Source organism: Duganella caerulea (assembly GCF_040362985.1).
GTDB classification, from domain to species: domain Bacteria; phylum Pseudomonadota; class Gammaproteobacteria; order Burkholderiales; family Burkholderiaceae_D; genus Rugamonas; species Rugamonas vulcania.
The window spans coordinates 1-55,936 of the sequence record NZ_BPWJ01000013.1; the positions used below are offsets into that span (position 1 = coordinate 1).

A 55,936-nucleotide genomic window follows, 5' to 3' on the forward strand; every position below is an offset into this window, starting at 1 on the left:
GCCGCTGGCCGCGTTCAGCCCCGGCCCCACGCCGGCGCCGCGCGCGCGCAAGCGGCGCAAGGTCTTGCTGGCCGAGGACAATCCGGTCAACGTCGAAGTGGCCGGCGCCATGCTCGAAGGACTGGGGCTGGAAGTGAGCCGCGCCTGCAACGGCGAGCAGGCGCTGCAGGCCGAGCAGGCCGGCGAGTTCGACCTGATCCTGATGGATTGCCAGATGCCGGTCATGGACGGCTTCGCGGCCACCACCGAAATTCGCCGCCGCGAGCAGCAGCGCGGCCGCGGGCGCAGCGTGCCCATCATCGCCATCACCGCCAACGCGCTGCAGGGCGACCGCGAATCCTGCCTGGCGGCCGGCATGGACGACTACCTGAGCAAGCCGTTCACGCAGCAGGCGCTCGGCCAGACCATCGCCCGCTGGATCAGCCTGCCGCGCCTGGCGCCCACGCCACCGGCCCCGGAAGTGCCGGAAACACAGGCAGCGCAGGCAGCGCCAGCCGTGGCCATGCCCCACAGCGAGATCAACCGCCAGGCGCTGCAGAACATCCGCGCGCTCAGCGCCACCAACGGCGACGCCCTGCTCGACCGCGTGCTGCACGCCTATCTCGACGACACCCCCAGCCACCTGCACACGCTGCGCCAGGCGATCGCCGCCGGCGACACCGGCCAGTTGCGCAAGGCCGCCCACAGCCTCAAGTCCAGCAGCGCCAACGTCGGCGCCGACGCGCTGGCCCAGCGCTGCCGGGAGCTCGAACAGCTGGGCCGCAATGACACCACCGCCGGGGCCGCTGTCCTGCTGGCGGATATGGAACGTACTTTCCAGGCCGTGCGGCAGGCGTTGGGAGCTATCCTGGAAAAGGAAACATGACATGGCAACGCCCACCTCCCCCAAGCGCGGCCTGGTCCTGGTCGCCGACGACGATCCCGTGATGCGTATGCTGATGCTGGAGATGCTGGCCCAGGTCGGCCTGGACGCGGTCGAGGCCGAGGACGGCCTGCAAGCGGTGGAATGCTTCCAGCGCCTGACGCCGGACCTGCTGCTGCTGGATGTCGACATGCCCGGCATGGACGGCTTCGCCGTGTGCCGCGAGATCCGCCGGCTGGAAACCCAGACCACCGTGCCCATCATCATGGTCACCGGCGGCGACGAGCTGGAATCGGTGACCAAGGCCTACGAGGCCGGCGCCACCGATTTCGTCTCCAAACCGATCAACTGGCCCATCCTCGGCCACCGGGTGCTGTACGTGCTGCGCGCCAGCGACGCCATCACCCGCCTGCGCATCGCCGACGCCCACCACCGCGCGGTGCTGGCGGCGATTCCGGACACCTTCTTCCGCATGAACAAGGACGGCTACTACCTCGACTACGAACAGGGCCACGAGGCCAGCGGCGTGTTCGCCAGCGACCAGTGCGTGGGCCGCCACCTGAACCAGGTGCTGCCGGACGACATCGCCCAGCACATGCTGGAACAGGTGCAGACCGTGCTCGACACCCAGCACATCCGCTCGCTCGACTACGAGTTGCCCGTCCCCGGCGCGGCCCCGCGCGTGCGCCAGGGCGAGCACACGGGGCCGGCGCCGGTGCGGCATTTCGAGGCGCGCCTGGTGGCCACCGGCCCGGATGAGGTGCTGGGCCTGGTGCGCGACATCAGCGAGCGCAAGCGCACCGAGGAGCAGATCCGCCGCCTGGCCTATTGCGACAGCCTGACCGGCATCCCCAACCGGCAAGCCTTCCTGGAAACGCTGGAGGCCGAGCTGGTGCGCTCGCGCAAGGGCAACAAGAAATTCGCCGTGCTGTTCATGGACCTGGACGCCTTCAAGCGCATCAACGACACGCTGGGCCACGACGTCGGCGATCATCTGCTCAAGGCCGTCTCCGAGCGCCTGCGCGAAACCACGCGGCCCAGCGACCTGGTCTCGCGCACCGAGGTCGGCAGCAACAACCTGGCGCGCCTGGGCGGCGACGAATTCACCATCCTGATCCCCGACCTGGAACGGGTGGAAAACGCGCTCAACGTCGCCCACCGCGTCAAGGAGGCGATGCGCCGGCCCTTCCTGCTGGACACGCACGAGATCTTCGTCACCGCCAGCATCGGTATCTCGCTGTACCCGGAGGATGGCGAGGACTGCAACTCGCTGCTCAAGTTCGCCGACACCGCGATGTACCACGCCAAGAACTGCGGCAAGAACAACGCCAAGCTGTACAGCTCGTCACTGACGATGCAGATCATGAGCCACGTCAAGCTGGAGGTGGGCCTGCGCAAGGCGCTGCAGAACAACGAGCTGTACCTGCTGTACCAGCCGCAGATCGACGTCGCCAGCGCCCAGATCGTTGGCGTGGAGGCGCTGGTGCGCTGGCGCCACCCGGAGCGCGGCATCATCTCGCCGACCGAGTTCATCCCGCTGGCCGAGGAGACCGGCCTGATCGTGCCGATCGGCGAATGGGTGCTGCGCACCGCCTGCCGCCAGGCGATGGCGTGGAAGACGGCCGACCAGCGGCCGCTGCGGGTGGCGGTCAACCTGTCGGCCAAGCAGTTCAAGGACGAGAACCTGAGCCAGATCGTGCTGTCCACGCTGCACGAGACCGGGTTGCCTGCCGACCTGCTGGAACTGGAGCTGACCGAAGGCACGCTGATGGACGACGCCCGCGCCACCATGGTCACGCTGGAGCAGCTGCGCGGCATCGGCGTCTACCTGTCGATCGACGATTTCGGCACCGGCTATTCGTCGATGAACTATCTCAAGCGCTTCGACGTGCGGGCGCTCAAGATCGACCGCAGCTTCATCAGCGGCCTGCCGCAGGATTCGGAAAACGCCGCCATCACGCGCGCCATCATCGCCATGGCGCATGGTTTGAAAATGGCGGTGGTGGCGGAAGGCGTGGAGACCGGCGCGCAGCTAAGGCTGCTGGAGCAATACGGCTGCGACCTGGCGCAGGGCTACTACCTGGGCCATCCGTCGCCGCCGGAATCGATCGACCTCATGCTCTCCAACCAGTTCGCGCTGAACGCGGCGGCGGCGGCCAGCGATGCCGGCCACGCGATGATCTTCCCCGCCCGGCACTGACAGCCGCTTACAGCACGCCGTCCTGTTTCATCGCGGCGATGTCCTCGGCGCTGTAGCCCAGCGAGCGCAGCACCTCGTCGTTGTGCTGGCCCAGCGCCGGGCCTATCCACTTGGTGTGGCCCGGCGTGGCCGACAGCTTGGGCGAAATTGCCGGCAGCTTGACCGGCGTGCCGTCGGCGAAGTGGTGCTGCTCGAACATCTCGCGCGCGACGAACTGCGGATCGGTCATCATGTCGCGCACCGAGTAGATCTTCCCGGCCGGCACGTCGGCCGCCTTCAGCACCGTCAGCGCGCTGTCGATGTCCTGGGTGTCGCACCAGGCCTGGATGGCGTCGTCGATTTCCTGCGTGCGCTGCACGCGGCCGTCGTTGCGCTCCAGCTGCGGATCGCCGGCCAGGTCGATGCGGCCCATGGCCAGCATCAGGCGCTTGAAGATGGCGTCGCCATTGCCGGCGATGACGATGTTCTCGCCATCCTTGGTGGTGTAGGTGTTGGACGGCACGATGCCCGGCAGCGCGCCGCCAGTGCGCTCGCGCACCACGCCGGCGTGGTCGAACTCCGGCACCAGCGATTCCATCAGGTTGAACACGGATTCGTACAGCGCCACGTCGACCATCTGGCCTTCGCCCTTGAGGCGGCCGCCGGTGGCGTCGCGGTGGCGCAGCGCCATCATCGCGCCGATCACGCCGTGCAGTGCCGCCACCGAGTCGCCGATCGACACGCCCACGCGCACCGGCGGCCGGTCCGCGTGGCCGGACACGTAGCGCAGCCCGCCCATCGATTCGCCGATGGCGCCGAAGCCGGGCAAGTCCTTCATCGGCCCGGTCTGGCCGAAGCCCGACAGGCGCACCATGATGGTGGCCGGATTGGCCGCCTTCAGTTGCTCGTAGCCGATGTCCCACTTCTCCAGCACGCCGGGGCGGTAGTTCTCGATGATGATGTCCGCGTCCAGCGCGAGCTGGCGCGCAATGGCGCGGCCGCGTGCGTGCTTGAGGTTGAGCGTCAGCGATTTCTTGTTGCGCGACTGGACCGACCACCACAGCGAGGTGCCGTCCTTCAGCACCCGCCATTTGCGGATCGGATCGCCGCCGTCGGGCGACTCGATCTTGATGACCTCGGCGCCGAACTCGCCCAGCATGCGCGCACAAAAAGGGCCCGCGATCAGCGTGCCCAGTTCCAGTACCTTGATGCCGGCCAGAGGGCCGGCGGTGTTCTTGTCAGTCATGTCGCCCTTCGGTCCAGCATGGCGCGGGCGATGGTGCCCGCGTCCACGTACTCCAGCTCGCCACCGACCGGCACGCCGCGCGCCAGCCGGCTCACGCGCAGGCCGCGCGCCTTCAGCAGCTCGCTGATGTAGTGCGCGGTGGCCTCGCCCTCGTTGGTGAAATTGGTGGCCAGCACCACTTCCGTGACCAGGCCGTCGGCGGCGCGCGCCACCAGTTTTTCCAAATGTATGTCCTTGGGGCCGATGCCGTCCAGCGGCGACAGGCGGCCCATCAGCACGAAGTACAGGCCCTTGTAGGTCAGGGTCTGCTCGATCATCAGCTGGTCGGCCGGCGTCTCCACCACACACAGCAGGCGGCGGTCGCGCTGCTCGTCGTTGCAGGTGTCGCAGACCTCTTCTTCCGTGAACGTATTGCACAGCGCGCAGTGATGCACGGCGTTCACCGCCTGGTGCAACGCGCGCGACAACATGTCCGCACCTTCGCGGTCATGCTGGAGCAAGTGGAAGGCCATCCGCTGCGCCGACTTGGGGCCGACGCCGGGCAGACGGCGCAGCGCTTCCGTCAGAAATTCCAGCGATTTGGACATGGTGCTTTACGTTGCGGCAGCCCTTAGAAAGGCATCTTGAAGCCGGCCGGCAGGTTCATGCCGGCGGTCAGGCCGCCCAGCTTTTCAGCCGAGGTGGCTTCGGCCTTGCGCACGGCGTCGTTGAAGGCGGCGGCCACCAGGTCTTCCAGCATGTCCTTGTCGTCGGCCAGCAGCGATGGGTCGATCGACACGCGCTTGACGTCGTTCTTGCAGGTCATCACAACCTTGACCAGGCCGGCGCCGGATTGGCCTTCGACTTCGATCAGTGCCAGCGCGTCCTGCGCCTTCTTCATGTTGTCCTGCATTGCTTGCGCTTGTTTCATCAAGCCGGCCAGTTGGTTCTTCATCATGATGGGATTCTCCGTGGATTGAAAATTAAAGAGGTGTTCAGTTGGCCGCGGCCGACGCCAGCATGGCGGGCGGCGGCGTGATCGATCCGGGCACGACCCAGGCGTCGAACTCGCGGATCAGGCTGTTCACAAAGGGATCGCTGGCGACCGTGTCCTCGGCAGCGCGCTGGCAGGCTTCGCGGTGCGCCTGCGCCTCGGCGCTGGCGGTGTACCAGACGGCGCCCAGTTCGGTGTCCACGCGCACCGGGCGGCCGAAGCGTTCGCTCAGCGCGACGGTGAGCTTCTCGACGTTGCCCGGCGTGCGCCAGGTTTCGATCGGCACGCGGACCTTGAAGACCACGGCGTTGCCGTCGATGCTGCACTCGATGAGCTCGGCCTGCATGGCCAGCTGCTGGGCCACGCCGCGCAGCGGCAAGGCGGCCGCCACGGCGGGCCAGTTGCCGTCCCAGTTCAGTTCGGGCACCGGCGTGATCACGTAAGCGTGCGGCGCCTTGGCTGGCGCCGGCGCGGCGCGGGCCGGCATGACGACGGCCTGCGCCTCGTCGGCATAAGCCAACGGCGGCGGCGCCTGGTGCTGCGACGGCGCGCGCGACTGCGTGTGCGGTTGTGCGTGCGATGGCACATGCGATGGCGCGTACGCGTGTCCATGCGACTGCGCGTGCGATGGCCCGCGCGCTTGCGCTGGCGAGGATGCATGCGACGGCGGCTGGTCCGGCGCGTAAGCAGGCGCGGAGTGTGCTACCGCGCTATCGTCGGAAAATTCAGTGACCCAGGGCGGTAGGTCATCCTCGTCGTCAGCCTGCTGCGGAGCAGGCTTGGCAGCTGGCGCGGCAGGCGACGCGACTTGCTGCGGCGCGACTTGGCGCACAGGCGCTTCCAGTACGGCCGCTTGCGCATCGCCGCCCATGGTCGCCGCAGGCGACATGTCTTCCCACGGCGCCGGACGCGACGGCGCGGCAGCAGCCGGCGGCACATGCGCAGCGTTCGGCGCAGCAGGCGGCGTGTACGCGGCGCTTGGCGCGTGCGGCTGCGAAGGCGATGCGAACGCGGCGGGCGGTGCGGAAGCGGCAGGCCCGGCATCCGGCGCGGCACCAAACGACGATGCCGGTGCGCCGCTCGACGGCGCCACTGCTGGCGCCGGGGAGGACGGCGCGGACGCAGCCGGTGCTGGTGCGGCGCTTGCCGACGCGGATCGCGCGCCTGGCTTGGAAGCCGCGCGGGCCGCCTCTAGGGCAGCGTTGATGGCGGCACGCGCGGCACTGATAGGCGCTGCCGGTGCAGCCGGAGCCGCTGGTGCAGCCGGCGCCGCAGATGCAGCGTGCTCAGCTGGCGCAATGGCGGCCGGGGCATTCATCGCCGCTGGCGCAGCAGCAGCCGGCGCATGCATCGGCGCGTGAGCAGCAGCAGGCGCTGGCGCTGGTGGCGCAACATGCGCAGATGGCATCGCACTGGCAGACGGGTTGGAAGCAACCGCAGCCGGAGCAGGCGCCTCCGCCCGCGCCATCGCCGCAGCCGCACCGGCCCCCCCCCCCGCCGGCGTCACACTGGCGTGACTAGCCTGCAGATGCGAAGCCGCACGCGCAGGCGGCGCCGCCGCGGCACGCGCCGCAGCCACCGCCGCCGGACGCGACATGGCCGGCGCCGCAGCCGGTTGCCCCTCCGCTCCGCCTACGCCGGGCCGAAAGGCCAGCATGCGCAGCAAGGTCATCGAGAAGCCCGCATATTCATCCGGCGCCAAGCCCAATTCATTCCGGCCATGCACCGCGATCTGATAATACAGCTGCACCTCTTCCGCATCGAAGGCCGCCGCCAGACGCACGATATCGGCGTACTCCGGCAAATCCTCCGGCAAGGCGGTCGGCACCGTCTGCGCCAGCGCGATCCGGTGCAGCAAGGTACCCAGGTCCTGCAAGGCGCCGTTATACGACAGGCTGCGCGTGGCCATCTCATCGGCCACGGCCAGCAAGTCCGCGCCATCCTGCGCCGCCAGCGCATCCAGCAAACGAATCAGATAAGACTGATCCAGCGCACCCAGCATGCCCTGCACCGCGTCCAGCGTCACCGCGCCGGCCGCATAGGCGATCGCCTGATCAGTCAGCGACAACGCATCACGCATCGAACCATGCGCGCCGGCGGCCAGCAGGCGCAAGGCGGGCGCCTCGAAGCTGATGCCCTCCTGCCCCAAAATATTATCCAGATGGCCGATGATGTGCCCCGGCGGCATCTGCTTCAAATTGAATTGCAGACAGCGCGACAACACCGTCACCGGAATCTTCTGCGGATCGGTGGTCGCCAGGATGAACTTCACGTGCTCGGGCGGTTCCTCCAGCGTCTTCAGCATCGAGTTGAAGGCGTGGTTGGTCAGCATGTGCACCTCGTCGATCATATAGACCTTGAAGCGCGCATTGCTCGGCGCGTACACCGCCTGCTCCAGCAGCTGCGCCATCTCGTCGACGCCGCGGTTGGACGCCGCATCCATCTCGATGTAATCGACAAAGCGGCCGGCATCGATCGCCGTGCACGCCTCGCACACGCCGCACGGCGTGGCCGTGATGCCGCCGTTGCCGTCGGGCCCGACGCAATTGAGCGACTTGGCCAGGATGCGCGACAAGGTGGTCTTGCCGACCCCGCGCGTTCCGGTGAACAGATAGGCGTGGTGCAGGCGACCGCTGTGCAGGGCGTGCGTGAGCGCGCGCACGACGTGCTCCTGGCCGACGAGCGTTTCGAAATTCTTGGGGCGGTATTTACGGGCGAGGACTTGATAGGACATGCTGGGATTTTACCGTAGATAGCGGATGCAAAGGGCCTATCCTGCTCAGCTAATAAGACGCGGCGCAGGGTCGCCAAAACGGCAATTGTAACAAGGCGGGGCCGGATTGGGTAATCGGGCCGGACTGTCTTACAATGTGTTTTTCTTTTAACATGAAATTATATGAAGAAACTTGTCCTGCTGCCGCTGCTGTTGCTGTCCCTCGCCGCCCACGCCGACGAACGCGAATGGGTGCCATATAAGAAGCTGATCGAGGAACTACGCCTCGACAAGTTCTACGCCATCCCGGCCGCCGAGCGCGACAAGCTCAATATGTACATCACGGTCAAGCCGCGCAACGCCGCCTACAAGCCGGCCGACGTGGTGCTGACCGTGGTGCATGGCAGCGAGCGCCAGGTGCTGACGCCGCTGTCGGCCGACTACCGCCTGACGGTGGTGCCGAATCCCAAATGGCTGTCGGACGACACCAAGATCATGACCAGCCTGCCCAAGGGCGAGAAATCGGCGGTGGATTACGAAGTCACCACGCCGCTGCCCGAAGGCACGCAATGGAACTACACGCCGGTGATGAGCAGCGTGGCGCAGATGAACCAGGCGATCAAGAAGATGGCCGGCGCGCTGAGCATGTTCGCGCCCAGCGTCAAGGTGGTGGTGTTCAAGTTCAGCAAGCCGGCGCAGCTGAAAGTCGGCGAGACGGCCTACAGCACCGACGCCAAGAACCAGATCAGGCTGAAGCCCGAGTCCGCATGGCTGAAGGAGAATCCGCTGATGGTGGCGTCCGAGCGGCCAATCGAGGCCAGGCTGGACAGTGAATAAATCAGTGAGCAAATAAAAAAAGCTGCCCTTGGCAGCTTTTTTAATATTCCCGAAGGAGGCGAGCCTGATCTGCGGCACTTATGGTTAATAGCCGTGGCTGCTTCGTTCCCGACCTGACCAGGTTAGCCATGCCACAATGCGCAGGGGCCCGCCAAGCGCAATTATAACCTACAGGCCCAACTCCTGCCAAATCTGATCGACGCGCGCCTTCACCTCGGGCGCCATGGTGATCGTGGTGCCCCACTCGCGCGTGGTTTCGCCCGGCCACTTGTTGGTGGCGTCGATGCCCATCTTGCTGCCCAGCCCGCTCACCGGCGAGGCGAAGTCCAGGTAGTCGATCGGCGTGTTGTCGACCAGCGTGGTGTCGCGGGTCGGATCGACGCGGGTCGTGATGGCCCAGATCACTTCGTTCCAGTCGCGGATGTTCACGTCCTCATCCACCACCACGATGAACTTGGTGTACATGAACTGGCGCAGGAAGCTCCACACGCCAAACATCACGCGCTTGGCGTGGCCGGCGTACTGCTTCTTGATCTGCACCACCGCCATGCGGTAGCTGCAGCCCTCGGCCGGCAGGTGGAAATCGGTGATCTCCGAAAACTGCTTCTGCAGCAGAGGCACGAACACCTCGTTCAGCGCCAGGCCCAGGATGGCAGGCTCGTCGGGCGGCTTGCCGGTGTAGGTCGAGTGATAGATGGGATCGCGGCGCATCGTGATGCGGTCGATGGTGAACACGGGGAACGAGTCCTGCTCGTTGTAATAGCCGGTGTGGTCGCCGTACGGGCCTTCCAGCGCGTGCTCGTAACCGCTCGGGTGGTTTTCGTCAGGATAGATATGACCTTCCAGCACAATCTCCGCCGAGGCCGGCACGCGCAGCTCGCTGCCGATGGCCTTGACCAGCTCGGTGCGGCTGCCGCGCAGCAGGCCGGCGAACTGGTATTCCGACAGGCTGTCCGGCACCGGCGTCACCGCGCCTAATATAGTGGCGGGATCGGCGCCCAGCGCCACGCAGATCGGATACGGCTGCCCCTTGCTCTGGATGGCGTGCTCGCGGAAGTCCAGCGCGCCGCCACGGTGGGCCAGCCAGCGCATGATGACCTTGTTCGGCCCCAGCACCTGCTGGCGGTAGATGCCCAGGTTCTGGCGCTTCTTATTAGGCCCCTTGGTGATCACCAGGCCCCAGGTGATCAGCGGCGCCACATCGCCCGGCCAGCAGTGCTGGATCGGCAGCTTGGCCAGGTCGACATCGGCGCCCTCCCACACGATCTCCTGGCACGGCGCGCCGCGCAGCTCCTTGGGCGCCATGTCCCACACGGCCTTGACCAGCGAGCCCATGCCCATCAAGTCCTTGAAGCCCTTGGGCGGTTCCGGCTCCTTCAGGCGCGCCAGCACGTGGCCGATCTTGCGCAGCTCGCTGACGCTGTCGGCGCCCATGCCCAGCGCCACGCGGCGCTCGGTGCCGAACAGATTGCCCAGCACAGGCATGCTGTGTCCGGTCGGATTCTGGAACAGCAAAGCCGGTCCGCCGGCCCGCAAAGTGCGGTCGCAAACCTCGGTCATCTCCAAATGCGCCGAAACAGGGACCAAAATGGGCTTAAGTTCGCCCATCCGTTGCAGTTGGGAAATAAAATCTCGCAGATCAGAATATTTCATCGTTTTTTAATTTTTTCTTACAGCGCAGCATACTGTTTAAAAAGACAGGTCAAGTAGTTGATTTTATTGGTTTTAGGCGCAATACAAGCAAAAAAGTAAGATTTATAAGTTATAGCTTTTGATCGCGTTAGTATTGACTTGATATAAAACGGCTTCTACAATTTGCCCTACTTGAAGAGAACACGGTTCAGCACGGGTTGAGCCCGGTAAGCGGACCACGCAAATGTGTTGCTCATTCATTCACGGAGTCGGGGCTCCACATGACATTTTAAGGAGTGTTTTCAAAAGGCGTCTGCCTTACCCCCGAAAGAAGTTGTATTGCGACTGATCGAATACCACAGGGAAACATCAGCTCAAGCAAGCAATGACGGCGTCCAACGCGCGCTCCCAGCGGCGACGGACGATGATATTTCTGATGCACGGCATTAGCACCCGGTTAGCTGCGTTCAACGCTGGCGGGGACCCGCTTTTACGGACATTTCAGGGGAACTCTATGATTAATCGTTTCACCGGTGCAACTCAGTTTGCCCGCACCATGGCTCGCCAGCCAGCAGCGTGGTTCTCCACGACTCGCGTTTCGGCAAAGGGCGTGTTGACCACCGCCCAGCACACTCTGACCATTCTGGGTGTGACCGCTTTAGTAGTGATGGCAGTACTGTTTGTCCGTCCCGACCTGGCCAAGGCTCTGAGCAACAGCCTGAACCACGAACCGGAAGTCGAAGCTGTCGCCGTCGTGGCGCCGCCCCTGTCGGCCCTGATGGAAACGCCAGCCGCGGCACCGGCCGCCAGCACCGCGCCGCTGACCGCCGAAGAAAAAGCCCTGCTGGGCACGCAGAAGCAGCAGCAATGGGTCACCTCCTGGCTGTCCAAGCGTTACCGCGTAGCGGGCGACGCCGCCAACATGCTGGTCTCCACCGCCTACCTGACGGCGCGCGAGATCAAGCTCGATCCGCTGCTGATCCTGGCCGTGATGGCGATTGAATCGGGCCTGAATCCGTTCGCGGAAAGCCCGGTCGGCGCGCAAGGCCTGATGCAGGTGATGTCCAAGGTGCACCACGATAAATTCCAGGAAATGGGTGGCTTGCAGGCTGCGCTCAATCCGGTGGCCAACATCCGTGTCGGCTCGCTGATCCTGAAGGACTACGTCACCCGTGGCGGTTCGGTCGAAGCCGGCCTGAAGATCTACGTCGGCGCCGCTGCGTTCGAACACGACGACGGCTACGGCTCGAAAGTGCTGGCCGAGTACCAGCGCCTGAAGCAGGTTTCGGCAGGCAAGAAAGTGCCGACCATCACGCCAATGATGGCCGCCGCGCCAGCCAAGCCTACGCCGCCGGTCGCGGCGGTTGAGAAGTCGGTCACCGGCACCCAGATCGCCGGCCTCTGATTTCGGTAGATCAAGCAGACGAAGCCACCTTGCGAGGTGGCTTTTTTACGTCTGGACGATCAGTGCGGACAGGTACCGACCCTGGTTTTGACACCGTCCCGGAACGGATCGCGGCCGCCGGTCAAGCTATTGGACTCCATCACCGCACAATAACTGCCGTCGCCCGAACGCACGCGCGTCATGAGGCGGCCATCGGGCGTGGTGAAGTTTTCGAACGTCGTGCCCTCATCCCCCACAAAGGCGCCACCCAGCTTGGCCGCCAGCGCCGTGGTGGTGTTGGCGATCTTCTTGTCGTGCGGATTCCAGGCTTCCTTGCGCAGCTGGCGGTCGACGGCGGCGGCGCTCTTGAGCGAGCGCTGCACTAGATCCTCGGCCGGCTTGGCAGGTGGCTGCGCAAACGGGTCCGGTGGCGGCATGGTCTGCGTGATGGCTTGCGGGGCTTGCGGGGCCTGCTCCGGCTGCCGGATCGGCTGCGGCGGCGCGGGCGGCAGCAGCGTCAGGCGCGGCGCGGCCGGTTCGCGGACGGGTTTGGGTTGTTGGGTCGAGGGCTTCGGCGGCGGCGGCTTCGCCGGCGCCAGGATATATGTGATGGCCTCGTGACGCCCCACGGGGGCCGCCAGAGGCCGCTCAGGCGCGCGCCAGCCGATAAACGCCAGCAAATGCGCGCCGGCGATTAGCGCCAGCCAGCCGCGGCGACGCCAGTCCGGCGTCCGCTCCAGGGTATGCAGTTCGATGATGCGCCCTCGACATTAATTGAAAATCAACGGATTCTGCGACGCAGTCCCCTCCCCCGTCAAACCCCAAATAAAAAAAGCCACCGCAAGATACCTTGGGTGGCTTCTGACAGTACCGGACGCTGCTTAGCGTTTCTTGTCGGCGGCGACTTCGTCGGGGCGGACCTTGGCGGCCAGCTTGTCCAGCACGCCGTTGACGTATTTGTGGCCGTCGATACCGCCGAACGACTTGGTCAGCTCGACCGCCTCGTTGATGACGACGCGGTAAGGGATTTCCAGGTTGTTCTTCAGCTCGAACGCGCCGATCAGCAGCACCGCGTGCTCGATCGGCGACAGTTCCGCCACGCCGCGGTCGACCAGCGGCGCGAAGCTCTCGCGCAGCGCCACGGAATCCTTGATCGCGCCGTACAGCAGCACCGTGAAGTGGTCGCCGTCGGCCTTGTCGAAGCCGTGCGCGGCGCGGATGTTGTTCACCACGGTGGCGGCGTCTTCATTGTTCAGCAGCCACTGATATAAACCCTGCAACGCAAACTCGCGCGCACGATGGCGCGGCGTGCGGTTCTTGCTGGGGTTGGCGTGCAAAATTTTATCTGTCATGGTTATACCTGTTCTTAAATACTTACAAAATCCGGCTCAGTGCGCCGGCGCATACCGGCACACTCCGCCGTTCCTACCTGTTCTTACTCGTCGTCGCCCTGATCCTGGTGCAGCTCTTCCAGCGCGATGGTCAGATTGGCCATCTCCACCGCCACGCGCGCCGCATCGGTGCCTTTTTCGGCCATGCGAACCTCGGCCTGCTCGTCGTTCTCGGTGGTCAGGATCGCGTTAGCGATAGGAATACCATAATCCAGGCCGATGCGGGTGATGCCGGCGCCCGATTCGTTCGAGACCAGCTCGAAGTGGTAGGTTTCGCCACGGATCACGGCGCCCAGCGCGACCAGCGCGTCGAACTGCTGCGACTCGGCCATCTTCTGCAGCACCAGCGGCACTTCCAGCGCGCCCGGCACGGTCACGTGCAGCACGTCCTCATCAGCCACGCCCAGGTGCTTCAGCTCGGCCAGGCAGGCCGACAGCAGGCCGTGGCAGACGTCTTCGTTGAAACGCGCTTGGACGATGCCGATACGCAGGCCGTCGCCGGACAAATTGGTTTCGTAGCTTCCTACAGTCATGGAGTGCCTCTTGTATGTTGGGTTGAATTAGTTCGGTTTGGCCATGTAGCCGGTCACTTCCAGGTCGAAGCCCGTCATCGACGGCATCTTGCGCGGGCTGGCCAGCAGCTGCATCTTGCAGACGCCGACTTCGCGCAGGATCTGCGCGCCGATGCCGTAGCTGCGCAGGTCCATGCTGGCGGCGCGGCCCTTCGGCTTGGTTTCCGGCTTGCCCAGCGCGTCGAACTGCGCGAAGAACTGCTCCGCCGTCTCTTCGCAATTGAGCAGCACGATCACGCCGCGCTCGGACGCCTTGACCGCCGCCAGCGACGACGACAGGTTCCACGAGTGGGTGGTCGCTTCCGACTCCAGGAAGTCGAGGATGGACACCGGCTGGTGCACGCGCACCAGGGTTTCCTTGGTCTTGTCGATGTCGCCGTGCACCAGCGCCAGGTGGGCCGAGCCGCTTGGCTTGTCCCGGAAGGCGATCATGCGGAAGTCGCCCTGCGCGGTCTTGAGCGGACGCTCGCCGATCTTCTCGACCAGCGACTCGTTGCGGCTGCGGTAGTGGATCAGGTCGGCGATGGTGCCGATCTTCAGGCCGTGTTCCTTGGCGAATTCCAGCAGGTCCGGCAGGCGTGCCATGGTGCCGTCGTCCTTCATGATCTCGCAGATCACGGAGGCCGGGGTCAGGCCGGCCATGGCGGTCAGGTCGCAGCCGGCTTCGGTATGGCCGGCGCGCATCAGCACGCCGCCAGGCTGGGCCTTCAGCGGGAAGATGTGGCCGGGCTGGACGATGTCCGACGGCTGGGTATCCTTGGCCACGGCCACCTGGATGGTCTTGGCGCGGTCGGCCGCCGAGATGCCGGTGGTCACGCCCTCGGCCGCCTCGATCGACACGGTGAAATTGGTGCCGAAGGCGGTGCCGTTACGGGCCGACATCATCGACAGGTTCAGCTGGTCGCAGCGCTCTTCGGTCAGGGTCAGGCAGACCAGGCCGCGCGCGTGCTTGACCATGAAATTAATGGCTTCAGGCGTCACAAAGTCCGCCGCGAGCACCAGGTCACCTTCGTTTTCCCGGTCTTCTTCGTCGACCAGAATCACCATGCGGCCAGCGCGCAATTCGGCGACGATTTCTTCGGTGCTGGAAATTGACATTTTTAATCCTTTGTAGCGGAGCTGGAACAGGGCGCTATTTTAAAGGATTTACGCCCGCCCCACCGCAAAAGGCCGCTTTTATCCGCCAAATGGCCGACTTTGGCGGGCGCCTTCTGGATTATTTGCCAATATTTCAGCGATTGGCCGCTTATTTGCCGGCGGCGCCCACCGACACCATGCGCTCGACGTAGCGGGCGATCAGGTCGATCTCCAGGTTGACCTGCTTGCCCACCTCGAGGTGCTTGAGGGTGGTCATGGCAATGGTGTGCGGGATCAGGTTGATCGAGAACTGGCACACCAGGTCCTTGCCGCTGCCGATATCGGTCACGCGGTTGACCGTCAGCGAGACGCCGTTGACAACGATCGAGCCCTTGAAGGCCAGGAACTTGGCCAGTGCCTGCGGCGCTTCGATCACCAGCTCCCACGATTCGCCCACCGCCTCGAACTTGCGCACCACGCCCAGGCCGTCGACGTGGCCGGTCACCAGATGGCCGCCGAGGCGCTCGCTCAGCGTGACGGCCTTTTCCAGATTCACCTCGGTCAGCGTGTCGAGGCCAACGGTGCAGTTCAGGCTTTCGCGCGAGACGTCGACGCGGAAGTTGCTGTCATCCTTTTCCACCACGGTCATGCAGGCGCCGTTGATGGCGATCGAATCGCCCAGCGCGACGTCGGCCAGCGGCAGGCCGCCGGCGTTGATGTCCAGGCGCACGCCCGCGAACGAGCCGCCTTCCAGCGGCTTGACCGATTCAATTTTGCCGATAGCGGCGACAATTCCAGTAAACATGTGAGTGCAATCTTAATGATGAGTGAATCGTGCAAGGATACGCAAATCTTCGCCGATCTGCTTGACCTCGTGATATTTCAGCTGCTGCCGCTGCGACAGCTCGGCCAGCGCCGGCAAGGCGAACATGCTCTGCGCGTCGCCCAGCAGCATCGGCGCCAGGTAGACCAGCAGCTCGTCCACGCAACCCTCGCGGATCAGGGAGCCGTTGAGCTTGCCGCCTGCTTCGACGTGCAGCTCGTTGATCTGGCGCCGGCCCAGCTCGCGCATCAGCTCAGGCAGGTCGACCTTTCCGCTGGCGTTGGGCAGCAGGATGATTTCCGCGCCCGTCGCCCGCAGCGCGGCCTCTTTCTCGGGATCGGCCACGGCCGCCGCGATCCAGGTGCCGCCGCCCTGCAGGACCTTTGCGGACGGATCGATGTCGAGCTTGCTGTCGACGACGATGCGGCGCGGCTGGCGCGGCGTTTCCACCGCGCGTACGTTGAGCTGTGGATCGTCGGCCTTGACGGTGCCGATGCCGGTCAGGATGGCGCAGGCGCGCGCGCGCCAGGCGTGGCCGTCGGCGCGCGCTTCCGGCCCGGTGATCCATTGGCTGACGCCGTTGTGCAGCGCCGTCATGCCGTCCAGGCTGGCGGCGGTTTTCATGCGCACCCACGGCAGGCCGCGCGTCATGCGCGAGAAGAAGCCGATGTTCAGTTCATACGCCTGCTCTGCCAGCAGGCCGACGCTGGTCTCGATGCCGGCGGCGGCCAGCTTGGCCATGCCCTGCCCGGCCACCAGCGGATTCGGATCCTCCATCGCCGCCACCACGCGACCCAGGCCGGCACGCACCAGCGCGTCCGAGCATGGTGGCGTGCGGCCGTGGTGATTGCAGGGTTCCAGCGTGACGTAGGCGGTGGCGCCGCGCACATCGTGGCCGCGCGCCTGAGCATCCTTGAGCGCCTGGATTTCAGCGTGGTCGCTGCCGGCCTGCTGCGTGACGCCGGCGCCGATCACTTGGCCGTCGCGCACGATCACGCAGCCGATGTGCGGATTCGGCGAGGTGGTGTACAGGCCTTTCGCGGCCCACTCCAGCGCCAGCGTCATGCCTTCGAGATCGTTGTTGATGTTCACGTTGTCCTTAGTCCTTGGCGCTGGCGCAGCTGGCGTCGCCCGCCGCCGGGTCGCACACGCGCGCCCGGCCCAGCATATTGATCTTGATGTTGCGCACGTCTTCGCCCCGCGTCAGCGACAGAGTGCCCCAGCGCGCGGCCAGGCTGTTGCTCGCGCTGCAGGCGCGTCCAGCGCCATTATAAGCAAGATATTGCGGCGTTGCGGCCGACGAGAACGCCGCCGTGATGGTGATGCCTTCGGCGACCGGCCCGTGCCTGGTCAGCAGCAGCTCGCCGGCGTCGTGGCGGCGGTTGCCATTCTCGTCGACAAACACCACCCAGCCTTCGCGCCAGGATGCGCCTGCCGGTTCCAGCGGCACCATCAAGACTTGGGCGCCACGCGCGATGGCCTGCGAGCGCGTCAGGTTGATCGCGGCCAGCAGGTCGTTGACGGCTACCCGCAGTTGCTGTTGCTTCAGCCCGGCGTGGAAGCTCGGCACGGCGACGCCGAGCAAGGTCGTGACCAGCGCAAGGACGATCAATAGTTCGATCAGCGTGTGTCCGGGTGTGGAATGTGAACGCATCGCGCCGCCCTCTCATGGCCAGCAACGGGTGGATGGGCCGGTCGCCAGGCGCAGGCCGCTGCTGGTGAGCTTGAGCTGCAGGCAATCTTCATCGCGAAAGTTACGGTCGACCATCGCGGTGCCGGGCGTGGCGATCAACTGCACGCATTGCGAAATCGGCTCGCCATCGCAAGCCTTGCCTTCGATTTCATACGCGCTGGTAGGCGCGCCGTTGCTGCTCCACCACTTGAACTGGCGGGCTTCCGGCTCCGTGGTGCTTGATGAAAAGGCGATGTAGGTATTGGCCTGCGTGTAAAAGCGTTCTTCCTGCTGCATCAATTGCAGCATCGCCGCCTGCGCTTCGGAACGGCGGGCGCGGATCACATGTTGCTTAAAGCTCGGCATCGCCTGCGCGGCCAGCACGGCCAGAATCACCAGCACCACCAGCAGCTCGATCATGCTGAACGCCTGCTCATGAAGAGGCTTCATTTGATGGCCTCATGCAGCTCGCGCCAGTTGGCGACTTCACGCCAGCTAAGCCGGCCGGACCGCAAGCGCACCTTGAGCGCGCCCGCCACTGCAACCTCCCCTGCCGACACGTTGGCCACCGCATAGTTCTTCGTCACCACGACCTGCCCGGTGGGATCAGGCGCGCTGGGGGTGGACGATTGCGGCACCAGCGCCACCAACGTTGGGTAGGTCGGTTGCAGCAGGCCGACTATCGGCTTGGTCGGATCGATGCTGGCTGTGCTGCGGCCCTCTGGCAGGCCGGTAAGCGCATTCAGCACGTAGGTGCGGCTGCGTGAAGCATCGCATTTGTCCGTGCCTGGCAACAGCGTGTTGAACACCACGGCGCCGCCCGCCAACACGCCGCTGCCGATGCTGCGCTCGCCCGTGCGCGACGATTGCAGGAAGTCGACATACCAGCCTTTGCTGCCCGGGGCAATCTCCGCGCCGCTGAGGCTGAACAGGTTTGCGGACGAGGCATTCAACATACGCTCGGTCAGCTGCCGCCGGCCGGCCACGACATCCATCGGAACGGACAAGCTGTCATGGATGCCATAAAACGACTGGGTAACGAAACCGCCTGCCGACAAGTCGGTCCGGTCGAACAACACGCCGGTGCCGAACAGCACCATGTAACCGCCGCCGGTGGCATAGGCCAGCATCGGCCGCTGTGCGACCGGCTGACGGCGGCCATCGGCATCGCGGGCAGCGAACAGCGCTTGCACCGCGACGCTGGGCCAGCCAGCGAAATCGAAGCGCCACAGATTGCCTTGCAGGTCGCCGGCGTAGGCGTAGCTCAGCGCGCCGTCGCGGTCGAAGGTCAAGGCTGGGGCGCTCAGGCCGTTCGCCATCGTTGAATCGGAGATCGGCGTGGTCCATCGGTAGTAGTTCGCGTTGAGCTTCCATGGCGCATCGCTGGGCTTGTCGAGTGCCAGCAGGAATAAGGCGCCCTTGCCGTTGCGGCTGGAGTGGCCGTCGCTGGCGTAGTTGTTCAGGCCGCTCGTGGCGACGGCGAAATAGCGGTCGCTGGCCGCCTCACCGCCGTGACCGGTGCGCACCTTGGCGATCTGCGGCAGCGTGGTGAGATTGCCCATCATGGGATCGTCACGGTCGGTAAATTCCCACAGCGCGGACGCTGCGTTCAGTGCCTCAGGGTCGGTGACGTCCAGCGCGAACAGGCCTTGCGCGCCGCCGCCCATCGCGGAGATCAGTACGGTGCGCCAGTTGTCTGCAATAACAGCGTCGCCGCTGATCGCGGGGCCATCGACGTAGGCGCGGTGCACATAGCTGGGGCTCGGCAAGCGGTTTAGCGCCGATATCAATGCGTCGGGCAGGTAAGCGTAGCGCTCGATGCCGCTGTCGGCGTCGAAGCCATGCAGCATGCCATCGTTGGCGCCGAGGTAGATCATGGGGCGGCGGGCTTTGTTCCGTTCGCGAAAAGCCATGAAGCCCGCATCCAGCGCAGCGCCCGACGGCGGGCCTACCAACACAGGCGTGCTGTTGATCGAGTCGCCCAGCACGCTGCTGCGCCGGCGGAACAACGCGCCCTCGTCGCTGCGGTCGCCGCGCAGGTAGGCGACGCGCCGTTCGCCCAGTCCGTCGCTGGTCGCGCGCGGCGGCGGTGTCTGGTCCAACATCGCCTGCTGCGCGGCCGACAAGGCGGGCCAGCTAAATGGAATCCCGCTCAGCCTGCCATCGCTCTGGACAATGGCCGTGTAAAGATTGCGCGCGTCGGGTGCCGGCAAGGGAGGCCGTCCCGGCGCACCGGTCAAGATTGCACCGGCATCCCACAGCACGGCTCCCGGCACGGCCACGCCGGCCAGCGGCAAGCTGCTGCGTTCAAAGTGACCGCCACTGTCGCCCGCGTCCAGCGTCGCGCTGAGCAAGTCGCCGAGCAGCGCGAAGGATGCGGCTGTGCCGGGCGGCGCGGCTGCGACGAGGGCCGCTGGGCCAAGAGACGCGGCGCCGGACGGCGCAGCAACTGCCGCCGGCGCGGCCAGCAGCAACGAGGTACCCGCCATTCGCATTCCCGCAGCGGGCGTGGCGGCGCGGCAGGCAGCAGTCAGGGGTTCGCTGCCGATATTGATCAGCGGCGGTGCGGCATGTACGCCAGAGGCCAGCATCGGCAGCAGCATCAACAGCAAGGCGATCAAGACCCACGACCACATGCGGCCACGCCCAGGCATCGCTATTTGCATATCCCCTCCTCACTCCGGCTTGCTGTACACAGTTTGCAAGACCACTTCCGTCCCCGGCCGCGCGCCGAATCCGATCACCGTCACGCGGTAGCAATAGCTAACGGCCGACGCGTCCTCTCCCGGCTGATGGCACGCCATGCGCTCGACCAGATAGCGCGGCTTCCTGAATGGCAGCACGCCTTCTGCCGTGAGCATCTCCGCCCCGGTGTGCTCGCCGTAGCCCACCGTGCAGGCGCCGCCGTCCTCCGCTCCAGAGAGATCCACCCGCTGCCACGCGGGCGCCACATCGCAGGCGCTGACCGCCGCCGTGCCGGATTGAATATCGCGCTCCGCATCTGCCAAGGCATCCTCCGCCGCTTGTAACGCCACTTCCCGATCACGCTCGCCGCGCGCCGCCTTCTCGCCCTGCAAGCTCATTTGCGCCGCCGACACGCCCAGCAACATCACCAGGATCAGCATCATCAGGCACATCAATACCGCCACGCCCCGTTGCCTTCGCCGCGCCATGACTATCCGCTCCGGTTGCGTAACGCCACCGTCATGCTCACCACCCTGCGCGCCCGCGTACGCTGCGATGTCGGCAGGCTCGCCTCCACGATGCGCACGCCCTCGTCGTCGCCATGCGCATCGGAATACGCGGGGCCGAACAGGTCGTATTGCGCGGCTCCGTTATCGGCGCGCGCGTTGCTCTCGCCATGCAGCAGCAACGCCACCCGGACGCTGCAAACGCGCTTCCAGAAAGTCTTGCGGCGGAAATCACGCAAGCGTTCATCCGCCGTCGCGCCAACCAGCGCCAACGCGGCGTCCAACGCATCGATGCCGCTGGCATTGAGATAGGTATTGGGCACGCCGTCCGCCGGCACATCCGTGTCGAGCCCATACAGCACCTGGAAGGAATCGACGCCGCGTACGATGGCGTCCGCGCCCCAGCCGGAAGCGCCCCGGTATTTGCAGCGCAACTCGGTCTCGCCGGCACCATCGTCCGCAACGTAGAAGATGCTCCAGCCGCGCGCGTCGGTCGCGTCCGGCGCGGCCACGCCGAAGCCGGCGCAATTGAGATTGGAACCGTCGCCATTGCTGCCCACGCCACTGCCAGAGAAGCGCAACGCCAGCACATCGCTGCCATGCGCCACCGCCGGCAACAGCCCCGAGATATCCGCGCTGCCCCGGCTGATGCTGCGCGCATCCAGTCCCGCTACGGACGCCGGCGCCGCATCATCCAGTTCTATCGGGGCCGCCTTGCCGTCCCAGTTGACGTAGGCGCCCTGCCGTATCGAACGCGCCAGGATGTCGAGCGCATGGCGCCCTCCGTCGTTCAGCCCGACGTACTCGTCGTGATTGCGGTAACTGCTGCCAGCCGACAGCAGCAAGCCGCTAGCCAGCAAGGTCACGACCAAGCCCAACGTCACCGCGATGGCGAACTCGACGACAGTCCAGCCGCGAACAAGGCGCGCATTCATCGCGTCGCTCCAACAACCAAGGCCAATGCCGACGCAAACTCGCCGCTCGCATCCTTGTGCGGCGTGCCATCAGGATTTTTTTCGCGCCACCCGATCTTGACCACCACCGGCGCACCCGCCCCGCCGCCGCAGGCCCAGACCGTCTTGCCGCCACCGTCCCGGCACACGCGCACCCGGCCCGCCGGCAGATACTGGCTCACCTGCATTTTCGCCTCGTACAGATCGAACATCGCCAGCTGCGCGCTGTCGCACGCGCCGCCATAGCACAGCGCCGACGGCGCCGGCGGATGAGGTTCCGCCAGCGCATCGTAATCAAGCAACAGGTAGGGATTGGCGCCATCGGCCAGATGCATTTGCGCGCCATTGGCACGCATGCGTTCGGCCAGGCCAGCCGCGACGTAGCCCGCCTGCGACAGCAACGCCGCCTGATGCCGCGCACGCAACGCGGACAATTGCATCGCCACGCCGCCGACAATGCCAAACGCCAGCAACAACACGGCAACGAGGATTTCCAGCAGCGTAAAGCCCGGCATATAAGCGCGTGTGCGCATTGCACACCTCCGCAAGTCGACGAGGACAGTGCTAGAAGTTAGCAGTGACTGCAGCTGAGAGTATGAGATGTATCAATGGTGCGCCAGCCATGGGCCGGCGGCTGACGCGCGGGAAACTCGCACGGGAAACTAAGCCTTGCGCGGCTTGCGTTCCTGCCCGACTTCGGCAATGGCGTCCTGGAACTCGGCCAGGTCTTCGAAGTTTTTGTAGACGGATGCAAAACGGATATACGCGATCTTGTCGAGACGCTTCAACTCCTGCATCACCAGCTCGCCGATATAGCCGGTATCGACCTCGCGCTGTCCGCTGGTCAGCAGCTTTTCCTCGATCGACAATATCGCCGCATCGACGGCGGGCGCCGCCACGGGGCGCTTGCGCAGGGCCAGCGTCAGGCTGCCGCGCAGCTTGGCCGACGAATACTCGGTACGACTGCCGTTCTTCTTGACCACATACGGCATCACCAGTTCGATGCGCTCATACGTGGTAAATCGTTTATCACATTTTCCGCAGCGCCGGCGCCGGCGTATGGCGTCCCCTTCCTCGGATACACGCGTATCGAGAACCTGGGTATCTTCATGCTGGCAAAACGGACATTTCATATTGGCGCTATTCGATGACGCGACACCGGCACAGGCCGGCGTCGCGGTGCTACAGATTACTTGGCGTAGACAGGGAACTTGTCAGCCAGAACCTTCACGGCCGCTTTCACGCGGTCGATGGTCGCTGCGTCGTGCGGATTGTCCAGCACGTCGGCGATCAGGTTGCCGACTTGTTCCGCCTCCGCTTCCTTGAAGCCACGGGTGGTGAAGGCAGGCGAGCCCAAACGAATGCCCGAAGTCACGAATGGCTTCTGCGGATCGTTAGGGATGCCGTTCTTGTTGCAGGTCATGTGAGCCGCGCCCAGGATCGCTTCCGCTTCCTTGCCGGTCAGGTTCTTCGGACGCAGGTCCACCAGCATCACGTGCGACTCGGTGCCGCCGGAAACGATGCGCAGGCCGCGCTTGATCAGGGTCTTGGCCAGCACGTCGGCGTTGATGACGACTTGTTGCTGGTAAGCCTTGAACTCAGGCGTCAGCGCTTCCTTGAACGCGACGGCCTTGCCGGCGATCACGTGCATCAGCGGGCCGCCCTGGATGCCTGGGAAGATGGCCGAGTTGATGATCTTCTCGTGCTCGGCCTTCATCAGGATGATGCCGCCGCGCGGGCCGCGCAGCGATTTGTGCGTGGTCGAGGTGACGAAGTCGGCGTGCGGCACTGGATTAGGATACAGGCCGGCGGCGATCAGGCCGGCGTAGTGCGCCATGTCGACCATGAAGTAGGCGCCAACAGCCTTGGCGACAGCGGCGAAGCGCTCGAAATCGATCTTTTTCGAGAACGCCGAGGCGCCGGCGATGATCAGCTTGGGCTTGTGTTCCTTGGCCAGCGCTTCCATGGCGGCGTAGTCGATGTCCTCTTCCGGGGTCAGGCCGTAGGAAACGACGTTGAACCATTTGCCGGACATGTTCAGCGGCATGCCGTGGGTCAGGTGGCCGCCTTCGGCCAGCGACATGCCCATAATGGTGTCGCCTGGTTTCAGCACGGCGAAGAACACGCCCTGGTTGGCTTGCGAACCCGAGTTCGGCTGCACGTTGGCCGCTTCCGCGCCGAACAGCTGCTTGACGCGGTCGATCGCCAGTTGCTCGACGACGTCGACGTATTCGCAACCGCCGTAGTAGCGCTTGCCTGGGTAGCCTTCGGCGTATTTATTGGTCAGCTGGGAACCCTGCGCTTCCATGACGGCTGGCGAGGTGTAGTTTTCCGAAGCGATCAGTTCGATGTGATCGTGCTGACGGGTGTTTTCTTTCTGGATGGCGCCGAACAATTCCGGGTCAACGCTGGCGAGGGTGTGATCTTTTGCGAACATGAAAAAACTCCAATCGAATTGAGTAACTTGTTACTGGCAGGTTGGATCGAATGAGGGAAGCCGATAGCGGACAGGCAGCCTCTTCGTGCATTTCCATCGATGGCTGCCCAGGCGAACGGCTGTTGAAATCTCACGTTTCCCGGTGGATGCCCACCTTTCGCCGACCGGCCGCCACGCACCAAAATGGTGATGGCCGGAGCTTTTCGCCAGTTACGTGAGACGTAATGGAAGCCTGATTGTAATTTATGCGCCAGATTTGAGCAAGGAAATGATTGCTTAAAAGGCAATCTTGTGCTGATTTTGATAGTCGCGGCTAGCCATACTGCCATTTCGGCTACACTTGACCATCGTTTCCACTCTCGCATAAGGATAGAACATGATCGTCTTCATCACGGGCGCCACCGCCGGCTTCGGCGCCGCCATGGCCCGCACCTTCGTCCAGAACGGCCATAAAGTGCTGATCAGCGGCCGCCGCGCCGACCGCCTGGAGGCGCTGGCCGCCGAGCTGGGTGCCGCAGCCCGCCCCATCGTGCTGGACGTGACCGACAAGGCATCGATCAAGGGCGCGTTGGACAGCCTGCCGGCCGAGTGGTCGCAGATCGACGTGCTGATCAACAACGCCGGCCTGGCGCTGGGCGTCACGCCGGCGCACGAATCGTCGCTGGAGGACTGGGACACCATGATCGCCACCAACTGCAGCGGCCTGGTCGCCATGACCCGCGCCATCCTGCCGGCGATGGTGGCGCGCGGCAGCGGCACCGTGATCAACCTGGGCTCGGTGGCCGGCGACACGCCCTACCCTGGCGGCAATGTGTACGGCGCCACCAAGGCCTTCGTCGAGCAGTTCACGCTGAATCTGCGCGCCGACCTGGTCGGCACCGGCGTGCGCGCCACCAACCTGGCGCCCGGCCTGTGCGGCGGCACCGAGTTCTCCAACGTCCGCCTGAAGGGCAACGACGAGGCAGCGGCCAAGGTCTACGAAGGCACCGAGCCGCTGACGGCCGAGGACATCGCCAACACAGCCTACTGGATCGCCACTTTGCCGGCCCACATCAACATCAACCGCATCGAAATGATGCCGACCTGCCAGGGCTACGGCCCGCTGGCGATCAAGCGCAACCTGTAAGCCGTTGGCACCGACGAATCGTTTCATCCCTGAAGCGATTCGTAAGCGGTTGTTACAAACCTTGGCAAGTTGCTGGGAAAACGCTTTACTATCGCAAATGCAATTTTTGACGTCTTCGTGAAAAATCCGCAGAAACAACGGATTTAACGCGAATGACGCCGTAGCAGCTTCAACGACAACAATAAAATCGCGTAGAATGTTGCTCAATCTTACCAGTAGTCAAAATAACATGCCTGCAGAGTTTATCTGGAACGTACGGGTCTATTACGAAGACACCGACGCCGGCGGTATCGTCTATTACGCAAACTACCTCAAATTCTTCGAGCGAGCCCGCACCGAGTGGTTGCGCGCCATCCACGTCGAACAGCACGCCTTGCTCCACGAACATGATGTCTTGTTCGTCGTCAAAAGCGTCAGCGCGGAGTATCATGCGCCTGCCAGGTTGGACGATGAACTAAAATTAACACTTAGTATCGAAAAGCTAGGCCGTGCCTCGATCCTGTTCGTGCAGCAAGCCTGGTGCGGCGAACAATTGCTCAACACCGCCCGCGTCAAGGTCGGCTGCGTGGGTTCCGACCTGTCGCCGCGCGCCGTACCGGCGGCGGTGGCCGAAAAAATGCGTAGTACCATCAAAACAGACTGAACCTATACATGAACGTCACCCAAGACCTCTCTTTCCTGTCCCTCATCACCAACGCGCACCTGATCGTGCAGTTGATCATGGCGCTGCTGTTCGGCATCTCGCTGACCAGCTGGACCTACATCTTCAGCAAGATGTTCGCGGTGCGCTCGGCGCGCCGCCTGACCATCGAATTCGAGAAAACCTTCTGGGCCGGCGGCAACCTGCATGCGCTGCACCAGAACGCCGGCAAGGACCGCGCCAACAGCGGCCCGCTGGCGCGCATCTTCGAAGCCGGCATGGGTGAGTTCATCAAGAGCAAGGCCGCCTACACCGCCGCCCGCGAAAGCATGGACGCCGGCGCGGTGCTGGACGGCGCCCGCCGCGCCATGCGCGCCGCCTTCCAGCGCGAGATGGACGTCCTCGAATCGCACCTGGCCTTCCTGGCCTCGGTCGGTTCGGTGTCGCCGTACATCGGCCTGCTCGGGACCGTGTGGGGCATCATGAACGCCTTCCGCGGCCTGGCCAATGTGCAGCAGGCCACGCTGGCCGCGGTCGCGCCCGGCATCGCCGAAGCGCTGATCGCCACCGCCATCGGCCTGTTCGCGGCGATCCCGGCCGTGGTCGCGTACAACCGTTTTTCGCACGACATCGACCGCCTGGCGATCCGCTTCGAGAGCTTTGTCGAAGAGTTCTCCAACATCCTGCAACGTCAGTCGCGTTAAGAAGGCAGAGCAATCATGGCTTCCTCTTTCTCCAGCAGCATGCGCGGCGGCCGCGGCCGCAAGTTCAAGTCCGAGATCAACGTCGTGCCATATATCGACGTGATGCTGGTGTTGCTGATTATTTTCATGGTCATGCCGTCGGCCAATGACCCGAGCGTGGTCGACCTGCCGAGCGCCGAGCGCTCCACCAAGCCGCCCAGCGATTACGTGCAGGTGGTCATCAAGCCGAACGGCGCGCTGTCGATCGGTGTCAAGGGCAAGGGTGAAGAGGCGCCGGAAACCGCGCCCAACCGCGACGCGCTGGTCAAGAAGCTGCGCGCCATCCACAACGACCATCCCGACTATCCGGTGCTGATCGCCGGCGACAAGGAAAGCAAGTACGACGACGTGATCCAGCTGATCTCGGAAGCGAAGAAGATGGGCATCAACCGGGTCGGTTTGTCGACCAAGTAAATCACAGTGCATACGATGAAACCCGCAACGGCAGGCGGCCCCTACAAAGTGCCGCGACAAAACGAGGGCTGGCGCTCGATGGCGCTGGCCGCGGCCATGCACGCCGTGCTGCTGCTGTTCCTGTGGGTGGGCGTGAGCTGGCAGAACAATGAGCCGACCACCGTGCAGGCCGAGATCTGGGACATGAAGGTGCAGGAAGCCGCGCCGGCGCCGCCGCAGGTCAAGCCCGAGCCTGAGCCTGAGCCCGAACCGGAACCGACGCCGGTGGTCAAGGCCGCCCCGCCAAAACCGGTGGAAGCGCCGCCGACGCCGAAGGAACCGGACATCGCCCTCGAACGCCTGAAGCTGAAGAAGAAACTCGAACAGGAAAAACTCGAGGCGGCCAAGGAAGCCAAGCTGAAGAAGGAAGCCGAAGAGAAACAGGCCAAGGCGGAAGCCAAGAAGCTGGCCGACAAGAAGGAAGCCGAGCAGAAGCTGAAGGACGAGAAGGAACAGGCCGAGAAGGACAAGAAGAAAGCCGCGCTGGCCGAGAAAGCCGCCAAGGAAAAAGCCGAGAAGGCCGACAAGGCCGCCCGCGACAAGATCTTCGCCGCCCAGATGAGCCGCATCACCGGCAACGCCGCCAAGGGCAGCACCGGCACCGCCGCCACCTCGACCGGCGGCAAGGTCGACGGCGGCTACCAGGCGGCCATCCGGGCCAAGATCAAGAGCAACCTGGTCTACGGCACGGTGGACGACACGCTGAGCGCGACCTACCAGATCACCCAGCTGCCGACCGGTGAAATCATCGGCGTGCGCAAGATGAAGAGCAGCGGCTCGGCCGCCTACGACAGCGCGATTGAAAACGCGATCGCCAAATCGTCACCACTACCCAAGAAAAAAGATGGTACGGTAGAGCGCGAGTTTGTCGCCGATTTCAATATGAAGGATATGCACTGATGAGCACCACGAAAAAACTGAACCAAGCGATCCTGTCCGCCGCGCTGGCACTGGCCGCCGCAGGCGCCCATGCCCAGATGCGGATCGAGATTTCCGGCGTCGGCAGCAACCAGATCCCGGTGGCCGTGGCCGGCTTCGCGGACGAGAACATCGCGCCGCAGCAGATCTCCGCCATCATCAAGGCCGACCTGGAGCGCAGCGGCGCCTTCAAGCTGATCGACGCTGGCGTGATCACCAGCATGAACAACATCGACTACGGCACCTGGAAGGCCAAGGGCGCCGACGCGCTGGTGGTCGGCACCGTCGCCAAGTCGGCGGCCGGCGATTACGAGGTGCGCTACAAGCTGTTCGACACCGTCAAGCAGAGCGAGCTGTCGCAACTAAACGTGGCGCGCGCGCCGCAGTTCACCCGCCTGACCGCGCACAATATCGCCGACGACGTGTTCCTCAAGCTGACCGGCATCCGCGGCGCCTTCTCCACCCGCATCGCCTACGTCAAGGAGTACGACAAGCGCCACTACGAACTGCTGGTGGCCGACGCCGACGGCGAAGGCGAACAGATGGCGCTGCGCTCGAACGAGCCCATCATCTCGCCATCGTGGTCGCCGGACGGCACCAAGGTCGCCTACGTCTCGTTCGAACAGAAGAAGCCGGTGGTCTACGTGCAGAACCTGGTCAACCGGGCGCGCACCGTGGTCGCCAACGAAAAAGGCAGCAACTCGTCGCCGGTCTGGGCGCAGAGCGGCAACAAGCTGGCCGTGTCGCTGTCCAAGGACGGCCACACGCAGATCTACACGGTCAACGCCGACGGCGGCAACCTCAAGCGCGTATCCAACAGCGCCGGCATCGACTCCGAGGCCAACTTCGCGCCCGACGGCAGCATCTACTTCATGAGCGACCGCAGCGGCGGCCCGCAGATCTACCGCATGAACGCCGACGGCGGCGACGCCAAGCGCATCACCTTCACCGGCAACTACAACATCAGCCCGCGCGTGTCGGCCGACGGCAAGACCCTGGCCTACATCTCCCGCCGCGACGGCAACTACCAGCTGTACGTGATGGACCTGGCCAGCGGCCAGGAGCAGCGCCTGTCCGACAGCACCGACGACCAGTATCCAAGCTTTGCCCCCAACGGCAAATACATCATGTACGCCACTCAAGCCGGCGGCCGCAAATCGCTGGCTGTGGTCTCGGTGGATGGACGTGTAAAGCAACGCCTGACCACTCAGGCGGGCAACATCAAGGAGCCCACCTGGGGTCCATTCATGCAGTAACTTTTACCTTTCATCTCTAGGAGAATCAAATGCGTAAACTCAGCAGCCTCGCTTTCATCGTCACCACCGCCGCCATCCTGTCCGCCTGCTCGTCGACCCCGGTCAAGGTTGCAGAGCCAGCCAAGGTGGAAGAGCGTCAAATCGAAGCCAAACCGCAGCCGCAGGCTGACACCCGCACCGTGGCACCGGTCGAAACCAAATCGCTGGATCCGCTGGACGATCCAAAAGGCGTGCTGGCCAACCGCAGCGTGTACTTCGACTTCGACAGCTACGTCGTGCGCGACGACGGCAAGCCAGTGGTGGAAAACCACTCGGCCTACCTGGCCAAGAACAAAGCCCGCTCGATCCTGATCCAAGGCAACACCGACGAACGCGGCGGCGCCGAGTACAACCTGGCCCTGGGCCAGAAGCGCGCCGAAGCCGTGCGCAAGGCCATGACCACGCTGGGCGTGTCGGAATCGCAGGTCGAAGCCGTTTCGCTGGGCAAGGAAAAGCCTAAAGCCACCGGCTCGAACGAAGAAGCATGGGCGCAAAACCGTCGTGCAGACATCGTCTACAAGTAATCGAAAGCACTACCCTTTTGCCGGGTGACAGGCATAATACGGGGCGGCACGCGGATAACACCGCGTCCCGCCCCGTTTCCTATTAGATTTGTGTGAAAGCGTCCGACATGAAGAAACTCTCCAAATCCGGCCTGAGCGCCGTCCTGCTGGCCGCACTGACCTGGCTGCCGCTGCAAGCCCACGCCGGGCTGTTCGACGACGACGAAGCCCGCAAAGCCCTGCTCGACCTGCGCGCCAAGGTCGAAGCCATGCGCGCCGAGCTGAACGCCCGCATCGACACCAAGTCCGACAAGTCCAGCACGCTGGACCTGGTCTCGCAGAATGAAATGACGCTGCAGGAAGTGGCCAAGCTGCGCGGCCAGATCGAAGTGCTGAGCAACGAGCTGGCCAACGCGCAAAAGCGCCAGAAGGATTTCTATGTCGACCTCGACGCCCGCCTGCGCAAGCTGGAGCCGCGCGAGGTGACCATCGACGGCAAGACCGCGCAAGTGGACCCGAGCGAACAGCGCACCTATGAGGCCGCGTGGCAGACCTTCAAGTCGGGCGACTACAAGGCGGCGGGCACGGCGTTCACCGAGTTCGTGCAGCGTTATCCGGGCTCCAGCTATGCGCCGGCCGCGCAGTACTACCTGGGCAGCGCCTACTTCGCGCAGCGCGACTGCAAGAGCGCCATCGCGGCCCAGCAGCAGGTGCTGAAGAACTACGCCGACAGCCCGAAGGCGCCGGAAGCCATGCTGATCATCGCCAGCTGCCAGACCGAGCTGAAAGACAAGGCCGCCAAGAAGACGCTGCAGGATTTGATCAAGACCTATCCTGACTCGTCGGCAGCGGCCACGGCCAAGGAACGCCTCGGCGGCAAATAATTACTCGGGGGTATTTGACAGCCGGACTCATTACCCCCTATAATCTCGCTTCTTCGGGGGTCGTTAGCTCAGCTGGTAGAGCAGCGGACTTTTAATCCGTTGGTCGCAGGTTCGAATCCCGCACGGCCTACCATTCGAAGAAAACCAAGGTTTCATACCTTTGGGTCGTTAGCTCAGCTGGTAGAGCAGCGGACTTTTAATCCGTTGGTCGCAGGTTCGAATCCCGCACGGCCTACCAAGAATTATCAAGGAAGCCCACGAATTTCGGTTCGTGGGCTTTTTTGCGTCCAAGGAGATCTGCATGCGCAACGTCTTGCTCTGGCTGTTCGCTTCCGTCCTGTCGGCACCCATGCTTGGGTGCGCCTCCCTCCATCCTGCGGAACCGTCCTCCGAGGATTTGCACTCGACATTGGCGCGGCTTGCGTCAAAACATCATGTTTGCGCCGTGGCGATCGCCACGATCAAAAATCGAAAGCTGGACGCAATGGAGTTCGCCTCCGGCTGCGAACCGACGATGGTGCCGAACGCGGACAGCGTATTTCAGGCTGCCTCGCTCAGCAAGCCGGTCTTCGCCTACGAGGTGCTGAAGCTGGTAGATCAAGGGGAAATGGAACTTGATATGCCCGTCATGCACTATCTGCCTCAGGGTTATCGGCACCGGTTTCAACCGTTGAAGGCTGAACCGTCCGATCTGGTGACCGATCCTCAAATCCAGGCGGTCACCGTCCGCATGCTGCTGAACCACACGTCCGGCCTGCCGAACTGGGCGTCCGGTCCACTGAAATTCGATTCGGCCCCTGGCGCGAAATGGGGATACTCCGGGGAAGGTTTCGTGCTGTTGCAGAATGCTGCGGAGGCGGTGACCGGCCAGCCCTTGGACCAGCTTATGGACACCCAGGTATTCACACCGCTGGCCATGGATCATAGCGACTACGTCTGGCACGGCCGCCTTGCTGAAAATATCCTGCCTGGGACCAAAGCGAACGGGACGCCCAGAGCGACAAAAGACTTCAAGCGGCCGGTCGCAGCGTTTTCCCTCTACACCAGCGTTGCGGACTATGGAAAATTCCTGGCCGCCGTGCTGAACGACGACCGAGTGCTCAAGCAGATAACCGCGTCGCCAGTGGAGTCCGATCAAAGCTTGAATCTGAGCTGGGGGCTAGGCTGGGGAATCGAGCGAAGCCGGGACAATCTCTACATTTGGCAATGGGGCAACAATACCGGCTATCGTGCATTCGTTATCGCATCGCCCCGCACGGGTGACGGACTGGTGATGTTGACCAACAGTGAAAATGGTTTGAAACTGGCCGAGCCCATCACGCAAAAGGTATTACCAGACGAGCACAAGCTCTTCCGGTTTCCTGCATTGGGCGGAGGCATGACGGAATCTTTATGCGAAAGCTTGTACTTATGTTTATGACGAAGCGGCCGAGAGCATACCGCATGTGGGTAGCGGGCGGCGTGCTGTTTGCGCTGCCGCTGGCGCTCGCCAATGCCAGCACCTGCTATGGCAAGCCAGCGAATGGCCGCCTGCAAGATGGCGTGCAGCTTCCTGCGCAGGGCAAGAATTTTGTTCCCTACAGCAGTGTCGGCGTCGCGCTGGGCCGGACCTATGTGCATCAGAGCATCCGCGATATCGTGGTCGACGCTTACGACGCCGTCTATCAGGCAGCGCCAGACAAGCGCTTCATGTACGGCGAAACAGGGCTGGCCAACGGCGGGCAAATCAAGCCGCATCACACTCACCAGGCCGGGCTATCGGTCGATTTCATGGTGCCCGTCCTCGACAGCAAGAACCAACCGACGCTGCTGCCGTCGAATGCGCTGAACAAGTTTGGCTATGGTCTTGAGTTTGACGCGAACGGCGTGCTGGGTGATTTGCATATCGACTTTGAAGCCATCGCGGAGCACCTGCACCAGTTGGCCGACGCGGCAGAAAAACGACATGTGAAAATCGAACGGGTGATCTTCCAGAAAGAACTCGCGGAACGGCTGCTCCAGACATCACGTGGGCGCGATTTGCGTACCACCCTGCCCTTCATGAAAACCACGCCGTGGATCAGGCACGACGAACACTATCATGTGGACTTCTCACTGCCGTGCCGCCCGCTCAGCGCCTACCGCGGGCCATAGGGCAAACTCGTGAGATTACTTTCAACATCAGAATTCGCGACAAGGCTGGCGACACCCTACACCGATGCGGCGCTGGCCTCGTCGGAACTGCTGCTGGACGGTGAGCCCAGCGGCCTGATCGTGACGGGAGCCGTGCTGGAAGCGGCTGTGGAATGGCAAGGCTGTCGCATCGCTTTCCTCACCGATGACATTCCCTTTGAAGACATGCTGCGGATTTATATGTTCGACGCCAATATGACGTTGATGGATGCTGCCGTGTTCGGCGCAATGTACTCGACCGGCATGTTTGCTGAACTGAGCCTGCAGCCGCCGAATACGCTGACGTTTCGCTTCTTCGGCGGCATCGTCTGGCGCATGGTGCTGCTAGCAGAACGGGAATTTGCCCTTCCCCTTCTTTCCGATCCGCGCGGCGTGAGCCGAAAGTTTAAATTCTTCAGGCGCTTTCGAATTAAGGGCAAGCCGCAGCCAGAGAGCGCACGCAGGAGTTCAACGCAGTCCAAGACGCCAGCGCGGGCGAAGGTTGCCACGCCGCCATCACGCCGCACATCGCGAGAGCGCGTACCAAAAATGGTATAAATCATTTTTATCAACGACCGATTTGACCAAAGCAGGCCTGCACGTCGAAATCCAGCTACGGGAAACCGCATAACCGCTTGGCCTGCTACAACTCGTTTGTCACGCGCGGCTCCATGCAATCCAATTCAGCCGCCGCATCATCAGGCAGCACGAACGACCCCACCGCGATATTCTCGCGCAAATGCGCCAGCGACGACGTCCCCGGAATCAACAGGATATTCGGCGAGCGGCGCAGCAGCCACGCCAGCGCCACCTGGTTGGGCTTCGCCTGTAAGCGCTCGGCGACGGCCGACAGCGTCGCCGACTGCAACGGCGAAAATCCACCCAGCGGAAAGAACGGCACATAGGCGATGCCGTCCTTCGCCAGCGCGTCGATCATCGCGTCGTCTTGCCGGTGCGCCAGGTTGTAGTGATTCTGCACGCAGACGATCTCGCACATCGCCCGCCCTTGCGCCACCTGCGCCTCAGTGACGTTGCTTAGACCGATCTCGCGCACCAGCCCCTGGCGCTGCAGCTCGGCCAGCGCGGTCAAGGGCTCTTCGATCGAGCCCTCGGCTGGCTGCATCGCATCGATCATTACCCGCAGGTTCACCACGTCCAACACATCCAGTCCCAGATTGCGCAAGTTGTCGTGCACGGCCTTCGTCAATTCATCAGGCGAGCTGGCGGCCAGCCAGGACGCATCCGCGCCGCGCCGCGCGCCGATCTTGGTGGTGATGACCAGGTCGTCGCGATAGGGATGAAGCGCTTCGCGTATCAACTGGTTGGTGATGTGGGGGCCGTAGAAATCGCTGGTGTCGATATGATTTATACCGTTTTCGACAGCTGCCCGCAGCACGGCCAAGGCGCCTGCCCGGTCGGCCGGCGGGCCGAAGACATGCGGTCCGGCGAGCTGCATGGCGCCATAACCCACCCGCTTGACCGTGCGGCTGCCGAGTTTGAAAGTGGTGAAAGATTGGTTCATCTGAATTCCTCCTGTTTAAGTAGAGGCCAGTGTAGACGCGCAGGCGGCGTTCGATAAGTAGGTATAATCAAGACAACCCGTACGAAATTCCGCACAATGAAAATCGACCTCGCCGACCTCACCGCGTTTCTCGCCGTCGCCAATGCAAAAGGTTTCCGCGAAGGCGCACGCGCCAGCGGACTCAGCGCATCGGGGCTGAGCGAGGCTGTGCGCCGGCTCGAAGCACAGGTCGGCGTGCGGCTGCTCCATCGCACCACTCGCAGCGTCGCCACCACCGAGGCGGGCGAGCGTCTGCGCACCCGCCTCGGCGCCGCGCTGACGGAGGTGGAAGCCGCGCTCGATGCCGTCAATGATTACCGTGGCCGCCCTTCAGGCACGCTCAAGCTCAACGTCCCCATCAGCGGGGCGCGCCTGATCCTGCCGTCCATCGTCTCGCGCTTCCTGGCCGCCTATCCCGAGATCCGGCTCGACATCACCGCCGACGACAATTTCGTCAACGTGCTGGAGGCGGGCTGCGACGGCGGCATCCGCTACGACGAGCGCCTGGAGCAGGACATGATCGCAGTGCCCATCGGCCCGCGCATCCAGCGCTTTGCCGCGGCCGCCGCGCCCTCCTACCTCGAGCGGCGCGGACGCCCCGTCCACCCGCGCGACCTGCTGCAGCACGACTGCCTGCGCCTGCGCTTCGCCGGCCGCGCGATGCCCCCATGGGAATTCGCCCGCGACGGCGAGACCGTGCAGATCGATGCCGAAGGCCCGCTGTATGTGCAAGGCGGCGCGATCGCCGACCTGTTGGCGGAGGCCGCGATCGGCGGCAGCGGCATCGTGTATCTGTTCGAGGACTGGCTGCGCCCCCACCTCGACAGCGGCGCGCTGGTGCCGGTGCTGGAACCGTGGTGGCTGTCGTTCTCCGGCCCCTTCCTTTACTACCCAGGGCGCCGGCTGGTCCCGGAACCGCTTCGCGCCTTCATCGACTTCATCCGGGAAGCGGATCGGATACAAGAATAACCGCGCAAAAAAAAACGCCAGCAAGAAGCTGGCGTTTGATTTTGCGCGTTGCGCTTATTTGGCGCGGCGGCGGCGTGCGATGACGCCGATCAGGCCCAGGCCGGCCAGCAGCATGCCGTAGGTTTCCGGCTCAGGGACGGGAGTGGTGACGTAGCTCCGTTGGCCAGTGTAGAAACCAACGTTCGAGAAGCCGGGAATGCTGCTCGGGCTCTTGGCGTTGTTGAGCCAGTTGATGGCCCAGCTACCGGTCAGCGTCTGGTTGGCCAGGATGGCCTGGTCGTTGAACAGGAAGCTGCCGACGTTATTACCGGCGTGGAAGGACAAGACCAGGTCCAGCGTGGTGTTCTTGGTCGCGCTGGTGTTGGTGACCGTCCAGGTACCGCTGGTGTGGCTGGCCGCTTCCGTGAAGGAGAAGCTCAGGCCATCGGTCGGTGCCTTGTCGGTGAACACCAGCTTGTTGCTCTTATCGTTGAATTCGACCGTTTCGGCCAGACTCCAGCCCTTGGCTGCCGTACCGGAAGCGCTCACGAAGGCGCTGTCAAAACCCAGGGTCGACTGGATCGGGTTGATGTTGTGGCCCTGGACCAGAACATATTTATCCGCATTGTCCCCTGCCAGCTTGACGTCTTTCGCGCTGGACGTGCCAGGACCCGGATTAGCAGCCTGCGCGACAGCGGCGACGAGGGTGGTGCTCAACAAGGCAATTTTAAAAATGGTTTTCATTATGTTCTTTGGCAAGGTTGGTAAAAAATTTCCATTTTGAAATTTAAGTTTCCTGAATGCAGGACCGAAAGATATCATCCTCACCAGATAAGTACAAGAAATATATTTGTATTTTCCATAAGGAAACAAACCCAACCCGGGCGCCCTGCTAAGGACTTCCCCCGCCTGATGCGCTTTGACAACAGTCAATTGTTAAAGAGCAAAGCGCCGTGTATTGTGGTGCATCTGCTGTTGCTCGACTTTCAATATGAAACAGTTCCCCTCTCCGCGCGCTACGCGCCTGTGCATGGCAGACTTCCGGTCCGGCTGGCTGATCGCCTTGGCTTTGTCGGCCTGGCACCCCTGGTCGCTGGCCGCGGCCCAGCCGGAGGATGAGGACCTGGCCCTGTACGGCATGGACCGCTCCGCGATCAGCCTGGCCACCGGCTCGGTCCAGACGCTGCGCCGCGCGCCGGCGGTCGCCTCGGTGGTGACGGCCGAGGATATCGCCGCCATGGGCGCGACCGACCTGGACCACGTGCTGGAGGCGGTGGCCGGCATCCACGTCACGCGCGTGGCGACCATGTATGCGCCCAACTACGTTATCCGGGGCATCGGCACGGGCGGCGTCACCAATCCCCAGGTGCTGGTCCTGCTCAACGGCCTGCGCATGAACACCGACTACAACGGCGACAAGGGCAATATGTGGGCCAGCATGCCGCTGACGAATGTGGCGCGCATCGAGATCATCCGCGGCCCCGGCTCGGCGCTGTATGGCGCCGACGCCTTCGCCGGCGTCATCAACATCATCACCAAGACGGCGGAACAAATGCCGGGCCTGCGCGTGGGCGCGCGGGCCGGCTCGTTCAACGCGCGCGACGCCTGGCTGGAATACGGCAGCAAGCAAGGCCAGCTTTCCATCGCGGCCTACCTGCAGGCGGGCCGCACCGACGGCGCCGACACGCTGGTCGAGGCCGATGCGCAGACCCTCAACGACCGCCGCTTCGGCACCCACGTGAGCAAGGCGCCGGGCCCGATGAACATCGGCTACAACGCCTACGACGGCAGCCTCGACCTGTCCTGGCAGCGCTGGCGCTGGCGCACCAACCTGAAATGGCGGGACAACGTCGGCACCGGCCTTGGCGTCAATTCCGCCCTCGATCCCGACCACCGCGCGCGCAGCGGCTACGCGGCCAGTGAGCTGTCGTGGACCGCGCCCGACTTCGCCAACGACTGGAGCGTGGGCGCATCGCTGAGCTATATGTTTTTCACCGAGCAGTCGCCGGACGGCCTGGGGCTGTTTCCGGCGGGCGCGCGCATCGGCCCCAACCTTTTCCCGAACGGCATGATCGGCGGCCCCGGCCGCTGGGAACGCAACCTGCGCAGCTCGGCGTTCGCCACCTACAGCGGCGTAAGCGGCCACGCGCTGCGCCTGGGCGCGGGCCACGACGACCTGTACCTGTACGGCGTCGAGACCATGAAGAACTTCCTGATCAGCCCGGCCGGCATCCCGATCCCGACCGGCGCCGTGATCGACTACGGCCCGATCCAGCCGCACATCCGGCCCCAGCGCCGCAAGATCAACTATGTCTACGCGCAGGACGAGTGGCAGTTCGCGCGCGACTGGGCGCTGACGGCCGGCGTGCGGCATGACGATTATTCCGACTTCGGCGGCACCACCAACCCGCGCCTGGCGCTGGTGTGGGACGCCGACCTCGACATCACGGTCAAGCTGCTGCACGGCCGCGCCTTCCGCTCGCCCAGCTTCAACGAGCAGACCGGCATCAACCCGGTCAACATGGGCAACCCGCAGGTGGGGCCGGAAACCATCAGTACCACGGAGGCCGCGCTGGCCTGGCAGGCGCGCCCCGACCTGAACCTCAACCTCAGCCTGTTCCGCTACCGGCTGAAGGACCTGATCCGTTCCGTGCCGAACCCGGCGCCGGCGCCGGGCGCCACCTACCAGAACAGCGGCGGCATGGACGGCAACGGCGGCGAAATCGAGCTGGCATGGGACTTGAGCCCGTCCCTGCGCTGGCAGGCCAACTACGCGCGCCAGAACGCGCACGACACGATCACCCACGGCGATCCGGGCTACGCGCCGCGCCATCACGCCAACACCCGCCTGGACTGGACGCTTGGCCCCGGCTGGCAGTTCAGTCCGCAACTGAACTGGGTCGCGGGGCGGCGCCGCGCGGCCGGCGACGCGCGCGCCCCGGTCGCCGACTACCGGACGGTGGACGCCACCCTCACCCGGCAGTTGCCGCACGGCTGGACCGTGACGGCCACCGTGCGCAACCTGTTCGACGCCGACGCGCGCGAGCCGAGCCTGGCGCCCGGACTGGCGCTGCCGTTCGACATCCCGGTATCGCCGCGCACCCTGGCGCTGCAGTTCAGCGTCAAGCTCTGAGCGGCGCCGGCTGTTTTACGATCCGGCCGAATTCGCCGCCACCGTAATGTGAACCGTCAATTCCCGCGCCGTGTTCGGGAAATACTTGTTGACGCCGAAGTCGGCGCGGTTCAGCTTGACCATGGCGTCGAAGCCGGCCTCGGTCGCCTTGCCCGCCGGATCCTGCTTGATCTTGTTGACCTTGCCGTCCAGGACCACCAGTTTGGTCACGCCGTGCACGGACAGGTTGCCGCTGATCTTGAGGCTGTCCATCGGCCCCTTCTCGATCTTCGTGCTCTTGAAGGTGATGTCCGGGAACATCGGCGCGTCGAGGATTGTGGATACCGCCTCGGGCGAGATGGCGCGCGGCGGCGAGTCGGTGCGGCTCGATCCGCGCACCCTGCGCCTGCTGCTCTGCCTGGCCGGACGCGCGGGCGAGCTGGTCAGCGCCGACGAGTTGCTGAGCCAGGTCTGGCCGGGCGTGATCGTCACGCCGGATTCGGTGTACCAGGCGATCGCGTCGCTGCGGCGCGTGCTGGGCGAGGCCAGCTACATCGTCACCGTGCCGCGCCAGGGCTACAGGCTGGTGGCCGAGGTCGGCCCTTGGCAAGCGCCGGACGCGCTCCCGGCGCAGGTCGAGGCCGCCGCGCAGGTCGTCGAGGCAAGCGCGCCGCCGTCGCACGCCACGCGCAGCCGCCTGGTCTTCCTGGCGACGGCCTGCATTCCGATTTTGATCGGCATCGTGTTCTGGCTGCACAACACACTGGCGACCGAGCAGCACGCCCCGGCACTGGCGCCGGCGTCGCAAAAATCCATCGCCGTGCTGCCGTTCGCGGACCTGACCGACGGCATGTCGAACGAAACCTTCGCCGACGGCATGACCGAGGAATTGATCGGCAGGTTCAGCAAGCTGCCGGGCTACAAGGTGCCGGCGCCGAGCGCGGCGTTTTATTACAAGAACAAACAGGAACCGCTTGCCGAGGTCGCCGGCAAGCTGGGCGTCGTCTACATTCTCGACGGCAGTGTGCGCAAATCCGGCAATGTCTTGCGCGTCGCCGCGCGCCTGATGAAGGCTGACAACGGCTTCATCCTGTGGTCGGAAACCTACGACAAGCCGGTCGACGATCTGTTGATGGTGCAGGACGACATCGCCGAGGCCGTCACGAAAGCACTGAAGGCAACGATAGACCGGGGCGCTGGCGCCCCCGCGCGGTAGCCAGCTGGACAAGGCGTCCCAGCGGCGTCTCCACCCAGCGGAAAAATACGGCGCCGGCGGCCAGGCTGGCGCCCCATGCCAGCAGCATGCCCGCGCCCTGCCAGAACGGTCCCTCCGGCACAAAGCGGCTGAACGCCGCGTTGACCAGCAGGCAGACCGGGAAATGAATCAGGAACACCGAGTACGATATCCGACCCAGGCCGTTGACGACGCCCCAGGCGCGTCCGGCCGACACCGTTCTCACGCGGCCGAACAGGTACAGCAGGCAAGCGACCACCAGCGCCAGCGCGACGCGGCTGCGGAAATCCAGGAACAGCGCCGCCGTCACCGGCACCACCGCCATCGCCAACAGCAAGGCCACGGCGCCCGGCGCGCGGCGGCGGTCGCTGGCCCACCACGCCATCATGCCCAGGCCATAGCTGCCGAAGAAATACGGCGCCCAGTTGTCCCAGTCGGCGTCGAGGTTGAAATGCAGCAGCGACAAGGTGATGCCCAGCGTGGTGATGACCGGCATCAGCCACGGCATGGCGCGCCCGCCGGCCACGCGGCCCGACAGCCACAGCCCCAGCGCCGCGACCGCGTACAGCTGGAAATCGATGGCGACATACCAGGCGCCGGCCGACAATGACGGATAGCCCAGCACGCCATGCAGCAGCAGCGCGTGGGCGCTCAGCTGGCTCAAGGTGGCCGGCGCGGAGACCGAACTGTGGGTCATCCAGTTGCCGGCCCACGAGGAAGCGACGGCGGCCAGCAGCGTGGCGGCCATGAACGGCGGCGCCAGCTTGGCGTAGCGCCGGCGGATCGCGCCCAGCGGATCGGCCAGCCCGGCGGCGCCAGCCGGCGACAGCGATTTGGCCACCAGGAAGCCGCTGACGACGAGGAAAACCTGCACGGCAATGCGCGCAGGTCCGCCCAGCCAGGCTATCAGCGCCGGCAACAGCGGCCGCACCTGATCCGACATGGGTCCGTAAAAGGCCAGGTGGTGCAGCACAATCAATTGCGCCGCGCCGGCCTTCAGCAGACTGATCAACCCAAATTGTGGCGGGGCCGTGCCGGCCCCTCCCCTTGCTCCATTCATTCCTGTCCCTAAACATCCAGCTTGCGCCAACCGGCCGCCATGATAGCCGAGCTTGGCCTCCGGTTGGCGCGCGTTTAGGGTAGATCAGGTGGTATCAATGCGTTTTTGACGCAAAATCAAGCACGATGCGGCCTTCGATATCGCCTTGCAGCATCCGGTCGAAAACGTGGTTGATATTGTCCAGGCTGTCCGTGGAGACGGTCGCCTTGACCTTGCCTTCGGCGGCGAACATCAGCGACTCCTGCAAATCAAGCCGCGTGCCGACGATCGATCCGCGCACGGTGATGCCGTTGAGCACCATGTCAAAGATCGGCAGCGGGAAGTCTCCGGGCGGCAGGCCGTTCAACGACACCGTGCCGCCGCGCCGGACCATGCCCAGCGCTTGCGAGAAGGCGATCGGCGAGACGGCGGTCACCAGCACCCCGTGCGCGCCGCCGATCTCTTTTTTGATCACGGCCGCCGGATCCGCCGTCTTGGCGTTGATCGCCAGCACCGCGCCCAGGCGGCGCGCCAGCGCCAGCTTGCTGTCGTCGATATCGACCGCCACCACCTTCAGCCCCATCGCGCAGGCATATTGGACCGCCATGTGGCCGAGCCCGCCAATTCCCGAGATCACCACCCAGTCGCCGGGTTTGGTATCGGTCATCTTCAAGCCCTTGTAGACCGTGACGCCGGCGCACAGGATGGGGGCGATCTCGACGAAGCCTATCTCCTTCGGCAAGTGGCCGACATAATCGGCATCGGCCAGCGCGTATTCCGCGAACCCGCCGTTGACCGAATAGCCGGTGTTCTTCTGCGATTCGCACAAGGTCTCCCAGCCGCCGAGGCAATGCGGGCAATGGCCGCAAGCCGAGTACAGCCATGGAATGCCGACGCGGTCGCCGCTCTTGACGTGCTTGACGCCGGGGCCGACCTCGACCACGTAACCGACACCCTCGTGGCCGGGAATGAAAGGCGGCGCGGGCTTGACCGGCCAGTCGCCGTGCGCCGCATGCAGGTCCGTGTGGCAAACGCCGCAAGCCTCGATCTTGACCAGGATCTGCCCGGCTCCCGGCGTCGGCACCTCGACGTCCTCGATCACCAGCGGCTGGCCGAATGCCCGCACCACCGCAGCCTTCATCATTTTGCTCATGATAGCTTGCTCCACTCGCGACTATTTTTGTTCAGCATTGTCAGGCCTCTTCAAAAAGAAAAAACAATATGATCCGGTAAGGGACTTACTGGCATTGATGCTAAGCAGCCGCGCCTGAAAATCCTTTGATCTCGATCAAAATCGCCTTTACCTTTTTGAATTAATCCTTTTCGCGCAACGCAACACGCATGGGCTGCGCGGCACCGTACATCAGCGAGCGCCACAGCCATTCCAAGGGGCCGTAGCGGTAATGCCGCAGCCACCAGGCGCTCAACGCCATCTGGGCCGCGTACACGACCAGGCCGAGCAGGAACACCGGCGCGGCGCCGAGCCGGCCGAACTGTCCCAGCCCATAGCCGAAGAAGATGTAGCCGAAAATCAGCGACTGGGCGATGTAGTTGGTGAACGCCATCCGGCCCAGCGGGGCGAAGATGTGCAGCGTGCGGCGTTGCGCCAGCAGCAGCACCGTCGCCGCGTAGCCGGTGGCCAGCAGGGTCTGGCCCATGCCTGCGGCCGCGTCCACCGTCGACAAGGCCGCGCCGCCCGCGATGCCGGCCACGGCGATGGCGGCCAGCAGGCGCCGATGCTGCTCCGGTTTGCGTGCGATACCGGTCCGCCATGCCAGCGTGCCCAGCAGGAACAATGCCAGGGTGCGTGGGAAAATAAAGATGTGCAGGGGCAGCAGATTCGCGAGCTCGTCAATGCTGAAGCGGCGTATCTCGGCAAAGCTGCCCGAGGCGAACACCTGGTTGGCCAGCGCCACGTGCTGCTGGAACCAGGCAGCCTCCGGCCACGGTATCCCGACCGGCACCATGCCGATGTACACATACAGCGCGAACAGGCACGCCGCCGCGACCGCCAGCGCCCACACCGGCGCCGCCAGCAGCGGCAGCACCAGCAAGCCGCCCAGCGCGTATTCGGTCAGGATGTCGCCGTTCCAGACCAGCAGCAGATGCACCAGCCCGAACACCAGCAGCACTGCCAGCCGCCGCGTCAGCCAGTAGCGCGGACGCCCGGTCCTGGCCAGGCGCTCGAACTGCACCGCCAGCCCCAGGCCGAACAGAAACGAAAACACCGCGAAGGCCTTCATCTCGAAGCCGGCGCGCACCAGCGTTTCGACCAGCCCGTCCCACCTGCCGATGGCGGGATCGGGCGGCAGGAACTGCTGGAAGATCGAGACCCGGAACTCCGACAGCAGGTTCACCATCAGCACGCCGAACAGCGCGATACCGCGCAGGATGTCGATCGCGTCAATGCGCTCGTTGGCGTCCGCCATCAACGGCGGAACTTCTTCGGCTGGCGCTTGCGCAGCGCGGAGTTCTGGTCCTGCAGCATCGCGTCCACGCGCTCGGACGCCTGGCGCGACAGCTGCTGCGCGCGCTCGGTGTCGGGGAAGTATTCGGGCTGGCGGTAGGCCAGCCACGCGTAGGCCGAATACATGCGGCAAGCGTCCTCGACCTCCTGCAGCGACATGTAGTGCAGCGGCACCTGCTCGGTCTTGATCGGCGTGATTTTCTTGGCGGCCAGCGCGGTGGCCCAATGCTCCCACGCGCGCTGCAGCGACGGCACCTTGGACGAGATCGGCACCAGCGACAGCGCGAACTTCTCCGCCACCGTCAGCTCCAGCGTGTCGAGCCAGGCCGCGCGTTCGAACTGGTCCTCGGTGATGCGCGGGTAGAAGAAGCCGTCCGGCACGTCGATGTTGTGGACGAAGCGTTTCAACAATTTGGCCAGCGCGTGCTCGTTGGTCACCGACGAGATCCGGTGCAGGTGCTCCAGCGTCGGCGCCACGGCGAAGCCGGTGGTCTTGAGCGGCACCGGCTTTTCCTTCAGCAGCGAGCGCACCACGTTGTGGGTCTCGTTGTCGTAGCCGGCCACCAGGCCTTCCTCGTGCACGCCAAAGCGCCCCGCCCGGCCGGCGATCTGGCGCGCCAGCGCGGCCGGGATCTCTTCCTCTTCATAGCCGTTGTACTTGACCGAGGTGGTCATGACGATGCGCGCGATCGGCATGTTCAGGCCCATCGCGATCGCGTCGGTGCCCACCACCACGTCGGCCGCGCCGTCGCGGAAGCGCTGGGCCTGCGCGCGCCGCACCTCCGGCGACAGGTTGCCGTACACGGTGGCCACCGACAGGCCCAGCTCGGTCACCATGTCGCGCCACATCAGCACCTCGCGGCGCGAGAAGCAGATCACCGCGTCGCCCCGCCGCAGGTTGCTCAGCTTGCGCACGGCGGTCGGTTCGACCGACAGCGGCCCTTTGCGCTTGAGCACGTGGACTTCCAGCTCGCACTCCAGCCGCGCCGCCAGCACCTCGATGGCGCGCCGCGCTTCCGGCGCGCCCACCAGGTACACCACCTGCGCCGGCGCGCCGCAGACGGCGGCGGTCCAGGCCGCGCCACGGTCGCGGTCGGCCAGCATCTGGATCTCGTCGATCACCGCCACGTCGACCGGGGTGCGGGTGTCGAGCATCTCCACCGTGCTGGCCACGTGCGTGGCGCCCGGCACCAGGCGGCGCTCCTCGCCCGTCACCAGGCTGACGGCCAGCGGCTTGCCGTGCGCCTCCATGGCCTGCAGGCGCTCGTAGTTTTCCAGCGCCAGCAGCCGCAGCGGCGCCAGGTAGACGCCGCTGGGCGCCTTGGCCAGCGCTTCGATAGCCTGGTGGGTCTTGCCGGAATTGGTCGGCCCCAGCAGCGCGATGAAGCGCCGCTTCATGCGCCGCGCCACGTCGAACGAGGCCGGATATTCGGCCAGGTTGATGCTCTGGCGGGTGCGCTCGGCGTGCTGCTCCTCCATCTCGCGCTCGACGGCGTGCTCCAGGCGCTGCCGGATGCGGTCGAAGACGATGCCGGCCGGTTCGGAAATCTGCATGTCCGCCAGCGCGCCGAGGAACGGTTGCGCGTCGAGGCCGCAATCGTCGCAGGCGTCGGCCATCTCCTGCACGAAGGCGCTGACATAGCCGCGCAGCTCCTCGCCGACGGCGTCGCTGGCGCGCTCCAGCAGCAGCTGGGAGCGGGTATCGGCGTCCATCTTGCGCCATTTGGACGCCTTGGCCAGCACGCCCTGCGCCGGCACCAGGTCGTAGGCGACCTGCAAGCCGTTGTACGACACCACGCCGCTCAAGCGCAGGAACACGCGCCCCTCCTGCCGCGCCAGCACCACGCCCTTGGCGCTCAGGCCCAGCCGGTGCATCAGGTCGTCGTCTTCCCCCTGGTCGCTGTCTGTGGCGGAGTGATGCGGTGCTGGCGAGGGATTGCTCATATGCGGTATTCGGATAAGTAGGCTGAAATTTTAGCAGATCGTTACAGTTGGTGAGAAAGCTAAGCAGGTCGCCCACCTATAATATTCCGCCTAGGCAATCAGCCTACAACAATAAACAGAAAACAAAAGGGAAAACATGGGCATGGTATTCTGCCGCGGTTGTGGCAAGGAAATTCACGAGACAGCACCAACTTGCCCGCATTGCGGCGCGCCGCAACATGCCAGCGCCGCCTCCGGTCCGCGTTCGGATAAGGATTACGTCGTCACCGTGCTGCTGTGCTTCTTCCTGGGCTTTTTGGGCGTGCACCGCTTCTACGTCGGCAAGATCGGCACCGGCCTGTTAATGTTGTTCACATTCGGCGGCTTCGGCATCTGGGCGCTGATCGATTTTATTATGGTCGTTCTCGGTAGCTTCACCGACAGCGACGGCCTCAAAATCAGCAACCGCTAAGCGCGTTTTTGTCTTTCCTCCGGATTTCTGGCACCATAGCCCGGTTTACACCGCCGCCGTGCCAGAAATCCCGCCATGCCCTTCTCCATCGCCACACCCGTTCACCACGAATTGGTGATTAAGAAAAGCCGTTTTATTGCCTGCGTTCAGCCGATGACGGACCGGAGCGCCGCGCAAAAAGTGGTGGCTGAATTATGGGCGCAACATCCTGGCGCCGCCCACGTATGCTGGGCATTATTAGCAGGCGGTCAATCGGCCGCGGTCGATGACGGCGAACCGAGTGGAACCGCCGGCCGTCCCATGCTTGATGTATTACGCCATCAGGATCTGGAAGGCGTATTAGCCACGGTAGTCCGTTATTTTGGCGGCGTTAAATTGGGCGCCGGTGGACTGGTGCGCGCTTATACCGACAGCGTGGCCCAGGCATTATTAAAATCCGAGAAAATCGCGATTATCAAGCTGCATTATCTGATCTGCACCGCACCGTATGCGATGGAAGGCACGATACGCCGGGAAATTGAACTGGCCGGCGCCAGTCTCGATAATGTCGCGCATTCCGACCACGTGCAATTTGAATTCAGCCTCCCCGACAGCGCAGCCGCGCCATTAGTCAGCCGATTGAATGAGGCCGGCCATGGCCGCATTCAATGGATCACCCCCGACGACGAATGACGCGATTGGCGGCCATTGCCGCCGTTCGCCCTTCACAAGCTGTTTTTTGGTATATTCGCGCCAATATTTGGCATGGCTTCCCTCTGGGCGCCGATCCAGGTGGCTTTGTGCCACAGCGTTTCAAGCGGTCCCTGCTTGTGCCGGCGCAGCCACCAGACGCTGAACTGCCGTTGCAGCACCGCCAGCGTCAGTCCGATCGCCAGCGCGAAGCTGGCGCCGGTATATTGATACAGCCCCAGGCCGAAGCCATAATAAATCGACGTGCCGACAATGGATTGCACCACATAGCTGGTCAAACTCATGCGGCCCAATGGCGAGAATATACCCAGCCAATTGCCCGCATAAGACAGCAGCGTAAAACTCGATACCAGCACCGCCATGAACGCCACGTTCGACCATGAAGTCACGATCACCAATAATGGCCGGCGCACCGCCGCGCCGATATGCCACAGGTCGGGATTACTTTTCAACAGATACAGCGGAATAAACGCCAGGATGGCAATCAGCAGGGTTTTACGCCAGAACGTCTTATTCGGAATCGATGGAATAAACAGCCCTTTTCTACCAGCCAGCATACCCAACATGAATAATGCCGGAATCTGGAATATGCGGCCGTTTTCCCAGCTCCAGCGTATTACTCCAATTTTGCCGTTGCTTAAATTCCCCATCCAGACATCAAATGCGGACCCATGCGCCATGTATTTTTCAGCGCGGCCGAAATATGCCCAGGAAGCGGGATCCGCGAGTTTCTCATCAGGATTAGGCAACGCCTGATAGAATTCCACCCAGGCGTGCGGCAATAGCAATAACAATATCGCGATGCATAACACCACCCCGCTGCGCAAACGCGCCACAGGTATCAGCGCCAGCCCCAATACGGCATAAATACTGAGAATGTCGCCGTGATAAAACATCGAATTGAACAGGCCGAATCCCAGCAATAACACCATGCGCCAGGCAAAGCGGGCGCGGAAATCCTCGCCGCGCAATTCCCGGTTATGGTCCTGGATGTAGAACGTCAGGCCGAACAGCAGCGCGAAGATCGCGTACGACTTGCCACCGAACAGGAAGAACAGGCTGTCCCAGATCATCTTGTCCACCGACACCAGCCAGGCCGGCAATCCAGCGGGAAGGAAATAGAAATCGAAGTGCTCGATGTTATGCAGGAGCATGATCGAGACGATGGCGAAGCCGCGCAGGGCGTCGATCACATCCAGACGGGAAGAGTTGGCGCGCATGATGTTCCATCAACCTTGGCAAAGTGAATAGAATGCCAAGTGTAGAATGGAACCGCTCCCAACGGTGCGATTTTTCAGGCCCGGCGGGCAGCCGGAGCGCAATATCTGGCCACGGTGAGAACCATGTCCTCGAACTCGATCGGCTTGGCGATGAAGTCGTCGACGCCGGCGGCGCGGCATTCGTCGCGCTCGGCCTCCAGCACATTGGCGGTCAGCGCCAGGATCGGCAGGCTGCGGTAGCCCTGCGCGCGCAGCAGGCGCGTGGCCTCGTTGCCGTCCATGACCGGCATTTGCATATCCATCAACACGGCGTCGTAGAACGGGCCGTTCATCACCTGGTCCACGCCTTCGCGGCCGTTGTTGGCCACGTCCACCTCCGCGCCCTCCAGTTGCAGCAAGGCGCAGGCGACTTGCTGGTTGAGCGGGTTGTCCTCCACCAGCAGCAGCCTCAGCCCGGCCAGGCGCAGCCCCGCCGACGCTGCGGCCTCGGGCACGGCGGCAGGCGGCGCCGCGTCCACCGCGCCATCTTGCGGCGCGGCCCGTTGCAGCGCTTCGTACAACATGGCCGGCGTCAACGGCTTCATCAGCACCAGGTCCAGCACGCCCGGCTCCTGCTGCATGCGCTGATGCAGCCCATGCGTGGCCTCGGCCGCGGCCAGCGCGACGAACGGCGCCGCCGTCTGCCGGCGCAGGCGCAACACGCCGTCCCAGCTGTCCACGCCGTCGAACAGCAACAATTCATAGGCGGTCCCTGCGCGCAACAGGGGCAGCGCGCAGGGCAGGTCCGCGACCGAGTCGGCCTGGCCGCCGAAGCCGGCGATCATCGTCAGCAGCAGCTGCCGCGACTGTTCGCCGGCGCCGACCACCAGCACCTTCAATGGCAGCGCCGCGCGCGGCGCGCCCTGCTCTGCCCTGCCATACGACAGCGTGAACGAGAAGGTGCTGCCTTGGCCGGGCGCGCTCTCGACCTGCAGCTCGCCGCCCATCAGGCGCACCAGCCGCTGGCTGATGGCCAGGCCAAGGCCGGTGCCGCCAAAGCGCCGCGTGGTCGAGCTCTCGGCCTGCGTGAAGGAATCGAAAATGCTGCCCTGCTGCTCGGGCGCGATGCCGATGCCGGTGTCGCGCACGGAAAATTGCAGCCGTACGTGCTCGTCATCGCCGTCCAGCAGGCGCACGCTCACCACCACCGAACCGCGCTCGGTGAACTTGACCGCGTTGCCGGCCAAATTCACCAGCACCTGGTTGAGCCGCAGCGCGTCGCCCAGCACGTCGGTCGGCAGCGCCGGGTCGAGGTCGAACAGCACTTCGACCGGCTTGTCCTGCACGCTCGCGCCCAGGATCAGCGCCAGGTTGCGCAGTATCTGCTCCAGGTTGAACGGCACCCGTTCCAGCACCAGGTTGCCCGTCTCGACCTTGGAAAAATCCAGGATGTCGTTGAGGATGCCCAGCAGCGAATGGGCCGCCGCGTAGGTCTTGTCGACATAGTCGCGCTGCTGCGGGCTCAGCTCCGTCAGGCGCAGTAGGTGCTGCATGCCGAGGATGCCGTTCATCGGCGTGCGGATCTCGTGGCTCATGGTGGCCAGGAACTGGCTCTTGACGCGCGTGGCGGTCTCGGCCCGGTTGCGCTCGACCAGCACCGCGTCGCGCTCGCGCGACAGCTCCTCGGTGCGCTCGCGCACGCGCGCCTCCAGCGTCTCGTGCCCCTGCCGGATCACCTGCGACATGTGGTTGAAGGCGCGCGTGGCCTGGGCGATCTCGTCGTTGCCCACCACCTCCAGCTGGCCGCCCAGCTGACCGGCCGCGATCATCTGCGCGCCGTGCGTGAACTGCGCGATCTGGCGGATCAGGTAGCGTCCCAGCAGCAGCGAAAACAAGGCCACCATCGCCATCTCCAGCGCGGCCAGGCCCAGGCTCCAGCGCTGGGCCGCCGCCAGCGTCCGCTCCAGGCTGGCGACATCGAGCCCGATCCGCACGCTGCCGTAGGTGACGCCCGCCACCGCCACCGGGCTGCTGATGGCGAACATGCCGTCGGCCGCCTCGGACAGCGACGCGTGCGGCACGAAGGGCTTGGCCAGCGCCTCCGGCCGGCCCGCCTCCACCAGCACGCGCTGGTCGGCGTCGAGCACCTGCGCGTACAGCGTGCCCTCGGTGCCGCTGAGCTGGCGCGCGAACGATTGCAGGCCCTCCAGGTCGTGGCTGATCACGGCGTCGCGCGACATGGCGGCGAAGGTCTCGGCCGTCACGCGCGCGTGGCGCAGCACCTGCTGCTCGTTGGACTCGCGCAAAAAATGCAGCACGCTGCACACCAGCACGCCCAGCAACAGCAACTCGATCAGCGCGATGCCGAGGATGGTCTTGGCGCGAAAGCTCAGGGCCAGCCGCATGGCCTATTCCTGGATCCGGGCGTCGGCCGGCGAGATCGCCAGCCGGCGCACGTCGTCCCAGTCCTTGTCCTGGGCCGGCTCGAAGCCGTCGAAGCCGATCCCGGCCAGCAGCTTGAGCTGCGCCGCATCCAGGTTCATGCGCAGCATCGCCGCCAGCACGCGCTCGCGCACGGCCGGGTCCAGCTGCGGACGGGTGGCGATGGCGTGCGTGGTGAATGGCGGGCTGGTCCACAACACGCGCAGCTCGCGCGAGAGGCGGCGGTCCAGCAGGTCCAGCGTGCGCGGCACGGCGCCGCCGGCCGGATACAGGCCCTGCACCACGTCGCGGTACACCGAGTTGTGCGACTTGACGAAGGCGGCCTTGAACGGCACGCCCTGGCGCCGCAGCTCGGCCTGCACCAGCAGGGACGCGCCGAACGCGGCCGGCGACGGGAAGGCCAGCGTGGCGCCGGCCAGCTGCTTCAGGTCGCGCAGCGGGCTGTCCTTGCGCACCACCACCAGCGCCCGCAGACGCTCGCCCCTGGCGCGGGCCAGCGCGCGGTAGCCGGGCCTGGCGTTGTAGACCACGAAGTGATACGGGTTCATGTAGGCGAAATCGTATTCGCCTGCCGCCAGGCGGCGCTCGAAGGTGGGAACGTCCGGCGCGGTGGCAAAGCTGATCTTGACGCCGGCCTGCCCGGACAAGGCCATCAGCACCGGAGTCCAGTTGGCGGCCATCTGCGAGGGCGACTCCTGCGGCACCACACCGAAGGTGTAACTGGTCTGCTGCGCCGACACCGTACCGGTCAGCGCCAACATCAAGCAACCGGCACATAGCCAGCGGAGGAATCGATGGGCCATGGGTAGCGTATTTCGCAAGAAAGCGGGATTTTTGATCATAGCATGACGCCCCCGGCCCCGATGCAATTAATTGCTCTGGAATAAATCTTAATGTATATTAACGGCCCTCAACTTGACGCACGGCCGAACCGCCCAATCCCCGCGGTCGCCAGCCTTCCTGGCCATGCCCCCGCCAACGCGTCCAGCCCCGCCCAGCGGGGACGCACGTTTTCACAAAAAACGGAATAACAATATGAACCTCAAGAATCTCAAAGTCGGCACCCGGCTGGGGCTAGGCTTCGGCACCATCCTGCTGATGCTGACCATCGCCAGCGTGCAAAACATCGTCAGCCTCGGCACACTCAACGACGGCACCGACGCCATCGTCACCGAAAGCTACACCAAGGTCGCGCAGGCGCAGACCCTGATGAACCACAGCAACCGGATCGCCCGCGCGCTGCGCAACGCCCTGCTGATCCACGACGACGCCAAGGCCGCCAAGGAACTGGCGGTGATCGCCGACAAGCGCAAGGATGTCGAGGCCGTCACGCAGAAGCTGGCCGGCCTGGTCAAGTCCGAGACCGGACGCCAGATGCTGGCCGCGCTGCAGGCCGCGCGCACGCCCTACGAGGCCGCGCTTGACGAGGCGATGCGCAAGCGCAGCGCCGGCGACATCGACGGCGCGGTCGACTACATGCTGGGGCCGATGCGCGATCTGCAGACGGCCTATATGAACAGCCTCGACGCGCTGATCGCGCACCAGAGCGCGGTGATGGAAACCAGCCGCGTCAAGGCCGACGCCACCTACGTCCAGGCGCGCAACCTGGCCATCGTGATGGGCCTGCTGTCGCTGGCGGCGGGCGTGGCGGGCGCGGTGCTGATCTCGCGCCAGCTGCTGGGCCAGCTCGGCGGCGAGCCGGACTACGTGGCCGGCATCGCCAGCCAGATCGCGGCCGGCGACCTGGCCGTGCCCATCGCCACCCGCCAAGGCGACCAGCGCAGCCTGCTGTTCGCGATCGCGGCCATGCGCGACAGCCTGGCCAAGATCGTCGGCCAGGTGCGCGGCGGCGCAGATTCAATCGTCACGGCCGCCACGGAAATCGCCGCAGGCAACCTCGACCTGTCCTCGCGCACCGAGCAGCAGGCCGGCTCGCTGGAGGAAACCGCCTCGTCGATGGAGGAGCTGACCGCCACCGTCAAGCAGAACACCGAGAGCGCGCGCCAGGCCAACACGCTGGCCGCCGCCGCCTCGCAGACCGCGCTGGCCGGCGGCGCCGTGGTGGCCGACGTGGTCCACACCATGGGCGAGATCAACGACTCGGCCAAGAAGATTGTCGACATCATCAGCGTGATCGACGGCATCGCGTTCCAGACCAATATCCTGGCGCTGAACGCGGCGGTCGAGGCGGCGCGCGCCGGTGAACAGGGCCGTGGCTTCGCGGTCGTGGCCACCGAGGTGCGCACGCTGGCGCACCGCTCGGCGGCGGCGGCCAAGGAAATCAAGGCGCTGATCGACGACTCGGTCGGCAAGGTCGCCACCGGCACCGAGCTGGTCGGCGAAGCCGGCGCGACGATGGAGAAGATCGTCGCCGCCGTCAAATCCGTCACCGAGATCATGGGCGAGATCAGCATCGCCAGCCACGAGCAGGAAGCCGGCATCGAGCAGATCAACCAGGCCATCGCCGAGATGGACGCGGTGACGCAGCAGAACGCCGCGCTGGTCGAGCAGGCCGCCGCAGCGGCCGAGGCGCAGCAGGACCAGGCGCATCAACTGGTGCAGCTGGTGGGCGTGTTCAAGCTGGCCGCCGACCGCCGCGCGGCGCCGGTGTCCCGCCTGAATCCGCGCAAGCCGTCGCGGCTGGCGCTGGGCCACCGCGAGGCCGCCTGAGCGGAGGCGCGCTGGCGGACCGCGCGTCCGCCAGCTACAATCGGCCGATGAGCCAACTGTCTATCGACCTGTTGGAGCCCGCGGACTTCAACGACTTTCTCCGCTACCTCAACGATCACCTGTCCGACAACGGCCGGGGCGACACCGCCTACTTCCAGCCGCTGCCACGCGACGACTCGCGCTTCCCCGCCGACAAGGCCGACGCCTTCCAGGCCGGCATGCGCACGGCGCTGGACGCCCCCGGCTGGCGCCGCGTCTGGGTGGCGCGCGCGGACGACGGCCGCATCGCCGGCCACGTCGACCTGCGCGCCCATCCCGAACGCCACGCCCCCCACCGCTGCCTGCTGGGCATGGGCGTGGACCGCGCCTTCCGCCGGCTGGGCCTGGGCGGCCGCCTGATCGAACACGCGGCGCACTGGGCGCGCACGTCGGCCCGGCTGGACTGGATCGACCTGCAAGTGCTGTCCGTGAACACGCCGGCGATCGCACTGTACCGCCGCAACGGCTTCGAGCAAACCGGCGAAATCCCCGACCTGTTCCGCATCGACGGCCGGAGCCTGGCCTACACCAGCATGAGCAAGCGCCTTGACACAGTCAAATGAGAATGGTTATCATTCAAATATTTAACTGAGAAGCCTGCCGCCGCCAGCCACATTCTCGCTTTGATTGTGGGATACAAATGGAAAAGCATACCTTGGACCGGCTGGCGGTCCTGATGGGCCTGTCTGCCCCGCTGGCGGCGCAGGCGCAGATCGCGGCGGAGGCGGCCACAGCGGTCCTGCCGCGCATTGAAGTCCACGGCGAGAGCCTGGGCGCCACCACCGAAGGCACCGGCTCGTACACCACCGGCAAGGCCAGGACCGCCCTGCCCCTTGGCATGGCGCTGCGCGACACGCCGCAATCGGTCTCGGTGGTGACCCAGCAGCGCATCGAGGACCAGGGCCTGCTGACGGTGACCGACGTGGTCAACAACGTCACCGGCGTCTCGGTCAACCAATACGAAACCAACCGCGCCGGCTTCACCGCGCGCGGCTTCGACATCGACAACCTGCAGATCGACGGCATCCCCGCCACCTGGGACCAGGCATGGAGCTCGGGCGAGGTGCTTGGCAGCCTGGCCACCTACGACCGCGTCGAGGTGGTGCGCGGCGCCACCGGCCTGATGACGGGCGCCGGCAATCCGTCCGCCGCCATCAACCTGGTGCGCAAGCGCGCCAACAGCAAGGAGCTGACCGGCACGGCCGAGATCGGCATCGGCAGCTGGAACGAACGGCGCGCGATGGCCGACGTCTCCACCGCGCTGAACCAGGCCGGCAGCGTGCGCGCCCGCGTGGTCGGCGAGTACCAGGCCGGCGACAGCTGGATCCATCTGATGCGGAAGAACAGCCGCACCCTGTACGGCACGCTGGAGGCCGACTTGGGCCGCAAGACCGTGCTGTCGGCCGGCTACAGCTACCAGAAGACCGATCCCAAGGGCCCGATGTGGGGCGGCCTGCCCTACTGGTACAGCGACGGCGGCCTCACCGCCTGGGACCGTTCGAAAACCTCGGCCGCCGGCTGGACCCGCTGGGGCACGGAATACGGCAACTTCTTCGCCAACCTCGACCATGAACTCGACAACGGCTGGAAGCTGCGCGCCAGCTACAGCCACGGCGACCGCAAGGCCGACTCCCGGCTGCTCTACCTGTCCGGCATCCCCGACCGCGCGACCGGCGCCGGCATGGGCGCGTTCGCCGGCTCCTACCAGACCCACACCAAACAGGACGACTTCGGCCTGCACGCCAGCGGCCCGTTCGCGCTGGGCGGGCGCAAGCACGAGGCGGCGTTCGGCTACATGCATTCGAAGCAGCAGTTCAACGCCGACAGCCGCGCCGCCGACTACGGCCCCGGCGGCGTGCCGGACGTGGGCGACTTCAACCGCTGGAACGGCAGCTATCCCGAGCCGGCGTGGGGCCCCTCCACCTTCTACGAAAGCAGCGTCACCACGCAGCAGGCCGTCTACGGCGTGGCGCGCTTCTCGCTGGCCGATCCGCTCAAGCTGATCGCCGGCGCCCGCCTCGGCGACTACGACAAGACCGGCCACGGCCTGTATGCCGCGCCGTACCAGCTCAAGCACAACCGCCAGCTGACGCCATATGCCGGCCTGGTCTACGACATCAACGACAGCTACTCGGCCTACGCCAGCTACACCAGCATCTTCCAGCCGCAGAACCTGAAGGACTTCAGCGGCAAGACGCTGGATCCGATCGAAGGCAAGAGCGCCGAGGCCGGCGTCAAGGGCGAGTTCCTCGAAGGCCGCCTGAACGCCTCGTTCGCGCTGTTCCGCATCAAGCAGGACAAACTGGGCCAGGAAGCCGGCCTGGTCGACCGCGACGGCGCCGGACCGCTGGCGCCGGAGGCCTACTACCGCGCGGCGACGGGCGCCACCAGCCACGGCGTCGAGTTCGAGCTGGCGGGCCAGCTGGCCAAAGGCTGGAACGCCAGCCTCGGCTACACGCGCTTCCACGCGGAGGACGCGGCCGGCGCCGACATCAACAGCGTCTACCCGCGCAAGCTGCTGCGCCTGTTCACCACCTGGCAGTTGCCGGGCGACTGGAAGGCGGTGACGCTGGGCGGCGGCGTCAACTGGGAAGGCCGCGGCTACACGGCCGATCCGAACGCGCCCGCGCACAGCGGCGGCCGCATCGAGCAGCCGGCCTACAGCCTGGTCAACCTGATGGCGCGCTACGACATCAACCGCCAATGGTCGGCGCAGCTCAACGTCAACAACGCGCTGGACAAGCGCCACTTCGGCATGTTCGCCGCGTATGGCGCGATCACCTACGCGGCCCCGCGCAGCGCCGCGCTCAACCTCAGGTATCGCTTCTAGGGGTGTCCGTTTCCGGACGGTGTTGAACGAAGGCGGGCAAGCGCGCCCGCCGCGCGCGCCATGCCGAATCGCGCGCAAGCCTTGGTTTTGCTGGCTTTGCGGGCATCGGCGGCATGTGGCACGGCTATTGCAATAGAGAGCACTACTTTAGCTCACTATCGCATCCCATGGACCAGGCGCTCAACCCCGATATCCTTTCCCGCCGCAAGCGCAAGACCGCGCTGGTGGTGGCCGCCGTGCTGGCCACGCTGTGCGCGGCCGCGTGGGGCATCAACCGCGTGGTCAGCCCCAGCGTCGACGCCGGCAGCGTGGTGCTGGCCGAGGTCCATGTCGGCAATATCGCCAACACCATCAACGCTTCCGGCATCGTCATCCCGGTGCACGAGGAGCTGGTCTCCAGCCCGATCCAGACCCACGTGGCCAAGGTGCACGCCAAGCTGGGCCAGCAGGTCCAGGCCGGCGAGCTGCTGCTGGAGCTGGACAACCGCACCATCGTGCTGGCGATGGACAGCATCAAGGAACAACTGGCCCAGCAGGAAAACCGCATCCTCGCGCTGACGCTGGAACTGGCGCAGAAACGCAAGCAGATCGTCAGCGCCATCGAACTGCTGGAGCTGGACCTGCAGGCCACCCGCGTCAAGCTGGGCCGCTACCA

The 55,936-nt window shown here is 64.7% G+C and carries 53 protein-coding genes, 2 tRNA genes, 1 other RNA gene and 1 riboswitch (1 of these 57 cut by a window edge); of the genes, 26 read left to right on the forward strand and 30 right to left on the reverse strand.

What is annotated here, in order from left to right; all coding sequences use genetic code 11:
- Together ACUJB0_RS28100 and ACUJB0_RS28105 are read left to right on the forward strand one after the other, a co-directional pair.
- Window positions 1–865: response regulator (locus ACUJB0_RS28100; protein WP_444848133.1), on the forward strand; the 865-nt coding region annotated here is incomplete at its 5' end.
- Between the two features lies 1 nt (window position 866).
- Window positions 867–3,062 carry a putative bifunctional diguanylate cyclase/phosphodiesterase gene (locus ACUJB0_RS28105; protein WP_444848134.1) on the forward strand — a complete coding sequence of 732 codons (2,196 nt, stop codon included), beginning with the start codon at window positions 867–869 and terminating at the stop codon, window positions 3,060–3,062.
- Between the two features lie 7 nt (window positions 3,063–3,069).
- Here ACUJB0_RS28105 and ACUJB0_RS28110 read toward each other — a convergent pair whose 3' ends face one another.
- The 4 genes from ACUJB0_RS28110 to dnaX are packed head-to-tail and all read right to left on the reverse strand — an operon-like array spanning window position 3,070 to window position 7,994.
- On the reverse strand, window positions 3,070–4,287 hold the full coding sequence (locus ACUJB0_RS28110) for a CaiB/BaiF CoA transferase family protein (protein ID WP_444848135.1): 1,218 nt from the start codon (window positions 4,285–4,287) through the stop codon (window positions 3,070–3,072).
- Window positions 4,284–4,874, reverse strand: coding sequence for a recombination mediator RecR (gene recR / locus ACUJB0_RS28115; protein WP_161093309.1), 591 nt, complete (start codon window positions 4,872–4,874; stop codon window positions 4,284–4,286). Before recR ends, ACUJB0_RS28110 begins: the two co-directional genes overlap by 4 nt.
- Window positions 4,875–4,897: 23 nt before the next feature.
- Window positions 4,898–5,224 carry a YbaB/EbfC family nucleoid-associated protein gene (locus tag ACUJB0_RS28120; protein WP_070272932.1) on the reverse strand — a complete coding sequence of 109 codons (327 nt, stop codon included), beginning with the start codon at window positions 5,222–5,224 and terminating at the stop codon, window positions 4,898–4,900.
- 37 nt (window positions 5,225–5,261) lie between these two features.
- On the reverse strand, window positions 5,262–7,994 hold the full coding sequence (gene dnaX / locus ACUJB0_RS28125; RefSeq protein ID WP_444848136.1) for a DNA polymerase III subunit gamma/tau: 2,733 nt from the start codon (window positions 7,992–7,994) through the stop codon (window positions 5,262–5,264).
- Window positions 7,995–8,156: 162 nt separating this feature from the next.
- Between dnaX and ACUJB0_RS28130 the strand changes: the two genes are divergently transcribed.
- Window positions 8,157–8,810, forward strand: coding sequence for a DUF2987 domain-containing protein (locus ACUJB0_RS28130; RefSeq protein ID WP_444848137.1), 654 nt, complete (start codon window positions 8,157–8,159; stop codon window positions 8,808–8,810).
- 54 nt (window positions 8,811–8,864) lie between these two features.
- On the opposite strand, the gene ffs is transcribed toward ACUJB0_RS28130, so the two are convergent.
- Window positions 8,865–8,963, reverse strand: an RNA gene (ffs, locus tag ACUJB0_RS28135) — signal recognition particle sRNA small type.
- 15 nt (window positions 8,964–8,978) lie between these two features.
- Entirely contained in the window at window positions 8,979–10,463 is a 1,485-nt protein-coding gene (gene ubiD, locus ACUJB0_RS28140) for a 4-hydroxy-3-polyprenylbenzoate decarboxylase (RefSeq protein WP_444848138.1), read from the reverse strand.
- Window positions 10,464–10,998: 535 nt separating this feature from the next.
- Here ubiD and ACUJB0_RS28145 point away from each other — a divergent pair.
- Window positions 10,999–11,847 carry a transglycosylase SLT domain-containing protein gene (locus ACUJB0_RS28145; protein WP_444848225.1) on the forward strand — a complete coding sequence of 283 codons (849 nt, stop codon included), beginning with the start codon at window positions 10,999–11,001 and terminating at the stop codon, window positions 11,845–11,847.
- A gap of 59 nt (window positions 11,848–11,906) precedes the next feature.
- Here the strand turns inward: ACUJB0_RS28145 and ACUJB0_RS28150 are convergent, their stop codons facing one another.
- From ACUJB0_RS28150 to glyA, 14 genes are all read right to left on the reverse strand, one after another.
- Window positions 11,907–12,455 carry a hypothetical protein gene (locus ACUJB0_RS28150; protein ID WP_444848139.1) on the reverse strand — a complete coding sequence of 183 codons (549 nt, stop codon included), beginning with the start codon at window positions 12,453–12,455 and terminating at the stop codon, window positions 11,907–11,909.
- Window positions 12,456–12,707: 252 nt separating this feature from the next.
- Window positions 12,708–13,178: a transcription antitermination factor NusB gene (gene nusB / locus ACUJB0_RS28155; RefSeq protein ID WP_161097045.1), complete on the reverse strand. Its 471-nt coding sequence runs from the start codon at window positions 13,176–13,178 to the stop codon at window positions 12,708–12,710.
- A gap of 83 nt (window positions 13,179–13,261) precedes the next feature.
- Window positions 13,262–13,750 (reverse strand): 6,7-dimethyl-8-ribityllumazine synthase, encoded by a 489-nt coding sequence (gene ribH / locus ACUJB0_RS28160; protein ID WP_161089703.1) that lies wholly within the window; start codon window positions 13,748–13,750, stop codon window positions 13,262–13,264.
- Window positions 13,751–13,777: 27 nt separating this feature from the next.
- Window positions 13,778–14,887 (reverse strand): bifunctional 3,4-dihydroxy-2-butanone-4-phosphate synthase/GTP cyclohydrolase II, encoded by a 1,110-nt coding sequence (ribBA, locus tag ACUJB0_RS28165; protein ID WP_444848140.1) that lies wholly within the window; start codon window positions 14,885–14,887, stop codon window positions 13,778–13,780.
- A 148-nt stretch (window positions 14,888–15,035) separates the two neighbouring features.
- Entirely contained in the window at window positions 15,036–15,671 is a 636-nt protein-coding gene (locus ACUJB0_RS28170) for a riboflavin synthase (RefSeq protein WP_444848141.1), read from the reverse strand.
- A gap of 12 nt (window positions 15,672–15,683) precedes the next feature.
- Window positions 15,684–16,781: a bifunctional diaminohydroxyphosphoribosylaminopyrimidine deaminase/5-amino-6-(5-phosphoribosylamino)uracil reductase RibD gene (gene ribD, locus ACUJB0_RS28175; protein WP_444848142.1), complete on the reverse strand. Its 1,098-nt coding sequence runs from the start codon at window positions 16,779–16,781 to the stop codon at window positions 15,684–15,686.
- A 7-nt stretch (window positions 16,782–16,788) separates the two neighbouring features.
- On the reverse strand, window positions 16,789–17,343 hold the full coding sequence (locus tag ACUJB0_RS28180) for a GspH/FimT family pseudopilin (RefSeq protein WP_444848143.1): 555 nt from the start codon (window positions 17,341–17,343) through the stop codon (window positions 16,789–16,791).
- Between the two features lie 12 nt (window positions 17,344–17,355).
- Entirely contained in the window at window positions 17,356–17,811 is a 456-nt protein-coding gene (locus ACUJB0_RS28185) for a type IV pilin protein (protein WP_444848144.1), read from the reverse strand.
- Window positions 17,808–20,027, reverse strand: coding sequence for a pilus assembly protein (locus ACUJB0_RS28190; RefSeq protein ID WP_444848145.1), 2,220 nt, complete (start codon window positions 20,025–20,027; stop codon window positions 17,808–17,810). The genes ACUJB0_RS28185 and ACUJB0_RS28190 overlap by 4 nt, the downstream gene beginning before the upstream one ends.
- A 9-nt stretch (window positions 20,028–20,036) precedes the next feature.
- The gene (locus ACUJB0_RS28195) at window positions 20,037–20,534 is read right to left on the reverse strand and encodes a pilus assembly PilX family protein (protein WP_444848146.1); all 498 of its coding nucleotides are present in this window, start codon (window positions 20,532–20,534) and stop codon (window positions 20,037–20,039) included.
- Window positions 20,535–20,536: 2 nt separating this feature from the next.
- Window positions 20,537–21,418: a PilW family protein gene (locus ACUJB0_RS28200; RefSeq protein ID WP_444848147.1), complete on the reverse strand. Its 882-nt coding sequence runs from the start codon at window positions 21,416–21,418 to the stop codon at window positions 20,537–20,539.
- A 65-nt stretch (window positions 21,419–21,483) separates the two neighbouring features.
- Window positions 21,484–22,038 (reverse strand): type IV pilus modification protein PilV, encoded by a 555-nt coding sequence (pilV, locus tag ACUJB0_RS28205; RefSeq protein WP_444848148.1) that lies wholly within the window; start codon window positions 22,036–22,038, stop codon window positions 21,484–21,486.
- A gap of 129 nt (window positions 22,039–22,167) precedes the next feature.
- Window positions 22,168–22,638 carry a transcriptional regulator NrdR gene (gene nrdR, locus ACUJB0_RS28210; RefSeq protein WP_117015241.1) on the reverse strand — a complete coding sequence of 157 codons (471 nt, stop codon included), beginning with the start codon at window positions 22,636–22,638 and terminating at the stop codon, window positions 22,168–22,170.
- Window positions 22,639–22,694: 56 nt separating this feature from the next.
- Window positions 22,695–23,942: a serine hydroxymethyltransferase gene (gene glyA / locus ACUJB0_RS28215; protein ID WP_161097054.1), complete on the reverse strand. Its 1,248-nt coding sequence runs from the start codon at window positions 23,940–23,942 to the stop codon at window positions 22,695–22,697.
- Window positions 23,943–24,040: 98 nt separating this feature from the next.
- Window positions 24,041–24,166: riboswitch (ZMP/ZTP riboswitch) on the reverse strand.
- A 152-nt stretch (window positions 24,167–24,318) separates the two neighbouring features.
- Between glyA and ACUJB0_RS28220 the strand changes: the two genes are divergently transcribed.
- The 13 genes from ACUJB0_RS28220 to ACUJB0_RS28280 all read left to right on the forward strand — a co-directional run bounded on the left by ACUJB0_RS28220 (window position 24,319) and on the right by ACUJB0_RS28280 (window position 33,213).
- Window positions 24,319–25,068 carry an SDR family NAD(P)-dependent oxidoreductase gene (locus tag ACUJB0_RS28220; RefSeq protein ID WP_444848149.1) on the forward strand — a complete coding sequence of 250 codons (750 nt, stop codon included), beginning with the start codon at window positions 24,319–24,321 and terminating at the stop codon, window positions 25,066–25,068.
- Window positions 25,069–25,297: 229 nt separating this feature from the next.
- Entirely contained in the window at window positions 25,298–25,711 is a 414-nt protein-coding gene (gene ybgC / locus ACUJB0_RS28225) for a tol-pal system-associated acyl-CoA thioesterase (RefSeq protein ID WP_117015334.1), read from the forward strand.
- An 8-nt stretch (window positions 25,712–25,719) separates the two neighbouring features.
- Window positions 25,720–26,412, forward strand: coding sequence for a protein TolQ (gene tolQ, locus ACUJB0_RS28230; RefSeq protein WP_444848150.1), 693 nt, complete (start codon window positions 25,720–25,722; stop codon window positions 26,410–26,412).
- Window positions 26,413–26,427: 15 nt separating this feature from the next.
- On the forward strand, window positions 26,428–26,865 hold the full coding sequence (locus ACUJB0_RS28235) for an ExbD/TolR family protein (protein WP_161083106.1): 438 nt from the start codon (window positions 26,428–26,430) through the stop codon (window positions 26,863–26,865).
- A 15-nt stretch (window positions 26,866–26,880) separates the two neighbouring features.
- A complete protein-coding gene (gene tolA, locus ACUJB0_RS28240) occupies window positions 26,881–27,804 on the forward strand; it encodes a cell envelope integrity protein TolA (protein WP_444848151.1) in 924 nt (307 codons plus the stop codon).
- Window positions 27,804–29,078, forward strand: coding sequence for a Tol-Pal system beta propeller repeat protein TolB (gene tolB, locus ACUJB0_RS28245; RefSeq protein WP_444848152.1), 1,275 nt, complete (start codon window positions 27,804–27,806; stop codon window positions 29,076–29,078). Before tolA ends, tolB begins: the two co-directional genes overlap by 1 nt.
- A gap of 29 nt (window positions 29,079–29,107) precedes the next feature.
- Entirely contained in the window at window positions 29,108–29,641 is a 534-nt protein-coding gene (gene pal, locus ACUJB0_RS28250) for a peptidoglycan-associated lipoprotein Pal (RefSeq protein WP_161089688.1), read from the forward strand.
- Between the two features lie 107 nt (window positions 29,642–29,748).
- Entirely contained in the window at window positions 29,749–30,504 is a 756-nt protein-coding gene (gene ybgF / locus ACUJB0_RS28255; protein ID WP_444848153.1) for a tol-pal system protein YbgF, read from the forward strand.
- Between the two features lie 57 nt (window positions 30,505–30,561).
- Window positions 30,562–30,637: transfer RNA gene (locus ACUJB0_RS28260), tRNA-Lys, on the forward strand.
- A 29-nt stretch (window positions 30,638–30,666) separates the two neighbouring features.
- Window positions 30,667–30,742 (forward strand) — tRNA-Lys (locus tag ACUJB0_RS28265).
- A gap of 63 nt (window positions 30,743–30,805) precedes the next feature.
- Window positions 30,806–31,924: a serine hydrolase domain-containing protein gene (locus ACUJB0_RS28270; protein ID WP_444848154.1), complete on the forward strand. Its 1,119-nt coding sequence runs from the start codon at window positions 30,806–30,808 to the stop codon at window positions 31,922–31,924.
- A gap of 23 nt (window positions 31,925–31,947) precedes the next feature.
- Complete coding sequence (locus ACUJB0_RS28275) at window positions 31,948–32,637, forward strand: penicillin-insensitive murein endopeptidase (RefSeq protein ID WP_444848155.1); 690 nt, start codon at window positions 31,948–31,950, stop codon at window positions 32,635–32,637.
- Between the two features lie 9 nt (window positions 32,638–32,646).
- Window positions 32,647–33,213: a hypothetical protein gene (locus ACUJB0_RS28280; RefSeq protein WP_444848156.1), complete on the forward strand. Its 567-nt coding sequence runs from the start codon at window positions 32,647–32,649 to the stop codon at window positions 33,211–33,213.
- An 85-nt stretch (window positions 33,214–33,298) separates the two neighbouring features.
- Here ACUJB0_RS28280 and ACUJB0_RS28285 read toward each other — a convergent pair whose 3' ends face one another.
- On the reverse strand, window positions 33,299–34,177 hold the full coding sequence (locus tag ACUJB0_RS28285) for an aldo/keto reductase family oxidoreductase (RefSeq protein WP_444848157.1): 879 nt from the start codon (window positions 34,175–34,177) through the stop codon (window positions 33,299–33,301).
- A 96-nt stretch (window positions 34,178–34,273) separates the two neighbouring features.
- Here ACUJB0_RS28285 and ACUJB0_RS28290 point away from each other — a divergent pair, with 96 nt between their 5' ends.
- On the forward strand, window positions 34,274–35,185 hold the full coding sequence (locus tag ACUJB0_RS28290; protein ID WP_444848158.1) for a LysR family transcriptional regulator: 912 nt from the start codon (window positions 34,274–34,276) through the stop codon (window positions 35,183–35,185).
- Between the two features lie 54 nt (window positions 35,186–35,239).
- Here ACUJB0_RS28290 and ACUJB0_RS28295 read toward each other — a convergent pair whose 3' ends face one another.
- Window positions 35,240–35,881 (reverse strand): FxDxF family PEP-CTERM protein, encoded by a 642-nt coding sequence (locus ACUJB0_RS28295; protein ID WP_444848159.1) that lies wholly within the window; start codon window positions 35,879–35,881, stop codon window positions 35,240–35,242.
- 313 nt (window positions 35,882–36,194) lie between these two features.
- Here ACUJB0_RS28295 and ACUJB0_RS28300 point away from each other — a divergent pair, with 313 nt between their 5' ends.
- A complete protein-coding gene (locus ACUJB0_RS28300) occupies window positions 36,195–38,297 on the forward strand; it encodes a TonB-dependent receptor plug domain-containing protein (RefSeq protein WP_444848160.1) in 2,103 nt (700 codons plus the stop codon).
- 15 nt (window positions 38,298–38,312) lie between these two features.
- Here the strand turns inward: ACUJB0_RS28300 and ACUJB0_RS28305 are convergent, their stop codons facing one another.
- Window positions 38,313–38,597, reverse strand: coding sequence for a YceI family protein (locus ACUJB0_RS28305; protein WP_444848161.1), 285 nt, complete (start codon window positions 38,595–38,597; stop codon window positions 38,313–38,315).
- On the opposite strand from ACUJB0_RS28305, the gene ACUJB0_RS28310 reads away from it, so the two are divergent.
- The gene (locus tag ACUJB0_RS28310) at window positions 38,584–39,492 is read left to right on the forward strand and encodes a winged helix-turn-helix domain-containing protein (RefSeq protein WP_444848162.1); all 909 of its coding nucleotides are present in this window, start codon (window positions 38,584–38,586) and stop codon (window positions 39,490–39,492) included. The genes ACUJB0_RS28305 and ACUJB0_RS28310 overlap by 14 nt on opposite strands.
- Here the strand turns inward: ACUJB0_RS28310 and ACUJB0_RS28315 are convergent.
- The 4 genes from ACUJB0_RS28315 to ACUJB0_RS28330 all read right to left on the reverse strand — a co-directional run bounded on the left by ACUJB0_RS28315 (window position 39,437) and on the right by ACUJB0_RS28330 (window position 44,960).
- Complete coding sequence (locus ACUJB0_RS28315) at window positions 39,437–40,570, reverse strand: acyltransferase family protein (protein WP_444848163.1); 1,134 nt, start codon at window positions 40,568–40,570, stop codon at window positions 39,437–39,439. The two genes, ACUJB0_RS28310 and ACUJB0_RS28315, sit on opposite strands and share 56 nt — an antisense overlap.
- Before the next feature lie 94 nt (window positions 40,571–40,664).
- Entirely contained in the window at window positions 40,665–41,702 is a 1,038-nt protein-coding gene (adhP, locus tag ACUJB0_RS28320) for an alcohol dehydrogenase AdhP (RefSeq protein WP_444848164.1), read from the reverse strand.
- 160 nt (window positions 41,703–41,862) lie between these two features.
- Window positions 41,863–42,978, reverse strand: coding sequence for a DUF418 domain-containing protein (locus tag ACUJB0_RS28325; RefSeq protein WP_444848165.1), 1,116 nt, complete (start codon window positions 42,976–42,978; stop codon window positions 41,863–41,865).
- Complete coding sequence (locus tag ACUJB0_RS28330; protein WP_444848166.1) at window positions 42,978–44,960, reverse strand: helicase-related protein; 1,983 nt, start codon at window positions 44,958–44,960, stop codon at window positions 42,978–42,980. Before ACUJB0_RS28330 ends, ACUJB0_RS28325 begins: the two co-directional genes overlap by 1 nt.
- A 136-nt stretch (window positions 44,961–45,096) precedes the next feature.
- On the opposite strand from ACUJB0_RS28330, the gene ACUJB0_RS28335 reads away from it, so the two are divergent.
- Both ACUJB0_RS28335 and ACUJB0_RS28340 read left to right on the forward strand, forming a co-directional pair.
- Window positions 45,097–45,411: an NINE protein gene (locus ACUJB0_RS28335; RefSeq protein ID WP_444848167.1), complete on the forward strand. Its 315-nt coding sequence runs from the start codon at window positions 45,097–45,099 to the stop codon at window positions 45,409–45,411.
- 75 nt (window positions 45,412–45,486) lie between these two features.
- Window positions 45,487–46,083, forward strand: coding sequence for an IMPACT family protein (locus ACUJB0_RS28340; protein ID WP_444848168.1), 597 nt, complete (start codon window positions 45,487–45,489; stop codon window positions 46,081–46,083).
- A gap of 32 nt (window positions 46,084–46,115) precedes the next feature.
- Here ACUJB0_RS28340 and ACUJB0_RS28345 read toward each other — a convergent pair whose 3' ends face one another.
- The 3 genes from ACUJB0_RS28345 to ACUJB0_RS28355 form a co-directional block, all read right to left on the reverse strand.
- Window positions 46,116–47,321 carry a DUF418 domain-containing protein gene (locus ACUJB0_RS28345; protein ID WP_444848169.1) on the reverse strand — a complete coding sequence of 402 codons (1,206 nt, stop codon included), beginning with the start codon at window positions 47,319–47,321 and terminating at the stop codon, window positions 46,116–46,118.
- A gap of 74 nt (window positions 47,322–47,395) precedes the next feature.
- A complete protein-coding gene (locus tag ACUJB0_RS28350; protein ID WP_444848170.1) occupies window positions 47,396–49,705 on the reverse strand; it encodes a hybrid sensor histidine kinase/response regulator in 2,310 nt (769 codons plus the stop codon).
- 3 nt (window positions 49,706–49,708) lie between these two features.
- Window positions 49,709–50,503 carry a phosphate/phosphite/phosphonate ABC transporter substrate-binding protein gene (locus ACUJB0_RS28355; RefSeq protein WP_444848171.1) on the reverse strand — a complete coding sequence of 265 codons (795 nt, stop codon included), beginning with the start codon at window positions 50,501–50,503 and terminating at the stop codon, window positions 49,709–49,711.
- Between the two features lie 274 nt (window positions 50,504–50,777).
- On the opposite strand from ACUJB0_RS28355, the gene ACUJB0_RS28360 reads away from it, so the two are divergent.
- From ACUJB0_RS28360 to ACUJB0_RS28375, 4 genes are all read left to right on the forward strand, one after another.
- Window positions 50,778–52,412, forward strand: a complete 1,635-nt coding sequence (locus tag ACUJB0_RS28360; RefSeq protein WP_444848172.1) for a methyl-accepting chemotaxis protein — start codon at window positions 50,778–50,780, stop codon at window positions 52,410–52,412.
- Window positions 52,413–52,459: 47 nt separating this feature from the next.
- Window positions 52,460–53,014 (forward strand): GNAT family N-acetyltransferase, encoded by a 555-nt coding sequence (locus ACUJB0_RS28365; protein ID WP_444848173.1) that lies wholly within the window; start codon window positions 52,460–52,462, stop codon window positions 53,012–53,014.
- 77 nt (window positions 53,015–53,091) lie between these two features.
- Window positions 53,092–55,281, forward strand: a complete 2,190-nt coding sequence (locus ACUJB0_RS28370) for a TonB-dependent siderophore receptor (protein WP_444848174.1) — start codon at window positions 53,092–53,094, stop codon at window positions 55,279–55,281.
- Window positions 55,282–55,448: 167 nt separating this feature from the next.
- Window positions 55,449–55,936: the start of an efflux RND transporter periplasmic adaptor subunit gene (locus tag ACUJB0_RS28375; protein WP_444848175.1), read on the forward strand. Its footprint extends 760 nt past the window's final position; the window shows 488 of its 1,248 coding nt (coding positions 1–488); it begins with the start codon at window positions 55,449–55,451; its stop codon lies beyond the right edge, outside the window.

Excerpts from the sequence above, each read along its gene's own strand:
- recR (WP_161093309.1), bottom strand. The coding sequence starts at position 4,874 with ATGTCCAAATCGCTGGAATTTCTGACGGAAGCGCTGCGCCGTCTGCCC.
- ACUJB0_RS28190 (WP_444848145.1), bottom strand. The coding sequence starts at position 20,027 with ATGCAAATAGCGATGCCTGGGCGTGGCCGCATGTGGTCGTGGGTCTTG.
- ACUJB0_RS28275 (WP_444848155.1), top strand. The coding sequence starts at position 31,948 with ATGTGGGTAGCGGGCGGCGTGCTGTTTGCGCTGCCGCTGGCGCTCGCC.
- nusB (WP_161097045.1), bottom strand. The coding sequence starts at position 13,178 with ATGACAGATAAAATTTTGCACGCCAACCCCAGCAAGAACCGCACGCCG.
- ACUJB0_RS28360 (WP_444848172.1), top strand. The coding sequence starts at position 50,778 with ATGAACCTCAAGAATCTCAAAGTCGGCACCCGGCTGGGGCTAGGCTTC.
- ACUJB0_RS28300 (WP_444848160.1), top strand. The coding sequence starts at position 36,195 with ATGGCAGACTTCCGGTCCGGCTGGCTGATCGCCTTGGCTTTGTCGGCC.
- ACUJB0_RS28180 (WP_444848143.1), bottom strand. The coding sequence starts at position 17,343 with ATGCGTTCACATTCCACACCCGGACACACGCTGATCGAACTATTGATC.
- ACUJB0_RS28285 (WP_444848157.1), bottom strand. The coding sequence starts at position 34,177 with ATGAACCAATCTTTCACCACTTTCAAACTCGGCAGCCGCACGGTCAAG.
- ribBA (WP_444848140.1), bottom strand. The coding sequence starts at position 14,887 with ATGTCAATTTCCAGCACCGAAGAAATCGTCGCCGAATTGCGCGCTGGC.
- ACUJB0_RS28195 (WP_444848146.1), bottom strand. The coding sequence starts at position 20,534 with ATGGCGCGGCGAAGGCAACGGGGCGTGGCGGTATTGATGTGCCTGATG.
- ACUJB0_RS28315 (WP_444848163.1), bottom strand. The coding sequence starts at position 40,570 with ATGAATGGAGCAAGGGGAGGGGCCGGCACGGCCCCGCCACAATTTGGG.
- ybgF (WP_444848153.1), top strand. The coding sequence starts at position 29,749 with ATGAAGAAACTCTCCAAATCCGGCCTGAGCGCCGTCCTGCTGGCCGCA.
- ACUJB0_RS28310 (WP_444848162.1), top strand. The coding sequence starts at position 38,584 with ATGTCCGGGAACATCGGCGCGTCGAGGATTGTGGATACCGCCTCGGGC.
- ribH (WP_161089703.1), bottom strand. The coding sequence starts at position 13,750 with ATGACTGTAGGAAGCTACGAAACCAATTTGTCCGGCGACGGCCTGCGT.
- ACUJB0_RS28335 (WP_444848167.1), top strand. The coding sequence starts at position 45,097 with ATGGGCATGGTATTCTGCCGCGGTTGTGGCAAGGAAATTCACGAGACA.
- ubiD (WP_444848138.1), bottom strand. The coding sequence starts at position 10,463 with ATGAAATATTCTGATCTGCGAGATTTTATTTCCCAACTGCAACGGATG.
- ACUJB0_RS28120 (WP_070272932.1), bottom strand. The coding sequence starts at position 5,224 with ATGATGAAGAACCAACTGGCCGGCTTGATGAAACAAGCGCAAGCAATG.
- ACUJB0_RS28365 (WP_444848173.1), top strand. The coding sequence starts at position 52,460 with ATGAGCCAACTGTCTATCGACCTGTTGGAGCCCGCGGACTTCAACGAC.
- pilV (WP_444848148.1), bottom strand. The coding sequence starts at position 22,038 with ATGCGCACACGCGCTTATATGCCGGGCTTTACGCTGCTGGAAATCCTC.
- ACUJB0_RS28290 (WP_444848158.1), top strand. The coding sequence starts at position 34,274 with ATGAAAATCGACCTCGCCGACCTCACCGCGTTTCTCGCCGTCGCCAAT.
- dnaX (WP_444848136.1), bottom strand. The coding sequence starts at position 7,994 with ATGTCCTATCAAGTCCTCGCCCGTAAATACCGCCCCAAGAATTTCGAA.
- ACUJB0_RS28110 (WP_444848135.1), bottom strand. The coding sequence starts at position 4,287 with ATGACTGACAAGAACACCGCCGGCCCTCTGGCCGGCATCAAGGTACTG.
- ACUJB0_RS28325 (WP_444848165.1), bottom strand. The coding sequence starts at position 42,978 with ATGGCGGACGCCAACGAGCGCATTGACGCGATCGACATCCTGCGCGGT.
- tolB (WP_444848152.1), top strand. The coding sequence starts at position 27,804 with ATGAGCACCACGAAAAAACTGAACCAAGCGATCCTGTCCGCCGCGCTG.
- tolA (WP_444848151.1), top strand. The coding sequence starts at position 26,881 with ATGAAACCCGCAACGGCAGGCGGCCCCTACAAAGTGCCGCGACAAAAC.
- ACUJB0_RS28170 (WP_444848141.1), bottom strand. The coding sequence starts at position 15,671 with ATGTTTACTGGAATTGTCGCCGCTATCGGCAAAATTGAATCGGTCAAG.
- ACUJB0_RS28130 (WP_444848137.1), top strand. The coding sequence starts at position 8,157 with ATGAAGAAACTTGTCCTGCTGCCGCTGCTGTTGCTGTCCCTCGCCGCC.
- tolQ (WP_444848150.1), top strand. The coding sequence starts at position 25,720 with ATGAACGTCACCCAAGACCTCTCTTTCCTGTCCCTCATCACCAACGCG.
- pal (WP_161089688.1), top strand. The coding sequence starts at position 29,108 with ATGCGTAAACTCAGCAGCCTCGCTTTCATCGTCACCACCGCCGCCATC.
- ACUJB0_RS28305 (WP_444848161.1), bottom strand. The coding sequence starts at position 38,597 with ATGTTCCCGGACATCACCTTCAAGAGCACGAAGATCGAGAAGGGGCCG.
- glyA (WP_161097054.1), bottom strand. The coding sequence starts at position 23,942 with ATGTTCGCAAAAGATCACACCCTCGCCAGCGTTGACCCGGAATTGTTC.
- ACUJB0_RS28340 (WP_444848168.1), top strand. The coding sequence starts at position 45,487 with ATGCCCTTCTCCATCGCCACACCCGTTCACCACGAATTGGTGATTAAG.
- ACUJB0_RS28145 (WP_444848225.1), top strand. The coding sequence starts at position 10,999 with ATGGCTCGCCAGCCAGCAGCGTGGTTCTCCACGACTCGCGTTTCGGCA.
- ACUJB0_RS28235 (WP_161083106.1), top strand. The coding sequence starts at position 26,428 with ATGGCTTCCTCTTTCTCCAGCAGCATGCGCGGCGGCCGCGGCCGCAAG.
- adhP (WP_444848164.1), bottom strand. The coding sequence starts at position 41,702 with ATGAGCAAAATGATGAAGGCTGCGGTGGTGCGGGCATTCGGCCAGCCG.
- ACUJB0_RS28270 (WP_444848154.1), top strand. The coding sequence starts at position 30,806 with ATGCGCAACGTCTTGCTCTGGCTGTTCGCTTCCGTCCTGTCGGCACCC.
- ACUJB0_RS28355 (WP_444848171.1), bottom strand. The coding sequence starts at position 50,503 with ATGTTGGCGCTGACCGGTACGGTGTCGGCGCAGCAGACCAGTTACACC.
- ACUJB0_RS28345 (WP_444848169.1), bottom strand. The coding sequence starts at position 47,321 with ATGCGCGCCAACTCTTCCCGTCTGGATGTGATCGACGCCCTGCGCGGC.
- ACUJB0_RS28220 (WP_444848149.1), top strand. The coding sequence starts at position 24,319 with ATGATCGTCTTCATCACGGGCGCCACCGCCGGCTTCGGCGCCGCCATG.
- ACUJB0_RS28370 (WP_444848174.1), top strand. The coding sequence starts at position 53,092 with ATGGAAAAGCATACCTTGGACCGGCTGGCGGTCCTGATGGGCCTGTCT.
- ybgC (WP_117015334.1), top strand. The coding sequence starts at position 25,298 with ATGCCTGCAGAGTTTATCTGGAACGTACGGGTCTATTACGAAGACACC.
- ACUJB0_RS28330 (WP_444848166.1), bottom strand. The coding sequence starts at position 44,960 with ATGAGCAATCCCTCGCCAGCACCGCATCACTCCGCCACAGACAGCGAC.
- ACUJB0_RS28185 (WP_444848144.1), bottom strand. The coding sequence starts at position 17,811 with ATGAAGCCTCTTCATGAGCAGGCGTTCAGCATGATCGAGCTGCTGGTG.
- ACUJB0_RS28350 (WP_444848170.1), bottom strand. The coding sequence starts at position 49,705 with ATGCGGCTGGCCCTGAGCTTTCGCGCCAAGACCATCCTCGGCATCGCG.
- nrdR (WP_117015241.1), bottom strand. The coding sequence starts at position 22,638 with ATGAAATGTCCGTTTTGCCAGCATGAAGATACCCAGGTTCTCGATACG.
- ACUJB0_RS28105 (WP_444848134.1), top strand. The coding sequence starts at position 867 with ATGGCAACGCCCACCTCCCCCAAGCGCGGCCTGGTCCTGGTCGCCGAC.